This window comes from Algoriphagus formosus, assembly GCF_002807035.1.
Taxonomy (GTDB): Bacteria; Bacteroidota; Bacteroidia; order Cytophagales; family Cyclobacteriaceae; genus Algoriphagus; species Algoriphagus formosus.
This window is the reverse complement of the sequence record NZ_NIUC01000003.1, coordinates 115,343-173,013: the sequence shown is the minus strand read 5'-3', so window position 1 is coordinate 173,013 and position 57,671 is coordinate 115,343. Positions and strand designations below refer to the sequence as shown.

The 57,671-nt window shown below is 39.6% G+C and carries 48 protein-coding genes (2 of these 48 running past the window's edge); 1 reads left to right on the top strand and 47 read right to left on the bottom strand.

Annotation, left to right across the window (positions count from 1 at the left end; translation table 11 throughout):
* The 47 genes from CDH51_RS16175 to CDH51_RS15945 all read right to left on the bottom strand — a co-directional run.
* Positions 1-1,281, bottom strand: the 5' portion of a protein-coding gene (locus CDH51_RS16175; protein WP_100629593.1) for a hypothetical protein. The gene continues 366 nt to the left of window position 1, outside the view; the window shows 1,281 of its 1,647 coding nt (coding positions 1-1,281); its start codon is at positions 1,279-1,281; its stop codon lies off the left edge, out of view.
* Positions 1,274-1,741 (bottom strand): hypothetical protein, encoded by a 468-nt coding sequence (locus CDH51_RS16170; protein ID WP_100629592.1) that lies wholly within the window; start codon positions 1,739-1,741, stop codon positions 1,274-1,276. The genes CDH51_RS16175 and CDH51_RS16170 overlap by 8 nt, the downstream gene beginning before the upstream one ends.
* Positions 1,741-3,060, bottom strand: a complete 1,320-nt coding sequence (locus tag CDH51_RS16165; protein ID WP_100629591.1) for a phenylacetate--CoA ligase family protein — start codon at positions 3,058-3,060, stop codon at positions 1,741-1,743. Before CDH51_RS16165 ends, CDH51_RS16170 begins: the two co-directional genes overlap by 1 nt.
* A gap of 15 nt (positions 3,061-3,075) precedes the next feature.
* On the bottom strand, positions 3,076-4,449 hold the full coding sequence (locus CDH51_RS16160; RefSeq protein ID WP_157807135.1) for an O-antigen ligase family protein: 1,374 nt from the start codon (positions 4,447-4,449) through the stop codon (positions 3,076-3,078).
* Between the two features lie 32 nt (positions 4,450-4,481).
* Positions 4,482-5,573 carry a glycosyltransferase gene (locus CDH51_RS16155; RefSeq protein ID WP_100629589.1) on the bottom strand — a complete coding sequence of 364 codons (1,092 nt, stop codon included), beginning with the start codon at positions 5,571-5,573 and terminating at the stop codon, positions 4,482-4,484.
* Entirely contained in the window at positions 5,570-6,712 is a 1,143-nt protein-coding gene (locus CDH51_RS16150) for a glycosyltransferase family 4 protein (RefSeq protein ID WP_100629588.1), read from the bottom strand. Before CDH51_RS16150 ends, CDH51_RS16155 begins: the two co-directional genes overlap by 4 nt.
* A complete protein-coding gene (locus tag CDH51_RS16145; protein WP_100629587.1) occupies positions 6,709-7,851 on the bottom strand; it encodes a glycosyltransferase family 4 protein in 1,143 nt (380 codons plus the stop codon). The genes CDH51_RS16150 and CDH51_RS16145 overlap by 4 nt, the downstream gene beginning before the upstream one ends.
* 7 nt (positions 7,852-7,858) lie before the next feature.
* Positions 7,859-9,241, bottom strand: a complete 1,383-nt coding sequence (locus CDH51_RS16140; RefSeq protein WP_100629586.1) for an MGDG synthase family glycosyltransferase — start codon at positions 9,239-9,241, stop codon at positions 7,859-7,861.
* Positions 9,238-10,932, bottom strand: a complete 1,695-nt coding sequence (gene asnB / locus CDH51_RS16135; RefSeq protein WP_100629585.1) for an asparagine synthase (glutamine-hydrolyzing) — start codon at positions 10,930-10,932, stop codon at positions 9,238-9,240. Before asnB (CDH51_RS16135) ends, CDH51_RS16140 begins: the two co-directional genes overlap by 4 nt.
* Positions 10,933-11,637, bottom strand: a complete 705-nt coding sequence (locus CDH51_RS16130; protein WP_100629584.1) for an acylneuraminate cytidylyltransferase family protein — start codon at positions 11,635-11,637, stop codon at positions 10,933-10,935. It lies immediately after the preceding gene.
* Between the two features lie 152 nt (positions 11,638-11,789).
* Positions 11,790-12,911: a class I SAM-dependent methyltransferase gene (locus CDH51_RS16125; protein WP_100629583.1), complete on the bottom strand. Its 1,122-nt coding sequence runs from the start codon at positions 12,909-12,911 to the stop codon at positions 11,790-11,792.
* A 15-nt stretch (positions 12,912-12,926) separates the two neighbouring features.
* On the bottom strand, positions 12,927-14,084 hold the full coding sequence (gene neuC / locus CDH51_RS16120; RefSeq protein WP_100629582.1) for a UDP-N-acetylglucosamine 2-epimerase: 1,158 nt from the start codon (positions 14,082-14,084) through the stop codon (positions 12,927-12,929).
* 1 nt (position 14,085) lies between these two features.
* Positions 14,086-15,081: an N-acetylneuraminate synthase family protein gene (locus tag CDH51_RS16115; RefSeq protein WP_100629581.1), complete on the bottom strand. Its 996-nt coding sequence runs from the start codon at positions 15,079-15,081 to the stop codon at positions 14,086-14,088.
* Positions 15,078-16,976 (bottom strand): asparagine synthase (glutamine-hydrolyzing), encoded by a 1,899-nt coding sequence (gene asnB / locus CDH51_RS16110; protein WP_100629580.1) that lies wholly within the window; start codon positions 16,974-16,976, stop codon positions 15,078-15,080. Before asnB (CDH51_RS16110) ends, CDH51_RS16115 begins: the two co-directional genes overlap by 4 nt.
* A gap of 3 nt (positions 16,977-16,979) precedes the next feature.
* A complete protein-coding gene (locus CDH51_RS16105; RefSeq protein ID WP_157807134.1) occupies positions 16,980-17,789 on the bottom strand; it encodes a glycosyltransferase family 4 protein in 810 nt (269 codons plus the stop codon).
* A 299-nt stretch (positions 17,790-18,088) separates the two neighbouring features.
* Entirely contained in the window at positions 18,089-19,882 is a 1,794-nt protein-coding gene (locus CDH51_RS16100; RefSeq protein ID WP_100629578.1) for an ABC transporter ATP-binding protein, read from the bottom strand.
* A 9-nt stretch (positions 19,883-19,891) separates the two neighbouring features.
* Entirely contained in the window at positions 19,892-22,276 is a 2,385-nt protein-coding gene (locus CDH51_RS16095; RefSeq protein WP_100629577.1) for a GumC family protein, read from the bottom strand.
* Between the two features lie 3 nt (positions 22,277-22,279).
* Complete coding sequence (locus CDH51_RS16090) at positions 22,280-23,107, bottom strand: polysaccharide biosynthesis/export family protein (RefSeq protein WP_232724841.1); 828 nt, start codon at positions 23,105-23,107, stop codon at positions 22,280-22,282.
* Between the two features lie 79 nt (positions 23,108-23,186).
* Positions 23,187-24,485 (bottom strand): nucleotide sugar dehydrogenase, encoded by a 1,299-nt coding sequence (locus tag CDH51_RS16085; protein WP_100629576.1) that lies wholly within the window; start codon positions 24,483-24,485, stop codon positions 23,187-23,189.
* A gap of 221 nt (positions 24,486-24,706) precedes the next feature.
* Complete coding sequence (locus tag CDH51_RS16080; RefSeq protein ID WP_100629575.1) at positions 24,707-26,380, bottom strand: capsule assembly Wzi family protein; 1,674 nt, start codon at positions 26,378-26,380, stop codon at positions 24,707-24,709.
* 2 nt (positions 26,381-26,382) lie between these two features.
* The gene (locus tag CDH51_RS16075) at positions 26,383-27,189 is read right to left on the bottom strand and encodes a glycosyltransferase family 2 protein (RefSeq protein ID WP_100629574.1); all 807 of its coding nucleotides are present in this window, start codon (positions 27,187-27,189) and stop codon (positions 26,383-26,385) included.
* Between the two features lie 3 nt (positions 27,190-27,192).
* Positions 27,193-29,562 (bottom strand): polysaccharide lyase family 8 super-sandwich domain-containing protein, encoded by a 2,370-nt coding sequence (locus CDH51_RS16070; protein ID WP_100629573.1) that lies wholly within the window; start codon positions 29,560-29,562, stop codon positions 27,193-27,195.
* Positions 29,559-30,455: a glycosyltransferase family 2 protein gene (locus tag CDH51_RS16065; RefSeq protein WP_100629572.1), complete on the bottom strand. Its 897-nt coding sequence runs from the start codon at positions 30,453-30,455 to the stop codon at positions 29,559-29,561. The genes CDH51_RS16070 and CDH51_RS16065 overlap by 4 nt, the downstream gene beginning before the upstream one ends.
* Positions 30,448-31,275 carry a glycosyltransferase family 2 protein gene (locus CDH51_RS16060; RefSeq protein ID WP_100629571.1) on the bottom strand — a complete coding sequence of 276 codons (828 nt, stop codon included), beginning with the start codon at positions 31,273-31,275 and terminating at the stop codon, positions 30,448-30,450. The genes CDH51_RS16065 and CDH51_RS16060 overlap by 8 nt, the downstream gene beginning before the upstream one ends.
* A 2-nt stretch (positions 31,276-31,277) precedes the next feature.
* Positions 31,278-32,465, bottom strand: coding sequence for a hypothetical protein (locus tag CDH51_RS16055; protein WP_100629570.1), 1,188 nt, complete (start codon positions 32,463-32,465; stop codon positions 31,278-31,280).
* Positions 32,462-33,535, bottom strand: coding sequence for a Wzz/FepE/Etk N-terminal domain-containing protein (locus CDH51_RS16050; protein ID WP_100629569.1), 1,074 nt, complete (start codon positions 33,533-33,535; stop codon positions 32,462-32,464). Before CDH51_RS16050 ends, CDH51_RS16055 begins: the two co-directional genes overlap by 4 nt.
* A 4-nt stretch (positions 33,536-33,539) precedes the next feature.
* Positions 33,540-34,409 carry a glycosyltransferase gene (locus CDH51_RS16045; RefSeq protein WP_100629568.1) on the bottom strand — a complete coding sequence of 290 codons (870 nt, stop codon included), beginning with the start codon at positions 34,407-34,409 and terminating at the stop codon, positions 33,540-33,542.
* A gap of 10 nt (positions 34,410-34,419) precedes the next feature.
* Positions 34,420-35,889: a DUF354 domain-containing protein gene (locus CDH51_RS16040; protein ID WP_100629567.1), complete on the bottom strand. Its 1,470-nt coding sequence runs from the start codon at positions 35,887-35,889 to the stop codon at positions 34,420-34,422.
* Positions 35,886-37,910, bottom strand: a complete 2,025-nt coding sequence (locus CDH51_RS16035; RefSeq protein WP_100629566.1) for an NAD-dependent epimerase/dehydratase family protein — start codon at positions 37,908-37,910, stop codon at positions 35,886-35,888. The genes CDH51_RS16040 and CDH51_RS16035 overlap by 4 nt, the downstream gene beginning before the upstream one ends.
* Positions 37,911-38,993 carry a DegT/DnrJ/EryC1/StrS family aminotransferase gene (locus CDH51_RS16030; RefSeq protein ID WP_100629565.1) on the bottom strand — a complete coding sequence of 361 codons (1,083 nt, stop codon included), beginning with the start codon at positions 38,991-38,993 and terminating at the stop codon, positions 37,911-37,913. It abuts the gene before it with no gap.
* 28 nt (positions 38,994-39,021) lie between these two features.
* Positions 39,022-40,020 carry a pseudaminic acid synthase gene (gene pseI, locus CDH51_RS16025; RefSeq protein WP_100629564.1) on the bottom strand — a complete coding sequence of 333 codons (999 nt, stop codon included), beginning with the start codon at positions 40,018-40,020 and terminating at the stop codon, positions 39,022-39,024.
* Entirely contained in the window at positions 40,010-40,936 is a 927-nt protein-coding gene (locus CDH51_RS16020; RefSeq protein ID WP_157807133.1) for a glycosyltransferase, read from the bottom strand. Before CDH51_RS16020 ends, pseI begins: the two co-directional genes overlap by 11 nt.
* A gap of 65 nt (positions 40,937-41,001) precedes the next feature.
* Positions 41,002-41,661, bottom strand: a complete 660-nt coding sequence (locus tag CDH51_RS16015) for a PglD-related sugar-binding protein (protein WP_157807132.1) — start codon at positions 41,659-41,661, stop codon at positions 41,002-41,004.
* Positions 41,658-42,560, bottom strand: a complete 903-nt coding sequence (locus CDH51_RS16010) for an HpcH/HpaI aldolase/citrate lyase family protein (RefSeq protein ID WP_100629561.1) — start codon at positions 42,558-42,560, stop codon at positions 41,658-41,660. The genes CDH51_RS16015 and CDH51_RS16010 overlap by 4 nt, the downstream gene beginning before the upstream one ends.
* Entirely contained in the window at positions 42,557-43,018 is a 462-nt protein-coding gene (locus tag CDH51_RS16005; protein WP_100629560.1) for a MaoC family dehydratase, read from the bottom strand. Before CDH51_RS16005 ends, CDH51_RS16010 begins: the two co-directional genes overlap by 4 nt.
* Positions 43,005-43,817, bottom strand: a complete 813-nt coding sequence (locus CDH51_RS16000; RefSeq protein WP_100629559.1) for an HpcH/HpaI aldolase/citrate lyase family protein — start codon at positions 43,815-43,817, stop codon at positions 43,005-43,007. The genes CDH51_RS16005 and CDH51_RS16000 overlap by 14 nt, the downstream gene beginning before the upstream one ends.
* A complete protein-coding gene (gene pseF / locus CDH51_RS15995; RefSeq protein ID WP_232724840.1) occupies positions 43,814-44,503 on the bottom strand; it encodes a pseudaminic acid cytidylyltransferase in 690 nt (229 codons plus the stop codon). Before pseF ends, CDH51_RS16000 begins: the two co-directional genes overlap by 4 nt.
* The gene (gene pseC, locus CDH51_RS15990; RefSeq protein ID WP_100629557.1) at positions 44,484-45,692 is read right to left on the bottom strand and encodes a UDP-4-amino-4,6-dideoxy-N-acetyl-beta-L-altrosamine transaminase; all 1,209 of its coding nucleotides are present in this window, start codon (positions 45,690-45,692) and stop codon (positions 44,484-44,486) included. The genes pseF and pseC overlap by 20 nt, the downstream gene beginning before the upstream one ends.
* Positions 45,689-46,702, bottom strand: coding sequence for a UDP-N-acetylglucosamine 4,6-dehydratase (inverting) (gene pseB, locus CDH51_RS15985; protein WP_100629556.1), 1,014 nt, complete (start codon positions 46,700-46,702; stop codon positions 45,689-45,691). The genes pseC and pseB overlap by 4 nt, the downstream gene beginning before the upstream one ends.
* A gap of 5 nt (positions 46,703-46,707) precedes the next feature.
* Positions 46,708-48,504, bottom strand: coding sequence for an ABC transporter ATP-binding protein (locus CDH51_RS15980; RefSeq protein WP_100629555.1), 1,797 nt, complete (start codon positions 48,502-48,504; stop codon positions 46,708-46,710).
* 19 nt (positions 48,505-48,523) lie between these two features.
* On the bottom strand, positions 48,524-49,132 hold the full coding sequence (locus CDH51_RS15975; RefSeq protein ID WP_100629554.1) for a DapH/DapD/GlmU-related protein: 609 nt from the start codon (positions 49,130-49,132) through the stop codon (positions 48,524-48,526).
* 54 nt (positions 49,133-49,186) lie between these two features.
* Positions 49,187-50,506: a UDP-glucose dehydrogenase family protein gene (locus CDH51_RS15970; protein ID WP_100629553.1), complete on the bottom strand. Its 1,320-nt coding sequence runs from the start codon at positions 50,504-50,506 to the stop codon at positions 49,187-49,189.
* Positions 50,507-50,532: 26 nt separating this feature from the next.
* A complete protein-coding gene (locus CDH51_RS15965) occupies positions 50,533-53,145 on the bottom strand; it encodes a polysaccharide biosynthesis/export family protein (RefSeq protein ID WP_232724839.1) in 2,613 nt (870 codons plus the stop codon).
* A 128-nt stretch (positions 53,146-53,273) separates the two neighbouring features.
* Positions 53,274-53,792 (bottom strand): hypothetical protein, encoded by a 519-nt coding sequence (locus CDH51_RS15960; protein ID WP_026944730.1) that lies wholly within the window; start codon positions 53,790-53,792, stop codon positions 53,274-53,276.
* A gap of 98 nt (positions 53,793-53,890) precedes the next feature.
* Positions 53,891-54,268 carry a hypothetical protein gene (locus CDH51_RS15955; protein ID WP_100629552.1) on the bottom strand — a complete coding sequence of 126 codons (378 nt, stop codon included), beginning with the start codon at positions 54,266-54,268 and terminating at the stop codon, positions 53,891-53,893.
* Entirely contained in the window at positions 54,265-56,688 is a 2,424-nt protein-coding gene (locus CDH51_RS15950; RefSeq protein WP_100629551.1) for a penicillin acylase family protein, read from the bottom strand. Before CDH51_RS15950 ends, CDH51_RS15955 begins: the two co-directional genes overlap by 4 nt.
* A gap of 124 nt (positions 56,689-56,812) precedes the next feature.
* On the bottom strand, positions 56,813-57,382 hold the full coding sequence (locus CDH51_RS15945) for a DUF2911 domain-containing protein (protein WP_100629856.1): 570 nt from the start codon (positions 57,380-57,382) through the stop codon (positions 56,813-56,815).
* Between the two features lie 195 nt (positions 57,383-57,577).
* Here CDH51_RS15945 and CDH51_RS15940 point away from each other — a divergent pair, with 195 nt between their 5' ends.
* Positions 57,578-57,671 carry the beginning of an endonuclease/exonuclease/phosphatase family protein gene (locus CDH51_RS15940; RefSeq protein ID WP_100629550.1) on the top strand. Its footprint extends 941 nt past the window's final position, so 94 of the gene's 1,035 nt are visible here — the first part of the coding sequence; its start codon is at positions 57,578-57,580; its stop codon lies beyond the right edge, outside the window.

Sequence of the window (57,671 nt, the reverse complement as noted above, 5' to 3'; positions counted from 1 at the left end):
AAAAGAAACGGGGAAAAAAGCAGGAGAAAACCTTGAGAAGAAAAAGGATTTGTCTGGGCGGAAAAGATTTTTCTCTATTAATTTTAATGAAGCGGCAGCTGATAGGGTTTTAAACAGACTAAATGCAAATGGAAAAAGACCTTTTTTACCCCTCCTTAATTCTGCAAAACTAGCATTCAGTACTTTGACCCTCTTATCGAGTGTATCATTCGTACCATATGCGAGCCATGTTTTTTGGTTTCTACTTTTATCGTAATCTAATCCAGCACGTTTGGCACTACTCTTTTCTTGGAATATCGCGCTAATTGATGAATGATTAGGCATCAGTTGATTGTGAGATCTTGAGTTTGCCTCCATCCCATCCACATAGTTCCAAAAATATCTGACGCCTTTTATTTGCATATGCTGGAGCCATTCTCTCTGGGAAGAAAAAGATTGCTTGGAAAAGTTGTATTGATGAAATCCATGATCAATATAGGTTTGAATAGTTTTCAAACCGCTTGGTGTTTCAAATTCTTGATACTCTTCCCAGCTCTCTTTTCGAAATGATCTACTAAAGGCATGGTAGGCAATTTCATGACCATCTTTCTCCCATTTCTTTATTTCTTCGAGTACTGGCTTTTGATCCAAGGCTGCATATTCACCTTTATGGGAATAAGTATGTAGAAAGACCCCTTTAGTGGTTCGAATATGATTCTTTTTAAACAGCTCCCGTTGTGCCTGAAGTAGGTCTAGGGTGTCATAATCACAATGATCTGTAAAGCAAATCGTAGGAGCAAAACCGAGCGGGGTTCTGGCAAACTCAGGCACTGGCCCTGGTCCAAAAAAAACGCCTAAAGAAAATTTCTTGCCTGCGCTTACTTCAAATTGCTTTTTCCAAACTCGGTAATCATCTTCATTATACCTAAAAACAGGGTTTAAATCCGGATGAATTAAGTACCAGTTCAGCGAATTGTTCTTTTTATTCCATTTCCAAGCTCCTAGAGTAGTTGTTCCCAATAAATAACACTCATTCGCAAATTTCATCAATTTGGGTGAATGGTAATTGGCGATCGCATCTACATCCTCGGGAGATATCCATTGATAGGCTGAACTCCGAAAGAAATGTGGCTTTTCAGAAAGCTTGAAGTCTACTCGTAAAACTGCTACTTGACAGTTTTTCTTAAACTCAATTTGGTAAGTAGAAAAAGGTCCCTCCTGTTGAGTTTCGAATTTCAAATAATCCTCAGAGACAAGTTCTCTGTGGACTTCTGCCAAATGAATGGAAACTGATTCAATCAAAAAGTTCTAATTTTTTACCCAAATATACAGGTCCAATTTTTAAACATCTAATGCGAGCCAATTTTCTAAGTCCTGCCTTTTGAATTCCCTTGATCGAAGGAATATTCTGAGGACTTACAAGCATATAAATATGTGACTTGAGAAGATGCTCTTTTACTATCTCCGTGATTACCCAAGGATAAATCCCTTGCCCTTTATACGCATCAATGGTCACACAGTCGCCTATGGTGATCATAGGCTGATCAAAATCAAAAGCACGAAGCAGGAAACTATTGAAATAGATATTGCTCCGATGGATGATCTGCCCTCGTTCTCGTATCTGATAGGAGTGGCTTTTAGGATCAAAAGAAAGTTGAAAAGCTAGATCCTTAACCTGAGCAGAATAATTTGATTCCCCCTTTTTCAAGCCAAAAACAAGTAAATCTACTTTGTGAGGTTTTATTTTTTTTAGAATCTTCATCAGGTAGATCCTAGGTTATTTTCAATCAACTGAAACTTCCCTGTTTTGGCTTTTGGCAGGGAGTCAACCCGATTGAACTCCATCCATAGCGGCTCTTCAAATATCTCTTCAAACATGCCGAGAATCTTTGAATGATCGATTTCTTGGATGTGCTCATCCGTCGTATAAATCAGCCTAATACGGTCGGCTACTTCTTGGACTAGCTTAAATTGACCTATCTCAGGGAAGTGCTTCATAATGCGGACCACGTTTTGTACCGTAATGTACTTTCCTTTTGGTGTGATCAGAAACTCCGTTTGTCGACCAATTACTTCACCCAAGATGGGTAGGTCCATACCACAGCTACACTTTTGAATCTTCGATTTCACAGCCATATCGCCTACTTCATAGCGAATGAGGGGAGTGGTAAAATTATCAAGTCCCGTCAAGACCACCCTTCCACTTTCCCCCGGATTGACTTCTTGATCTTGATCATCGAGTATCTCTACTATCAAATGCGGGCTATAGATATGGTATGTCCCTTCAGAGCACTGCCCTGCTATCAAAAAGCCTTCAGACGCACCATAGGTGTCGAAGACTTGACATGAAAATGCCTTCTCAATAGTTTCTCGAAAATGCGGCAACAGTTTTTCACCGAGAGAAATTATAGATTTGAATTGAATATTTGAAATTCCATGATCCAAAGAAGTCTTAGCAAAAAGATATAGGCTAGAAGCATATGCCACGAAGTGATCTTTGGGGGACTTCTGCAAAAATCGAAGTTCTCTCAAAATCTCAGCTTCGCTATGGCTCATCGCAGATATGTATCGTGTATTCAATAATTTATCTTTGATGGCCTTCTCCTTGGATCGTTGCATATTGACCCCTGTTTGCAAGATCGAATTACCAAATCGATACCCTGCCCACTCCCACCACAAAACTTGAAGCGCCCGATTACTACTTAGCTCTTCTTTATTGAAATAAATCTTGGAAGGTGGACCTGTCGAACCAGATGAAGTAATTGCAGTAAGGCCTTCGAGATTATTGGTAGTCAAAAATTCAGACAAATGATCTCGAAATTGCTGCTTTTTCAGGATTGGAAAATTGGCAAGCCATTCATATGGTTCGCTAGAATGAGGAATGGCCAAAGCTTTGTAAAAAGGAGAATTTGAGCTGGCGAATTCCAGGATTTTTGAAAGTTTTTCTTTTTGGAGATTGTTCAGTTCATTTTGAGAAAGGTCACAGACCTCCCGCCAATATTTTAATTTCTTGATAAAACTTCCGCCTGTCAACTGATCTCCAAGTGGAAGAATTATGTTTTCCAGCAACTTTTTTTTCAAAATCTGAAGATCGGATTACTCCAAAATTAATTGTGGTACTTTTCTTTTTTTCTTGACCTTTTTAGGGTCTACTTTTTTAGGAGCTCTAATCATAAGCAAACTAAGACCTATCAGAGCAGGTGTAACAAAAGTCCTCATTGCAGCATGAAAAGAGGTGTAGACTGCCACCAGATAAAGTGCAAAAAGGATTCCTTTGATCATTGGGTTTTCATTGTACTTAAGCAATACTAAACCGGCAATACAGAGCACTGAGAAATATATCAATCCAAATAAGCCGTGCTCGGCGAGTAAGCGGCTCACCTCAACATGGGCTACCGTACCTGTCATAGTCTCTCTTAAAAATCTAGAAGCTCCTGCCCCTACCCCAAAAATAAAGTTCTCAAACCAAAGATTCAGATCACCCAGAAAAATATCAAGACGGCCGGTTGTGATGGTATACAATGACTTTTCTTTAGACCCCTGAATAGTCCCCATGGTCTCTCCTTGATACCTGAGACTGAGCAAGCCATTGGTAATTTGATCAACGACAACAAACGCTAATGCTGCTATCAATAAACCCGGAAGGACATATTTACCAACTTTAGGTAACTGGTATTTTTTGCGTTTGAATGAAGGTGCTGATCTAAGGAAAAATAAGATAACAACTATACCCAACACTGCGCCGAGCATACCACCACGTGAAAAGGTGAGTAATCCCTGGAAAGAAAGAGCAAACAATACCAAAGCATCCAGGATAAAGTAGCCTGAAAACTCCCATTTGTTTACCATTAAGATAAATATAAAAAGCGTACCCAGTCCGAATAAGGTTGACACCTGATTTGAACCGAATCCTCCACTCAAATCCACATTGGCACCTAAGACAAATTCCACTTCGTCAAAATCAGGAGTTTTTACAAATGTATAGGCTAATACTCCCAATATTGGGTAAATCATCAGTCTGAGAATTTTACCTAATTGGAGAGAAGTCAATCGCTTTCTATTGAAGAATGCAATGGCCAATGCCACATTTATTGGACCAAGGATATTAAAAATAATATCTGACTGCTGAACCTGACCAGACACATCAATAAAAAAACCAGGAATCAAAGATATTAGCATAATCCAGCCCATGATTCCAATTGTCTTATATCGCAGCAAACCAAATATTAGACCAGCGCAAAGCAAATACTTACCTAGCTCATAAGGAATAAAAGGTGAGGTCCTGGCCATCCTAGAAATCAATTCGAATGAAATCAGGTAAAATATCAAAGAAACCAAAACAAAGATTGAATCCTTCTCCTTAAGAACTTGGATAGCTGATGTGATAAGAACTAGATAAAACCAAGCAATTATCGCATAAGGGGTCAGTGTGGCTGAAAAACCCAATAAAATATGGATTATTATCAGCACAATGGGGTACTTATTTTGAATAAGATACTTTATCAATTTTGAGTTAGTTTCTGATGGAAATTTCGTTCCAAAATATCCGCATATTTTTCAATAAAAAATGAGGCCCCGTAGGATTCATGAATGTGGGTTTGAAATCGTTGACCTGATTCTATGGCAGTTTGTGGGTTTGCCATCAGCTTTTCCATAGCATCCGCCAAGCCAATTGCATCTCCCGGATTCACAAGCTCACCGTACTTCCCCTTTTCCAATACCGAGGGGCATTGCCCAACATTAGTACTGATTACGGGAAGACCTGCCAAGCCATACTCCAACAAAGCAACGGGTAAACCTTCCCTATCCGAGGCCACCAGCCCAGCATCTACTTCTGCCATTAATTGATCCACATCAGCTCTTGCCTCTTCCAAAAAGACATGAGTTGCCAGCCCTAATTCCGAAATCATTTGACTACAGGCTTCCCACCAGTCAATATCGACTTTTTTCCCTACTAGCCGAGCCTTGAATTTCAACCCTGTATCGGACAATCTTTTAGATGCCAAGATCAAGGTTTTTTGGCCCTTTTCTGATCTGAAATTAGCCAAGTGCAAAAAAGTAAAAACATCACTTTTTACTTTTTTCTTGACTTTCAAGTAAGGAAAATTTGCTAAGTATTGGATTTTGTCTGCACTCTTAAATTTTTGATCTACCCAAAAATCAGACGTTGATTCATTTGCAGTAATTACCAAGTCGATCCATGGCGCCATCCATCTGAGCTCATGACGGGGATTGTTTTTTATGACATCCTCACTTATTCCCAAGTGATCATGCCAAATGAGTTTGGCCCTTGAAAAGATAAACTTAAGTCCAATAGCCCAGTAAATAGAGGTACTGTGAGCATGAATAATATCTGGCCTAAATTTTTGTACAATAGCCCGTAACTTCCAAAAGGCTTTTATATCAAATGTATTTTTCTTCCCCAGAGTGGAAACCGAATTTTGATCTATGATTAGGGTGCCTAGTTGGCCTTGAGATCTACTGACAACCAGACAATTGGGGATTTGCATTTCATGGAATGTATTCGCCATATTCACAGCCATCCGCTCTGCTCCTCCGGGATCCAAAGTATCTATCAGTTGCAAAATTCTCATCCCGCTAAACTCTCTGGGTAAATCAACGATCTAATTTCAGATTCAAACCGCTCCAAAGTGTAAGATCTACTCCAGGCCGCTGCCTTTTGGGATTTTTGAAGATATAAGTCAGGGGCCAGTATCAAGTGTTCAACACGCTCAGCAATCTCCTCCACATGACCCTTTACCAATTCCCCACGATTTCCAAAATCAAGCATTTGAGGTACGCAGGAAACAGGAGTGGTTACGGGCAAGCATCCCCAAAACATAGATTCAGCCACAACTTTGGGCCATCCTTCACTTTTCGAAATAAAAATAAGAAAATGTGCCTCCTGAAAGGCTTTTTTCACCTGATCTGCCTTGACGTTTCCATGTAGGAAAAGTGAATTCTCTAGACTATTACCATCTCGAAAGTCTTCAATTGATTTTCTCTCAGGACCCTCTCCAAAATAATCGAGCTTTACAGAGTAACCTTTTTTGATTAGCTGCAACAATACCTTTGCCGAAATCAGGGGCTGCTTTCCATCGTATAAGCCCCCTACATATATGAGGTTTATTTCCTTCTTCAGGTTTATTTCTTTATTGGATAAGGGAACAATATCTCTTTCTGAATAGGTAGCTGTGAAGAACGGGACAATATTTTCGGTTTCGTTTGGCCACTCACCGTAAACCAAAACTCTCATTTTTGGAGCTAAAAATGGACTAGATATAATTTTTTGCTGCAACCTGTAGCTAAAAGGTTGATCACTGCTCCTATCCCAATTGCCAGCATACTTAGCTGTTTTATTTTTATTCCTAAAGAAAAACTGCGCCAAAGCCCCAATTAAGCCCATGTTACCTGGGCAACGTAAATGAATATGGTCTGCCGACCGCATGGCAGTTATTACAGTCCAGAAAATTCCGGGTAAGTGAAAAAGCGTAGATAAAATATTTTTTACAGACTGGGTAGAAAACTCAGGAACTGGAAAAAACACTACCTGATCGTGCTTATAGGGCAAATCGATTGGATCTGGATCGATTTCCTTGTTCAAAGGTGCCACTATAATAACCTTGTCCACATACTTAAACCAGAGATTCATTTCCCTGACATAGGGTCCATAGGCATAGTATGAACCATTTTGATACTTATGAACTACATGGCCTACGACCAAAAACCTCATTTTTTGGCTATCAACTTTTGATAAAAAGCAAGGTTTTTATCGGTGACCATTTCGGTTTCGAATTTGGAGATCACTTTCTTTCTAGCTGCTTTACCAATTTTTTCGAATTCATCCAGCTTGCTGAATGCCTCCCTCACGGTTTTCGAAATATCTTCAGGAGAATGAGGGTCACATAGCCAGCCATCTACTCCATGGCTGATTGTCTCAGGACCTGGGCCTGTTTTAGAAAAAACCACTACTTTCTCCATCGACATAGCCTCCGGTGCCACCAAGCCCTGCGTTTCCATGTGAGAAGGGAATATACAGATCGCTGCTTGTTCATAATGGCCGGGTAGCTCATCATGAGCCACAGGGCCATGGAAAGTCGTTTTTTCCAAGGCTAGTTTTGGCATCGTTTCCCTTAAAAACTCTATATAAGATTTCCCGTTTGGGAACATCCAATCCCTACCAAACACTTCCAAATGAACATCAGGAAAATCTGAAGCAATGGATGGGATAGCCTGCATCAATTGCCTTATACCCTTTTTTTCACAGACTGTACCTGCAAAAACCAGTCTAAATGGTTTGACTTTGTTTGGATTAGAAGGATAGAATTTATCTAGGTTTATTGGGTAATTGATGACCCCGATCGGCCTAGAGTGGTATGAAAGAAATTTTTCAGTATGCGTTTTTACATAATTGGAAACAGCGATAAAAGCATCAGCTTTTGAAAATGATTTTTTCTCCTGATAAGCCTTCCACTTGTTAACTTTTCTCTTTTCTCCTTCTGCGAAAAAATGATGTCCACCATGCAATCTGATTACATATTTTATCCCCTTCTTTTTGTTCAAAAATGCCAAGGTTAGCTCTGAGCCTTCTACAATATCAATGGGATGCTCTTTGTGAAGAGTAGTCAAAAAATCATCCACGCGCTGGTAATTTCTCCACCAAGCAATCAACTGAGCTTTGCTACCCGGAAAATTCACAACACGAACTCCATCCATCACCTGATCTTCAAACTTACTTCCTGTCACCCCGACCACCGTAACTTGATGACCGCGGTTGATGAGGGATCGAGTGAAAGTTGCTAAAAAGGTACCTATTCCCCCATGAGAAGCTCCTTTTCGAGGAAACTCTTGGGATAAAAAACAAATGTGCATTTTCGAGTTAGATCAGGTTTTTTAATTCTTGTAGAATTCTATTAGAGGCAGGTTGTACCCTTGGATCTACAGTTATTTTTTTAAGCCACAATTGTCGGTCGGTGGCTACTTTATCTGGATGATCGATTGCTAGTCGGACTTTAGTCAGGATTTCATCCTTGGAATTAATCCAGCCAACTGCATCAAGCCCATCCATAGACTTGAAGTGTTGAAACCGATAAACTGTTTCGGTTTTCCACTCTTGATTTTCTTCATGATCATATTTCAAAAAAAGCCCAGGATGATCAAAAAGCGCAAAATCCAATGCCATTGTGGAACCAATGTTGATTACCGTAGCACAGTGATAAGCCAAATTTACCAAGTGCGAAACATCTTTCGGATATGGGAAAAACTGTTGCCAATATTTCCCCTTTTCCCAGAAAGGGTTGATATGAACTACCTTCGGAAAATCCTCCAGAACTTTGCTATATCTTGCCGTGGTTTCTACTGGTACTTGTCTGAAAATAAGCTGTATATCTTGCTGATCAGCGAGTGCCTTTGCCACATCTCTGAGATAGGAGGAATCATGAGGTGAAGTTTTAGCATCATCTCCTGAAAAACAAACCCATTTCTTTTCAGGGTCAAGTCCAAATTCGGCTGCAAATTCTTCTCTGGACATGATATCATCAGTCTTTGTATAGAAGTCAAACTGAGGTGTTCCAGTGACACGTATTTGGTCTTCCTTGATTTCTGGATAAAAAAACTGTAGTTCCTTTGCCATATATTCAGACCACACTAGATAGTAGTCCGGGCGGATTGCAAGCCTTGCTTTTGGCAAATTATCCCATGAAAAAATAGCTGTTACTGTCTTGATGCCGAGGTCTGATGCTGCCAGCATCGCAGGTGTCGCTGCCGGCATTCGTTGATGAGTACAAAACAAAACATCAGGCTTGATTTCAGAAAGCTGCTTTTTATAAATTTTATATGCCTGACTACCTCTTAGCCGTGAAACTAGAAGCTTTTCTGTTTGGAGAATATTCTCATACTTCCTAAAGGTCCTACCTAGCAATTCAGAAAGCTTAATTAGCATTTTCTTTTGAAAAGAGAATTTCCCATTATGCCAATTCGAAAGAATTGTGGGGTTTGAAGTGATTTCTTGTCCCCTCAACAGACGAGCATAGCAGGTAGATTCCCGGAAAAGCTGAGTAACAGCATCTTCTTTGAAGGTAGCAAGGGGAAAAGATTCCGGTCTAAAACCTATTCTTAGTTGAGATTGATCTATGATTTTTGGATCAAGACCATGCCATACAGAAAGCTCAAAACCTTCTGATTTTAAATCTCGAAGTATATCAGAATACAGATAGTTGCGAATACCAACGCCGTCGGGGATTAAAAAACAAATTCGCTTCATTGCAATACCTCCGCTGTATTTACCCACTGCCAGATGTAAAAACTGTTCTCTTGATTTCCATTTTTATACTCTTTCCATATCACATCTAAGCTTTCTGAATCAAACCAATCAATATTTGCTTTGAGAAATTCTATTTTTTCTTCTACCCATGAGGCTAGTGGACCACCAAGCCATTCACGCTGAGGAGTCTGAAGTGGTCTTTTGGGAGCTAGAGCGATATCATCTCCTAAGTATTTAGCAGCAATTTTTCGTAGGAGCCATTTTTGCTGACCATCTTTAATTTTAAAATCCCTGGATCTTGAAAAGACGTATTCAACCAGCCTATAATCCAAGAAAGGTTCGCGCAACTCAGTACTAAAAGCCATACTTACCCTATCATTAAACCTAAGTGCACGGGGAATTTTTGTGTAGAATATATCTCGAAATTGTTTATTCAGCAGTTCATCAGAGAATGGCATAGGTATTTCTCTACTCCCCATGCTCTTTAAGCTATTCGTGAGGGCTTCAGGCCTTACGGGCGAGGTATTAGTCCCCTGAATTAAAGATGTGGTGTTTTTTAAATAATAATCATAGCCTGCCCAAGCCTCATCAGAGCCTTGACCATCCAACAAAACCAAAATTCCTTTCTTTCTCGCTTCTTCAAATACCTTAGCATAGGCAAGAGTGGGAATACCTCCAAAAGGTTCATCCTGAACCGAGGCTATTTTCTGAGTGAGGTGAGGAATATCTGACACTTCCAGCTTACAGGTATTCAGAGGGTAAGGCTTTCCAACTAGCATCTGCCTAACCCAAGGCAGTTCATCATATCGCTCATCACCTGTGAAGAACGTAAATGCCTCTATTTTTTTTTCATCTGGATAAGCATCAGAAACTAATGCCAACAAAGTGCTGGAATCAAGTCCTCCACTCAAATTAAAGCCAACTGGAACATCTGCCCTAAACCTTAGCTGTACCGAGTCCTTGAGCAAATCGAGAATGTAAGCTTCCTCATCATTTTCCTGATGATTCATGAGTGCCATAGACCTAGCAACGAAGTCATACCAGGATCGAATTTCAATATCACCATTCTTGAAGGTCAGATAGTGACCTCCGGGGATTTGATGAATTCCTTTCCAGAATGTCTCGTCAGGCATACCATATTGTCCTTTGGTCAAATAGGAATGCCAAACATCAGAATTTGGAACTTTGGGAATGCCAATTTGCCAGTGAGGACGAATCTCAGAACTCAAAATCAGAGAATCTGCAAGTTGAGAAAAATATAATGGCTTCACCCCAAATCGGTCCCTAGCAGCAAAAAGGGATTGGTCTTTTTTATCCCAAATGATAAAAGCGAACATCCCATTTAATTCTGCAAGGCATTCTTTGCCCCATTTTATAAATGCAGCGAGTAGTACCTCCGTATCAGAATTGGTTTTGAATTCAAAATCAAAACGAAGTTTTTGCTTTAATTCAAGGTAATTGTAAATCTCTCCATTGAAAACCAAGTGGTATCTTCCATCTGAGGACACAAAAGGCTGATTAGCAGCAGCCGAGAGGTCAATAATTGAGAGTCTATTATGACCAAGGGCAATTTGATTTGGTTCAACCCAATATCCTGTAAAATCAGGCCCTCTATGATGCTGAAAGGCAAGCATTCCTTCGAGATTCTGAAGACTAGCCTTAGGCCCTACAATAGCTGCAACTCCGCACATTTAGATTTTGGGGGATAATCTTAAAACCAATTCTTCTGCTTTTTGCCAATCTTGAAAGGTATCTAAATTGACATAATTAGATGGGTCTGTCTCGAAATAGGTTAAACTATCACCATATAAAGAGCCCTCTTCCAATAGTGTTTTTGCCTTAGTGAGATAAATAGCTCCATCCCGAATGTATGCAGGAGGTAAATCTTGACGTCGGGATATTATTTTTTTCTCGCCAGTGGAGATATTTAGTAGACCTGAATTATCTGGTTCGAATACCCAATGGGGGTTGAACTCATGAGGAACCGGCAAAACTGAAATCAGCGCATCCACATCCATTTGGATAAATTTCTCAATAGCTTTATCTATCAATCCTGAAGCTCTGAAAGGATAAGTAGTCTGCAGCAAACAAACTGCATCAAAGTTCTCTCCCTTTTCTAAAAAAAATCGAAGTGCGTGCTGAATTACGGGTAATGTAGGGCTTTTATCATCAGCTAGATTTGTCGGCCTGACAAAAGGCACCTCCAATCCTAGTTCTTGGGCAGTTTGAATAATCTCCGCATCATCTGAGCTCAGGATAGTTTTAGATAATAAACTGCTTTTCTGAGCTGATTCAAAGGTATAAGCTAAAAGAGGCTTACCGTTTAGGAGTTTGATATTTTTCCCGGGAATACCCTTGGAGCCACCTCGAGCTGGAATAAGGCCTAGGATTTTCATTATTTCGAAAAAGGCATTTTCATATGGTTATAATTGGTTTTCAGCTGTCACATGGCCTGTCCCGAACACTATTCGGGAGAATCTCGCATTTATGACCTTCATCCCAAGTGCGTCGACTCCTTCATGCCTATCTGCCTCAGACAGGCTCGATCTCATCCTTTCTTAAATACAAATCTGTTTTCCCCTACTCCGAATTTTTCTTTGGCTCCCGGCACGTTTTGATAGATATGCTCTACTCTATCAAAATCAGCACCTCTATTCAATCGAACTATTTCAATCGCACCATTTCTTTTTAATTCTTCGGAAAGTTCATCAGGGGTAATCCGAGTATTGATTGGAACCATCACATGGTCAAGCATATAAAAAATTCGATTCGGAGGAATACCTAGGCCCTTCAGGGTTTGTTGGGCAAAAGGTTTTGGCACTTTACGAAGTATTGCCCTTAGAATTTCAATTTGATCCCAAAAAATACCTCCTGGTTTCTCGATTAAATATTGCCAACCCCATCCACCTGATTTTAATACCCTCAGCTGTTCAGAAATGCCTTTTTTCCAATCTTCTGTATGATGCAACACCCCGTTGCTGTAAACAATATCGAAAGTATCCTCGTCAAAGGGCATTTCTAATACTGATCCTTGTACAAAATCTACATTATCGATATTGGCCATGGAAACTCTTTTTTTGGCATCTTCCAGCCCTATCTCTGAAAAATCAATCCCTGTACAAGCCTTAGAGCCTAGTAATTTCCACGCGGTGGTGTACCGCCCACCCCCACAGCCTTGATCAAGCACGGTCAACTTGCTTAAGTCTGAAAAAGATATTCCATTTCGGTTTAATCGAAGTTCCAGTAATTTTTTGGCTTCCTCAAAATAGCTTTTGGAGTCAAAAGCACTGAATAAAGTCCCATAATGTTGCCCTGTATGCACCTTTATTTCTTTGGCAAAGGTATCCTCAGGAGTATATTCAAGCGCTCCGGAAAAGACTCTCTCATAATTCCCCATAGCTACCAGACCCATTATTTTCTCTTTCAACTCTAGGAGTGTAGTAGAAAAATGGCTGATCGGATCCTTTTCTAGTTGAATATTATCCTCAAAATCATGAAATAAAAAAGGGACAGTCAATGTCCTAAGAAAGTTCATGGCGGGAGTTTGTGGCAAGCTATCTAAAAATGAAATTAAGTTCTTTGGTGCTTCGCCGTAAGTACCTTCTTCGATGCAATCTACTATATCTTCTAGGCTTTGAGCATCTCTAATATCAAAATCACTCCTAACCATACTGTTTTATCTTAGTCAATACATGATTGTTTTATGAAAGCGAAGTGGTAAAGAAGCCAATAGTTCGGCTATTTTGGTACCGGCATCCCCTCCTCCATAAACGTGAGATGAGTTTGCTTTTCCGTTTTGCTGATGAGATTTGATTGCGTCAAAAATCTGATCTCTGTTATAAGTCACATCGAGGACATTATGACCTCTATCTCGAGCATTTTGCCTACTTCCAATATTCACTACCGGAACTCCTAAGTAGGCACACTCTCGAATTCCTACACTACTATTGCCTATCAACCCTTTTGAATTGATCAATAATCTCAAAAAATCATTAGGCTCCATATTTTTGAAAAAATGGAAGTTTTCCAGATCATGCATTTCTCTAAACGCTCTGATTCCGGTACTTGTACCATCTGCTCCTGCATCAACATTTGGCCAAAACCAAAGAACAGGCTCATTAAGATTGTACACTGCATGAAGGGTCTCTTCAATTTGGGCCCTTGATTTTTGAATCTCAGTAGTGACCGGATGCTGCATAACCACCCAGTATCCTTTAGACAAATCAGGCTTGGAGCCCACTCCCCCATATTTGAGATAAGGGTCGAAATTAAAATCAGGTCGTTCGAGAATTCTAGCTGCTAAATCAATACTTGGACAACCTGTATTAAATACATATTCTGGATCTTCTCCAAGTCTAATTACCCGCTGCTGCGCACTTTCAGATGCGACAAAATGATAATCAGCAAGCTTGGTGATAGAATGCCGTACCTTTTCATCAATATTTCCAGTCACTTCTCCACCTTGTACGTGGGCGAGCGGAATATTCATATAGCTAGCAGAGATAGCCGTTGCCATGGTTTCAAACCTATCTGCAACCGTGACGACTATATCTGGAGATAAATTATCAAAGACAGTGGATAATTCAAGAATTCCGATCCCGGTAGTTTTGGCTGCTGCAGTGAGATTCTCTCCCTCTAGGACATTGAAAACCTTAGCTGCAATCTCAAAGCCGTCATTTTGGATATAATTGATAGCAGACCCATATCGGTCTAAAAGTGCCGAGGCCGCGACTACCAATTGAAGCTCCAAGTCAGGATGCTCCTTGATAGCTTGAAGGGCCGTCATAATCCTGGAATAAGATGGCCTTGCAGTGACTACAACACAGATTTTTCGTTTGTTCATATTAGCTTTCAAGATCCTCCCAATTTAAAAACCCCCACTGAGAAAGATCTTTGTTTATTTTTTTTCCAATTACCTCGGCATAGTCCTTTGCATCTATTCCAAAGCCTTTCGGTTTTTTGCTTTCCAAAAATTCAGGCTGGATGATGTCTCCTTTTTTCATTGCACGATTGACAGCCAAACTTTTTTCAAAAATCTTTTTTAAATCTTGAAAAGGCTTGATCTGAGTTTTATCGATAGGGTTTTTCAATGCTTTTTGAATAGCCTTAATGCCCTTCACCATTTGCTCTGTCTGATCTATAGTGATACTGGCAAGAGTATCAGGCCCAAACTGTCTTTTATCAAAAACAACATGAAATTCAAATATCTCTGCTCCTAAGGAGGCAGCTGATAGACATGCAAAAATATCTCCGCTATGATCAGAAAAACCAATGGGTAATTGGTATCTGTCCTTTAACTCTTGGATTACATTGAGTCCCCATTGCTCTGGAGCAGTGGGGTAAGCTGTTGTACATTGTAAAATAGATAGAGGGTTTCCATACGTTTTCAAAAACTCTACTGTTTGATCCAATTCCTCCCAGCTACTCATCCCTGAACTCAGAATGATAGGTTTTCCGGTTTTGGCAATTTTTTCAAGCATTAACCAGTTGGAAACCTCACCAGACCCTATTTTATATCGCTTTACACCAATTTCTTCGAGCCAATCCACTGCGAGATTGCTAAATGGAGATGAAATCAGTTCTATACCATGAGCATCAGCGTGCGCCTTGAGGCCCTTCCATTGATCCAAAGAAAACTCCATTCGCTTCCAATACTCAAATCTGGTAGCATCCTGCTTTGAAAATTTCACCCGAAATGGCTCATGGATTGAACTCTCAGCCTCGGCAATATGAGTTTGGAATTTAATGGCGTCAACCCCTGTCGCAGCTAATGCTTCAATGTAAGCATAGGCGTTTCCAAGGCTTCCATCATGGGCTTGGGCTATTTCCGCGATGATCATTTTATTTTTTGCTTTTTGGAAAGAAAGACCAGTTCTTTTTTCAAATGAAATACTCTTAGCCAGATTTCGAGAATCAATAATGAAAATAGAATACGTGCATAAGTACTATTTGATCGCTGTCTATGCTGCTGAAGAATGGAGCGAATTCCTTCCTTATTAAAATTAAAATAAGATTCGGATAAACCCTCATCAAGAAACGATTCTAATTGATCTCCCCATGGACCTTGTAAATAAAGCCAATAAGGAATCGTAAAACCACGCTTGGGTGGATGCCATGATTCGCCACTATAATCAGAAAGAAGCGACTTACTCAACTCTTTGTCCACCCCATTTGGCATCAGTGATTCCACTGGAACCTTAGATAGGAAGTCAACTAACTCATGATCGAGAAAAGGAGCTCTCACTTCCACCGAAGAGTGCATAGCGGCACTATCTACTTTAAAAAGAAAATCTCCAGGGAGTCGGGTTTTTACATCCAGTCCAAAAGTAAGTTTCTCAAAATTCCCTTTATAGTCTATTTCGAGTGATGGGATCAAAGATTTTGGATAGTTCTGCTCTTTTCCTGACCGAAATATAGATTGAAAAAGGCTCCCGCCAGAGAGATTATGACGTGAATATAAGCCGTGCCATCCATTTAGTAACATCCTTTTTTCGTCATTGAGAAAGGACACTAGTTTACCAGAAAGGGCCGGATTCTTGACTGAGAATGCCCAATCAATAAACTGTTGCCCACCTGGTATACTTTTTCGCTTCAGTTTCAGATATCGATTTGGCCGATTGTAGGAACCGAATATCTCATCCCCTCCATCTCCTGAAAGCATCACCGTATAACGATCCTTAATTTGCTCCGTTACCATGAAACTGGGAATTAATGAAGCATCTGCCAAAGGCTGAATATCGGTAAGTATTTTACCCAATACTTCGAGAGAATCTGTGTTTACTGGAACAATCTCATGCTTTATCCCCAGTTTTCTAGCTAAAGACTTTGCTCCATCTGTCTCATCAGTGGCCTCTTCATTAGTAGCCATGGTCACAGCTTGTAAGTCTGGTTTGATCTCATGAGCTATCGCAGTGATCAAGCCAGAATCTACTCCTGCACTGAGAAAAGTTGCTACCGGTACATCAGCATGCAGTTCTCTTTCCACTGTTTGGAACAGTTTCTCTTTTGTCTGTTTTTTCAGCGAATCAAAATCAATATTCTCTCCAACTTGGGTGGGGTATTTGTAATATTGACCCCAATTCTTGGCTCCATCTTTGGAAATCGAAAGCGTAGAGGCTGGAGGAAATACGCTTACCTCTTGATAAATAGAATGATGTAAATTGATATAAAGATACTCGACAAGGTCTATGACAGCATCCTGATTAATCGTCAACTCCCTGGGATAAATGGTTCTCAAAGCATTCAACTCAGAGGCAAAATAAAACCCATCTCCATGATTTATAAAAAAGATGGGCTTCTCTCCAAATCGATCTCTTGCTATAAACAGCTCTTCATTCTGCTCATCCCAAATAGCAAATGCGAACATACCTGTCAGATACTCACAAAGTGCTTTTCCCCAATGAGCATAAGCCGCCAGAATTACCTCCGTATCGGAAGTTGTTGTGAATTCGTATCCCTGTTTTTGCAAAGAACTTCTAAGCAGCTGGTAATTATAGATCTCACCATTAAATATGATTCTCAATCCCAAATCCGCCCTGTAAAGCGGTTGATCAGCTGCCTGAGAAAGATCAATGATGGAAAGCCTATTATGTCCAAGGATCACAGAATCCCCTCTCCAAATCCCCTGAGCATCAGGACCTCTATGATTCTGCAAATCCAAAGCGACCTTTAGCCTTTGTTCATCATCATTTGATATAGAACCTTTAAGAGAATATTTTCCGACTATGCCACACATAGACTAGGATTCAAGCGCATATAAATAGTTTCTTTCCCAAGCCTGATAATCATGCCAGTTTGAAAGCCAACCTCTCATTTCCTCATCACTGATAGTATTACTGGACTTTTTGGTGAGAAGCTTATCAAAAGTATCCACCCAACTGGAAATACTATTTGGTTCCATTACTAATTCTGCAAAGGGACAGCCTGATACTACATCAGGTATTCCTCCCGCATTTGAGGCTAATGCAAAATTTCCGCATTTGACAGCTTCAGCAAGCGAAAGTCCAAAGCCCTCTTGCCACAAAGAAGTGAAAAAATAAAAATCTCCTATTTGGAGATATTTAGGTAATTTTTCGTTGGGCACCTTACCAAGTTGATGCCAATTGGGATAAGAAATGGATTCATCAGGTTCGTGCCCAATGCTTAAAATTTGTAGGTTCGGATATTTTTTCAAAAGAACTGCAATCACCTTTTTGAACAAGTGAAAGCCTTTTACAGGCCGAGAATTGGCCATCCAAATGATAATGGGATTGTCAACAGAAAAGCCTAATTCTTCTCGCTGCTTGCGTTTTTCAGATCTAGAAAGCGGGAAGAATAGGTCACTACGCACACCATTTCCCACAACAAATGAAAGCGGAGGATGCTGATGGTTTGCTTCGAAAGACTCTAGATAGCCTCGCTTTGTCAAAAAAAGAACTTTATCAACTCGATCAGCAAGATAAGGACCCAGCAATAGTCGATGTCCATGAAAAGAAAAAATAATTTCCGAGTGCTTGGGAAGATTAGGCTTGATGGAAACGAGAGCTTCCAGCAGGTTTTTATCATCCATCACGAGGATCTGAAGAGGCTGAGATAAGGATCCAAAAGAAAGGACTGCGTCTAAAAATTTTCTGTAGCGAAAAGCTTGAAGATCGTTTCTTAAAAAGAGCTTTAAAAGCTTCCCAGGCTGCCTCTTTTCCGCGAAAACATGAAGTTGATCTGGAGAAGGAGTTGGAGAAATAATTCTATCAAAATATCCTGTTTTCTCCTGAAATCTTTGAATTCTATTGGTCCAACTCCCAATACTTCTAGTGGGTAGGCCAATTGGGGAAAGTAAGATTTTAAAAAATTGCTTTTTATCTTCTTTGATCAAAATTCCTGTAGTTCTACCATTCTTTTGAAGACCTTACTAGAATTGACAAGTGATTCAAAATTCCCTTCACCCACTATATCCCCTGAATCCAAAACGAGTATTTTATCCGCTTTCTTCACCGTACTGAGTCTATGGGCTACGATGATTATGGTGTATTTTCCTCGGAGATTGTCAATATTTTCCTGGATTGAGCGCTCAGTCTCACTGTCTAATGCGGAGGTGGCTTCATCCAGAATCAAGACGTCTACATTTTTATATAGCTCTCTAGCTATGGAGATCCGTTGTTTTTGCCCACCACTCACCAGCATTCCATTGTCCCCCAATTTCGTATTTTCCTTTTCAGGAAGGGAATTAACAAAAGTATTGATATTAGCAAGGCGAATTGCTTCCTCAAATTTTGCTAAATTTTCTGGAGATCGCTCATCCCAAAATGTCACATTATTGAAGATATTATCATTAAAAATGACTGGCTCTTGAGTGATGTATCCGAATCGCTTTCGGTAGGAAGCTTTATCAAAACTACTTCGAGTTTGTCCGTTGATGAGAATTTCACCGGATACAGGTTCCAAGAGCCCGATAATTAAGTTTACCATAGTGGTTTTGCCACTTCCTGAGCCTCCCACTAAGGCGAGCGTTTTGAGTCTCTCTACTTCTAAATTGACCTGCTTTAGCACAGGAATATCCTGCTTATATTCGAAGGAAAGATTTTGAAGTTGGATTTCTTTGATTTGCTCAATTTCAGGCCTTTTTCCAGTAGACTCTTTTAGCGAACGAAACTCCTCCATCAATTCCATTGCCGCAACTATTCCTCCATAATGCGCAACAAATCCTTGCCAGCTAGTTTGAAGTGATATGACATAGTTTAAGGCTCGGTAAAAGAATAAAAGAGAGGCAAGAATAGTCGCCATCTGACCTCCCATAAGATTGACCTGCACCAAAATCACCACAGCTACAATAATAAGAACTATCGGCTCTCGAGTAGAGGAAAGAAAAGCATTGTAAACCCCAATTTTACGCTGCTGAACTTCTATGGAGTCAATAATAGCCTTCAGCTTCAGCTTATATTTGGCAAAGTAGTCTGTAGCCTTCAAATACTTGAAGTTATGAACTGCCTGGATCAGATAGGACTGAAATTCATGGTTGAATGCGGTCACACCAACCGATGCTTTCTCAGTAAATCGAAAAATCATCTTAAAAAGAAAATTGGAAAGGTATCCACCAACACTAACTAGGATCGCAAACTGAAAATTGGAAAGCATCGCTAGCGTCACGTAAACCGACAGCAGTACCATGAATTGTATGGTACTGAAATAAGTCAAAAAGCTATAAGTAACCTTGAATACTTCGCCGGAAAGAGTGTTTTGAATTTTACCTGCGTCAAGGTTTACAAAGTTTTTGTAGCTCATTCCGCCAAGTCCCTCTACCATTTCATACCGGAGCTTTTTGACAAATTCCATCTGAAGTTTTGTCTTCAAGATCCCATCGAAAAACTTCAAAATTGACTTCAGGACGAATAAACTGACCATCACGCCCAGTATAACATTGAGATTCAGCCCAAAGCCCAACTTCTCAATCCAGTCTAAAAGAAAGTCGAGATTCCCAAGGGCTTGTCTGTTTTCCTCGGTGATCCCATCTGCGGCTATGGTAAATACAGGAATAAATAGTGCTAAACCAAAGCCATCCAATAAACCTACAAATAGGCTGGAAACTATCAGAAGAATGACCTTATTTCCTAGATACTCGTAAAAAAACGAGAAATATCTGAAATACTTAGTGATGAAACTTTTCAAAAATCTAAATTAAATGCGAAATCGCTTTTTCTGTTTCTTGTCAGTATCGTAGTATCCATACCCATATCCATATGAGTATCCATACCCTCCATATGACACTTTGGTGGCATCCAAGCCATTGAAAATTGCATAGATATTCTTAACCCCTTTCTGCTCTTTCAGCCCATTTACTGCATCGATGAAGGATTTATCAGAGTAGTTTTGTCTAAATACAAACAGGGTGAAATCCACAAGTGTAAGTAGGTCGAGGGTTTCCGAAACCAAACCAACCGGTGGAGTATCCAATATGATTACATCATATTCAGCCTTCAATTCATTGATCAACTTCTCAAAATTGACTGAGAACAGAAGTTCTGATGGATTGGGAGGAATTGGTCCTGCCACGATTAAGTCAAGGTTTTCATAATTGGAATGCTTGACCACCTTGGACCACTCATCTTCTTGTCCACTTAGGTAGGTAGATAGCCCGATATCATTTTTCAAACCAAAATCATCATAGATTTTAGGCTTTCTCATATCACAGCCAATTAATATGGTCTTTTTACCCGTCAACGAATAGACTGATGCTAAATTCATTGCACAAAATGTCTTTCCTTCACCTGAAATGGTGGAAGTAATCATAAAAGTCAGTTGCTTTTCCTTAGGCACCAAAAACTTAATATTAGATCTCAAGGAACGGAAACCTTCTGCTATTCCTGATTTGCCATTTCCAAAAACCACTAGATTCTCCTTTGTCTTATTAAACAAAATGGTAGACAAAACAGGAACTTTAAGTTTCCGCTCAAGATACTTAGGTTCTTCTATTTTGGTTCGGAAAAACTCCAAAGCAAACACTACCAAAACAGGCAAAAACAAACCAGCAAAACCAGCTAGCAAGTAATTTCTGGTAGGCTTTGGTGAGATCTGAAGCATTCCTGCTCTAGCATATTCGATTATCTTGTTAGCAGGTGTATTTGAAGCTTTTGAAATCGCAGACTCTGCCCTTTTCTCAGAAAGGAAGTTGTATATATTCTCAGTCAGTGTGGCTTGACGCTGGTATTTGATCAAGTTCTGCTCCGCTTGTGGAAGACTTCTGAATGATGATTCAATAGTTTTTTTTCTATTCTCAAGATCATTGATGGTCATGAGGTTATTACTCTCCACATTAGTCAATATCTCTTGAATAGATGTATTCAAGTCGGCAAGTCTTTGATTAGCTGCCCGCACTTGCGGTGACAGTTCTGTTTGAGTGGCAAGGAGACGGGACCTTTCTACCTGTACTTCCAAAAGATTCTCGATCAATCCATTAAGATACGGATCATCGATCCCCAACCCCGATGGAACAACGATTTCGTTGTAATTCTCACGAACCAAATAATCTTTCAGGCTTTGATAGTATCGACGCTTAAGACTAGCTTCTGCTATTTGTCTTTCGATATCAGTCAACTGATCAAATACTGCAGACGACTCGGTGGAAAGGTTGAAAATCTGATTGGATGATCGATAGTCTTGCAATTGATCTTCAAAGGAACTTAAAGAATCCGCAACACCCGCTACCTGACTGTCTATAAAATCAATTGTTCTATTGGCAATTTCATTTTTCTCCTGAAGCTCAAGTTCAAGATAAGTCTCCATCAGCGCATTGAGATAGGTTTCTCCTTTAGCCCTATTCCTTACCATGAGACTCAAATCAAGAATGGAGGAACCTTTTTCTGACAATTCAACAATCAAGCCCAAAGAATAAACATTCACTAGATAGTTTTGATCTCTTAGGATGAAGATGGAATTCCCCTCATTTGAAGCTGCGGTATTATTTATCCTCACTTTAAGTTGAGGAGTTTCTACCCACTCGCCAAACTTAAAGGTCTTGGGCTCCAAATTACTAACTGCGTCATAGCTTCCGTCAGGAAGGAGTTGGGTATAACTTTCTTGCGGAAACTCTATCGTGTAATTTTCAGCATCTGTCCATGTCACCTTAATTTGTCCATTGAGCAACTGAGGAGACTTCCAATCTACCTCTACCACAATCGGAGTCTTTTTATAGATTTCTTGAAGTATAAAAGTGCCCTGCTGATAGTATTCTACCTGAAAATCAAGCTTTTCAAGAGTGGCCTTCGCAATGGGGCGAGACCTGAGAATAATCATCTCATTGGTAAGACCCATCCCCTGCTCCTGCATCATTGCTGGGTTTTCGAAAAGTGACAATCCCTTTTCATTTTCTTTAATGAAAAATTTGGAGGAAACCCTGAAGTTTGGAGGAGTAGTTTGCGTGATATAAAATGCAATTCCTAAAGAAATAAGTAAACTACCTAAAATCCAAGGCCAAATTCTCAGGATCTTGGGAAGAATCGCCTTTAAATCAAAGGTGCTTTCTTCTTCCTGTAGGAAATCATTTTCTTCCTGATCTACAGACATATTTTAATTATTTTGGATCAAAGTCAAAATGAGCGCAATCGCTGTCACTGTGGTGGTAAATAGGGTCAAAGTTTCTACCAAGGTATTCCCCGCACCGATTTCCCTTACTTTCATCGGTTCGGCATAAATCATATCATTTGGCTTCAAAAAATAATACTCGGAGCCTAAAAGCTCACGGTCAAGCAAATTGATTTTATGAATTTGAGAACCATCAGGGTATTGTCTTACAAGGAGAACTTCATCTCGCTTGGCTAGTCTACTTAAATCACCTGCGAAGGCAATTGCTTCAAAAATAGTAACCCTGTTTTGGAGAATTGTATATTTTCCTGATTGGTTAAATTCTCCCAAAGCACTAAATCGAACCCCCCCTAATCTGACGCGCACGAAATATTCATCCTCCTTGACATATTTAACTACCTTGGACTCTACAAGCTCTTTTGCTTCTCTAGTTGTCAATCCCAAAAATTTAAGCTCGCCAACAAGGGGTATTTCTACCATTCCTTGATCATCAAGCGTGTAACCATTCATGAAGAAAGCATCCCCAGCACCTTGAGAGCCTCCCATTTGAGCCATATTGTTGTTTTCAGCTATTACTACATTGAAAACTTTATTAAGCTCTGGATCGGTAGTTTTGATACTTACTTCTACAATATCATTGACCTGTAAAAGGTAGTCCTCTGTTTGATAGCCATATCGATCACTGGACTCTACAAGCGGCCCCATAGACTCCTCTAGCTCCTGCATGTAAATCACTTTTTTATTGGGAACACAAGAAAAAAGGGCGGCACCGAGTACCAACCCAAAAATTATTGGTCTAATCAATTTTTGCATAAAAAGAATTTTGAGAATTACTCTAATCAGAAATTTTGTTTCAAAATTAGTAAAATATTAGACTTTACTATTGGGAAATTTAAAGTCTCGCATCGACTAAACCCTTTCCTAAAATCCCTTTCACATCGAAAACCACTCGATTAGCAGATTTAGAAATATCCATGCCTTTAAATTCTTTATGTGCTACGGCTAAGATAATTGCAGAATAATCCTCCAGTTGCGGGGACTCGGGAAGTAAAGTCAATCCATATTCATGCGCTACTTCCTGAGAATTAGCCCATGGATCAAAGACATCCACATCCATATCAAAAGACTTTAGCTCATTGTAAATGTCAATCACGCGGGTATTTCTCACATCAGGGCAATCTTCTTTGAAAGTAAAGCCCAAAATCAAAACTTTTGAATCAATCACTTTCAGATCCTTGCGCATCATGTGTTTGATCGTTTCGGTAGCCACATGCTTACCCATACTATCATTGAGTCTTCTACCGGCTAAAATTATCTCTGGATGATAGCCTACTTCTTGGGCTTTTTGAGCAAGGTAAAAAGGGTCCACTCCAATACAATGTCCACCAACCAAGCCTGGCTTAAACTTCAAGAAATTCCACTTGGTACCGGCAGCTTCAAGCACCTCATTCGTATCGATACCTAAAAGATTGAAGATTTTTGAAAGTTCATTCACGAAAGCAATATTGATATCACGTTGTGAGTTTTCAATCACTTTTGCTGCTTCGGCGACCTTAATTGAAGAAGCCTTATGCGTACCTGCGATGATTACGGTTTTGTAAAGCTGATCGACATACTCAGCAACTTCCGGCGTGCTTCCTGACGTCACTTTTAAGATCTTTGCTACTGTATGTTCTTTATCTCCAGGGTTGATTCTTTCTGGAGAATAGCCTGCAAAAAAGTCCTCATTGTACTTTAATCCTGATATTCTTTCTAAAACAGGCACACAATCATCTTCTGTCACCCCTGGGTATACTGTAGATTCATAGATGACCACATCTCCCTTTTTGAGATATTTTGCAATATTCTCTGAAGCCTTAATCATGGGAGTCAATACCGGGCGATTGTGCCTATCTGTAGGTGTTGGAACTGTAACAATGTAAATATTACAATCTGAAAGATCCTCAGATAAAGCCGTATTAAAAAGACCCTTGGACCCTATTTTTGGGCTACTTTTCACTAACACTGACTGGAGTAATTCATCCTCCACTTCTAGCGTGAAATCGTGTCCCGCATTTAGGTCATTTATTCTCTTTTGATCTATATCAAACCCAATTACCGGGAATTTTTTGGCAAACTCCACAGCCAATGGCAGGCCAACATATCCAAGCCCTATGATGCCGATTTTTGATTCATTAAGTGGTTTAAGCATAAAAACTAATATTGTTAATAGTTAAAATCCGGTACAGCTTCGCCCTTTCAGTCCCAATTTACCTTGAAACCTAGAAGTCTATCAGTCAGAAGCCTTTTCAGCCCTCAAAATTAACTTATGCTGAGGATCGAAAAGATAAAAAGTGAGTACCAAAGTTACTCACTTCAAACTCAGGGCAAAACTAATAGAAAAGGCTTGAAAAAAAACCTCTACTTCCAATTTCAATTCCCAAACCGATAGAGAAGATTTAGATTTAAATAGAGTGCTAAATCAAGCTCATTTTGTGCAAAATCTCGGCTTCGATTTAAATTCGATTGCCACTGATAATTATAACTAGAGATAAGTTGAATTTTAGTCCCCAAAGTCAATTTTTCGAAAGATTGATCCCACAATAAACCGATACTGTAGTCAATCCATGGCTGTCTCCCAGAACTTCTACCAAATGCACGGTAGAAGAAATCCTGATGATTTGCAAGACGTTCTAAAAGGATTCCTCGCTTATTGAGTTTAGAGACTTTTGATATTTCAAAGGTCATCACATTCGATCCCACTCCGGCCCCTACTCCCAAAGCTTCCCCCCTATTCACAAAGCCTCGTGCAAGCCCGTGCGTATGCCAAGTCTGATTACCTATTAGGCCAGGATACCGAATGTACCTATTGACAGATTCCTGCTGGTGGGTGTATTCTCCTCTTATTTGAAGGAAATCATCCGCGTTATTTAAGGCTATCAATTTTTGAAAGCCTATCAAATATGCTCGGGCATGTTCGGGATTAAGAATAAACTCCCGCCAATTAAAAGCGTGATCTCTACGCCCATATTCTCCATAAATTTCAAATTTGGCAGAGGGAACCAAGTATCTAAAAGAAACTACAACTTGCTGATCCTGACCCTTACTATCATAGCTAACGGAATTACCATTTGAAAACAAGCCTTCCTTTTGAAATACTTCAAAAATAGGAAACCAATCTAAAAACTTATCTCCTTTGAGACTATTGTACTGTTGAAAGGTCCTGCTAAAACCAAAAAACAGATTTGGGAGAAATATGGGATTATAACTGATCGAAATTCCATTTAAATACCGCCAATCACCATCAAAATCTTTGAAGTATCGTTGATTCAAAAAATCAATTTGTGTAGGTGGCTGCAAACTATTTTCCAGACGTCCCACAATCAATTGACCTTCAAAATTCCCAAGAAAGGTTTTTGCTGGCCTTCTAGTCTCTAGCGTAATATGCGGAAAGCCCTCTGCGTTATCGCTAAATGTCAGTGAATTGAATTGCCCTGGTCCCCACCAAATATTTTCAGTTGAAATCCCAATAGCGAAGGCGCCAAAATTCAATTTTGCTGAAGATTGCCCCCACCATAGCCGACTATTTGGGCTAGTCCCAAATCTCTCGGGGTTATCTCCATTATTCCAATAAAAGAACCTTGATTGTAGAACTGGGGTAGAAAAATCACTCCCAAAGCCTACAAATGGCCTGTTTTGTCCAAAAACAAACTCCGGCTGCAATTGCAATTCAAAAAATCCAAGTTTTGCAAATATCCCTGTACTTAGATATGTCTGAAACCCAACATTGGGAAGCATCCCTTTATCACCCCAACCGTACGGTCTCTTGGAATTGTAGGTATTTCGAGATATTAAAGGAAGAGCTAATAAATCTATTTTCGCGTCTTCTTCGATGATTTGAAGAAATAGATCGTCCTCCAAATCCTTTTTTAATTCTGGCAACCTCAATGGACGAACCATAAAGGAATGCATACTATCTAGCTCTCCAGCCAACTGTTGCCTCCGATAATACTCTTCATAAACCGGAAGGCCAACATTGAGCTGTTGACTATATGAGTTCAAGAAAAGAATGAGCCAAGACCCAACAAAAAGGAGACCTTTTTTCAAATTTATTTCCTCAAAAAGGTATTATAAACAAACAAGGTGAACCAACGAGGCATAATACGAATAGGAAATCGAAGAAGAAATCGAACCAGTGAATTGAATGGTATCAGTCCTTCTCGGTATGCAAATAGAAAAAACCTTGCTTCATTTAAGCCATATTGTAAGCCCTGTCTACGTCCCAGCATATCTTTTCCTAGTCGAAAATCAAGCAGAGAATCTTGAAGATTATGAAATCTCTTTCCCGCCTTAATCAATCGAAACCACAAGTAATAATCCTCAAATAAGATCATTGATTGATAAGATCCTACCTCCAAAATAGCTGATTTTCTAAAGAAAACAGTAGGGTGATTAAAAGGGCATCTTTTAAATGCAAATCGAATAATATCCTCATGTTTTTCTGGAACGTTCTTCTTTCTGCTAAGGTCACCGGGTGCTTCTATAAACTCGGTAATATTTGCCCCAATCAAGTCAACATTAGGATTTGCTTTTACAAAAGCTACCTGCTTTTCAAAGCGCTCTGGATGACAGATATCATCTGTATCCATTCTTGCTACCCATTCAAACGAACAGTGCTTCAGTCCTTCATTTAAGGCATAACCTAAACTCTTGTTTTCAGGTAAGACAATGAGCTTCAACGGCAGTAAATCCTGAAAGCTATTGATCATTTCATCTAGCTCAGGAGTCAAAGGACCATCTTTGACTAAAATGATCTCATCTGCTTGAAGAGTCTGATCGACCAGACTTTGAAAAGCTAATTGCAGATTTTCGGGTTTTTCTCGAAAATAGATCGAGATAAGGACGGAAAATTTCAAAAGTTATTGTTGGGATTTTAAAGGTATGTCAAAACGGAAAGTTGAGCCAAAGTCTAGTGGATTTTTGGTTTCGGTATTACCCGATATTTGAATTCCCGATTGCGAATTCTGAACTTTTATCGGTTGGGACAGGACTGAAGGCGAAGATAGATTTACTGGACCAAAATTATCAATTGTAATCAAGAAGTCCTGACCAATACTTCCCCTTTTCTCCATTTGGGTGATATTAAGGTTTAAATTTTCATTTTTCAGTTGGAAGGCTCCTCCAATAAGTCCTGAAACAGAAAAATTATAATCAGAAATAGTAAACTCAGATTTAGCAGCTTTTCTGAAATTTACAAACCAAGCAGAGGAATCATGGACAAGCGAAAATTTAGATCCTGAATACGTAAACTGCTCAATTCCCAAAGATGGAAAATCTACTGCACCCTCATTGTATAATTGAATAAATTCCTCCTTACTAATCTCTGGGATCATCATATAAAAATAAGAGTCGCTGTACATTGTTGCATTTTCAGCATGCTTAACACTGATCGTCAAAAGCGGTATTTCATTATTTTCAGGCTTATTCCGTTGATCTAGCTGCTCCCATTTCGTATTTGTTGACTTGGCCGCCAAACTTACTTGAATATCTTTTTCCTCCACAGGAAAGATAATGTAGCCTGTGTCGTCATTCCAAACTCCAATGGGAATATCTGCCGCCATAAGCTTTTCAAAGCCCAAGCCAAGTGATAACTTTTCGCTCCCATTTAAAAACAATGCATTTTCACGAAGAGATTCTTGGGTTACAGTGGTATGGGCTTCATGTTTGTCCTCATACTTTAATCCGAACCCCCAGAAAAACACAACATCTTGGAGCAAAAGATATGACTTCACCATCTCTAATTCATAGCTTCCACTCTTTCTGCGCAAGTTGCCTGCTATAAGAGCGCCTTTCTCTGTATTCAAGACACCTGCATAGCTGGAAAAACCAGAATAGTTTTTTCCATAAGGCACTACAGGTAGTGGATAGTCGATAAGAGCAGCTGTAGTCCCAGGCACTTTTCGCCAATCCCAAGCCCCCTTCACTTCATCAAAGCCAGGCTTATAATGGATAAAACTTCCGTCAGAACTGAAAAAGTTTTGCATCCCATTTCTTTGTCCTTGATCACCGCTTTCCTGACCTGATGTTCTATCAGATACTAATCTGATGGAGGCTGTATATTTAGGCAGATCTGCTATTAGAAAATCCGAGCTGTAAAAACTGTGGAAACCAGTATTTTTCTTAAAATCCAAATCTGATAGGACTCGATCTATTGCCTTTCTTTCAGCAGAACCCTCTGAAAAAAAGCTTCTAAGCAGTTTAGCTCTGCTTTCAGGAAATTTGATCCAGGTTGACTTCACTTGGTTATGTCGCCCAAGCGCCTGTTGGACCAGTTGACTATTTTCGAGGAAAAAGGGATAAATACCTTTTTCTAAAAACCCAGCAATTAGTTTCAGTTGATCCTTTTCCAAAGCCCACTTGGAATCTTTTACATAGTAGGCATAAGCAACAAAATCGTTAAACCAATCTAGTCCATAACCAAGATTGTACATCTGACCTCCTCCATAATTATGCTGATGCAAAGCAAAATCAGGCATTAAAGCGATCGGATGGCTTTGCCCGGTATTGATATGAAATTGAATCTGATTCTTTGCAATTTTTGAGACAGCCCCCATCAAATCCTCACGATCTAAAGAAGCCGAAATAGCAGTCATGGCGTAAAGTCTATACCCTACATTCCCCATTCTCTGAACATCCTCATTCAAGTCATCACCCAAATTGAGAAAACGATCCTCCGCTTTTCCAAAATTCCAGGTGTAACGGAGATAATTAGCTGACTCTTCTTGAATTCGCTTAATCCTTGGAGCATATTTTGGATCGGCTAAATCCGCTTGCATGGTATCATAAAGTAAAATCAAAATGGTGCCCAGATACCTTGGTTGATCTAAGGCACTATCCGTCCACCGGAATTGTGGTTTATCAATCACCCACCAGGCCAAAGTCTTGTACAATCGCTCTTTAATCTCATTGAGCTCGACAGTTTCCATCCCCTCAGACTGCATTCTCAAAAAATAAAACACCTCTTGAAGTAAATCCTTTTTAATATCCGCTGAGGTAGGTCGGGGATTAGTTCTTAAAAAAGCCCCATTTGAGTCATTGATTTTCTTTTTGAAGGTTTGGTAAGACCAATTCTTATCCTCATATCTAAGGACAGATTTATAAGCTCCCATTTCAGTCAGCCTTTTTCTGACACTGGCCAAGTCTTGTGCTGAGAGAAAATTAAAAACAAACAATAGGATAAAAGTAAAACTCAGCCTTGCCTTGCCTATTGGTATTTCTTGGAATTTCATTTCAAATAATAAGTTACAAATTTCTGGACCAAGTCTGTCCCTAAATTGAACTGGGTGGTAAAATTGAGTCCTCCTGTAAAATAAAGTCTTAGAAATAGCTTCCAATCTTTGTTCCAAAGTGCCACCTTCGCTAATTCTGTTATCTCGTACTGCTTAATCTCCTGTTGGGCTTTTTGAGGAAAAGTTTCGAATAGGCTATTGAATTTTAAGTTGAAGAGATTTTGAAACTTTTTGAAGTTCTCCACCGAAGGAATATTGGCACGATCATCTATGTTCAAACGAACCAAAATCTGATCATCCACATGCAGGCTCTCCTGCACTAATAACCTTATCATCAATTCAACGTCTTGCTTCCGACGAAAAGTCTCGTCAAACCCATCTACTTTTTCCAGTAGCGATTTGGAGATCATGAGGGTTGATCCCGAAGCAAAATTAATTTTACCCAAAGCGAAAGGAATTAAATAACTATCCATCTCAGGTACTTTGGGTGAGGTCCGAACCTTTTTACCGTTTTTGAAGGAGTCAAACCTGCAAACGGTCATTTTTAAACCAGTCCTTTCCAATGATTGTACTTGAGCTTTGAGTTTTTCCGGATAAAACTCATCATCATTATCCAAGAAACAAATGAATTCTCCACTCGCGGATTTCCACCCGATATTTCTAGCAGCTGAGCCTCCCCTATTTTCCTCTTGTATGTGGTAATGAATCCTAGGATCATCTCTATATTCATTTAATAAGGTTTGGGTTTGAACTTGAGAAACACTGCCAATCCCATTGTCATCTACTACAATCAATTCCCAATCTTGAAAAGATTGACTAAGTACACTTTGGATAGACTTTTGAAGAAATTCTGGCCTTCCATAGCTAGGAATAATGACTGAAACTTTAGCCATTTTTTAGGTTTTTAAACTTCCTGACACCTAGATGAAGCTGCTTTAAGTAGGAAAAAAAAGACCTAGTCCCCCTATACTTCCCGAAATTTTTGATTGCTGAGTAGAAAAAAAAGACTTGAGATATTTTGGGGCCGTAAATTCTGTAGGAGCGCCCACCTACTAATTGTAGAGCTTGATCAGAAAACATATTTACCCGTCTTTTTCCAGAAGTCTCAAAAGGATGGCTGACAATGGCTACCGGGCAATAGATTATTCTTTTTCCTGATCTGATACAATCAGCTAAAAACGCTGTTTCTTCTCCTGAGGGAAAGTCGGCCCCTAAACCAAGTCGCTCATCAAATCGGACTTGATCCAAGACCTCCATTTTTCCAGCGATCTCTATAGATGAAATCCTATCGATTGATTTTAATGAAACCGGATGACTTTTAAGAGGATAATTCTTAAATGGATGATTCTCTTCTTTTGACTTTACTTGAAAACATAAAAGGTCAGCATCAGAGTGAGTCGCAAAAGCATTTTCTATTTGATTTTCAAATCCATCCAAGAAATCAACATCCTCATCAGCAATCAAAAAGTATCCATCAGCCTGGTATTCTTTCGCGATTTTGATACAGTTGTTTCTATTTCTAGCAAGTCCTTTCCCTTCCAACCGGGATAGCTTGACATCAGACCTATTCGCTAGGCCTGAGGGGACTGAGAGTGAAGCAATGTTTTCGCCTTGCCAAGAAATAAAATAATTCACTGTATCCTTTGGCTCGGGTATACTACTTGCTAGTCCATTTATACCCGATTGAAAAGCACAAATTAAGACATTAATCATAACTATAACCTGGCTATGATTGCAGAGGCCCAAAAGTACCCAACCTCCCAAGGATCCGCCAAACTAAGCCCAACTATAAAGAAAGGAATGAATAAATATAAAACCTTGGAGCCGGATTGAATTCCTATAAAATACCAATATGCAAAGTAAATAAGGGTGCCTATCAGTCCTAACTCACCTAGTAAAATAGCCAAATGAATATGAGCATAACCTCCTGACATATAAGAATATAAATACCCTCCAACTTCATACCCAAGTCCAAAGAGCGCAGTAGGCAAATCCTGCTCAAAGAATCCAGATAGCCCCTCTAGGATTTGGATTTTGGTTATGAAACTACCATCTGTAAACGCAACATTATCTTGAATAATAAAAAGTGTAACGATGGAGGCCATCACGCAGATGATGGCAAAAACCCATTTTGGAACGAAAGACCTTGAGTTCCAAAAATTAAATGCTAGCCAGAGTCCTGTAACAAAAATTGCTGCCCTACTCAGGGTGAAGAAAATCAGTAGTAAAAATATTGCAGAAACAATATTTCTTCTCAAGTCGGATCTATAATCAACGAACAGGTGCAAGGCAAAAAAGATGAGTAAGAAAGCTCCAACATAATTAGAGTCAAAAAACATGACGCTAGACATCTTAAAAAAATAAAAGGTATCCAAAGAGAGTCCTTGTTGGGCCCCGGTGTAGATTTCTATCAGATAATCTGTGCTTTCAGAATTCAGATCTAAGGTGGGCATCAAATATCTAAGTGAAGTCTCAAGAGAGACAACTGTCAATGCCAGTCCAATGATAAACTTCACCAAGGTTTGGATCTGATCTTTGGATAGGTCTGTAGACAGATAGTTGGTCAAAAAATATCCTGCTAGGATATAAACAAAGTGAAATTGGTTTCTCAAAAATGGTCCCAAACTTTCCATGGAATCAACCCAATACAAATGGGCCAAACTGAAATAAAGCAGGAAAATGCTAAGAAAGAAAAGCGTGGCTTTGGATACTCGAGAGGGTCGGAAAGGTTCGAAAAATTGTGCAAAAAACCAGAAAAGTGTGAGAAGCATCAGTACCCTAAAGGGTACAAATCGATTAGCTCCTCCAAATAAAAAATCAAATCTTAGAACAATAGAAGATGAAAGAATATAGAGACTTGCTAGTTTGAGATTCTCTACAGACTTGGCAGAAAGCCTTATCACTTTTGCTTAGGAATTTTGATCAATACAAATAAAGCTGCTGTCAATACACCCAAGGAGCCCATCAAGAAGAGTACGAGCATAGTCTGAGGCTTGCTTTTGATAGCAGGGATGGACACAGGCTCTATTTCTGCAAAAATTGGGGTTTCTTCATTAAGCTTTATTTTCGCTTGCTCAAGCTGGCTATTTACAGTGAAATATAAAGACTTGGACAGCTCATATTGAGATGATAAATTCTCCAATTGATTTTGTAAATAAGGACTTCTTATATCGAGATTTTTCTCCTTGAAGCTAGCCAACCGCGACTGATCTTCTAAAAATTTTTGTTCAAGTTCCTTATTCCTAGCTGTCAGAAAATCAACCTGTTGAATTTGTTTATCCTGACGATATTTGGTCACATAAGAAACAAGATAATTCTTCGTGAATTCGGTCAGATAGGCAGACAATACGGGATTAGTGGTTTGAACACTCACCCGAATGATACCCGTACTTTTATCGACTGTAACTGATACAATTTCTTTTATCGCATTCAGGTATTTGAAATCACCGACTGTAGGCCTGTAAAATCCATTTTCCTTTTTGACTTTATCAAAAATTGTCGAAGGAGGATTTTCTTCCTCATTTCCGATATTTCTTACAGCTGAAATTATTTCACCTGGTAACCCAATGGTATATTTCTTCAGAACGGACCATGGATTAGTTGGAGCATAATTCTGACCATAAGACATTAAATTCACACTATCCTTGAAATCCGGATGATAAAAAGTATAGTCTACAAATTCACGAACAAATGGTGTGCTTTGAACGATACTTGGATATAGTGAAGGCCTGATAGCATCCGACCCCGAAGCACCCAGTGAAAATGATCCCAATCCAGGAATTGAAGAAGCAATTTGCCCCAAACCTCCCAGACTCGAAGAGCTTTTTGACTCAGGAAGTAAAAGCGTTTCAGCCCGATAAGACTTTGGGGTAAATATGATATAAATAACGCCAAGCACTGCGAAAGCAATAATTATCGCAAGTGCCTGAAGTTTATTCCGTTCTAAGTGTTTTAAAAACAGATTAAAATCCATAAGATCAAGTTGGTTTTACTAGACCTTTCATCTTCAAATACATGATGCTCAGGTAATTCTTCACTTTGAAAATAAAAAGAAGTCTTCGAGTACTGCTTTTTGGAAGTTTTTTGGAAAGATTGGAATAATATTCCTGAATAAGGTACCTGTTTTTTATAATATTCTTAATACTTCGGTTTTCACCTTGATATACCCCATTAGGATGAATACGGTAAGTAGCCCATAGCCCCTTCATGAAACGTATTTTCCCTTTCAACTTTAAGAATATAATTAAAGTCAAATCACCTGAAGGGAATATCAACAAGTCTTTTGGGTAAAAAGGCGGAGTATTTCGCATCACAATGGAACAAGAAGGATAAACTCCACCCGATTCATGAAAAATTTTGAAAAGATCAAGATCAAAATCCTCTTTAACTTTTTCAAATTTTGATTCGACTCTAGAATTCAATGACTCATTAAAAAAATGAGCGCCATGAACACAAGCTACATAGTCAGGATTATTCTCCAAGAAATCCACCTGCTTCTGTAATTTGTATGGGTCTGTCCAAAAATCATCCCCTTCACACATGGCAATATACTTTCCTTGTGCCCTTGGAAAATTGTAAGTGGCGGAAACTGCACGGAGACCTTTAGACCATTGATTTTCCTTCTGGATTATCGGCTTGATAATTTCAGGATACCGAGATTGATAACTTTGTATTATTGAAGTAGTCCCATCTGTGGAGGCATCATCGTGGATAAGAACTTCGTACAAAAAGTCTGTTTTCTGGGCTAAAAATCCCTCTATAGCCTGCTCAATAAAATTTGCATGATTATAAGTAAGGCAACATATACTCAAAAGTACCTCAGAGGAGCCACTTGGATTCACTTTCATTAGTTGGCTATTAGTTTTTATTCATTTTGATAAACTTTCTATAAATTTCCTCCAATGGACTGATTAACTTTCTTTTTGTCTGTTTAAAATCAAGTTTCTGCAAATCAACTCCTTTGTATCTTCCACTTTGATGAGTGAGTGCATGGAAATACTTATGTTTTATTCCATGAGTTTTCATATAAAACCCATATTCAAGACATCTTTCATTTGGTTTGGCGGGCAAATTTTCAGCATCCAGCAACTCAAACAATTCTTCCTTTGTAGCAGGCTGATAAACAACATCTAACCTTGAATACAAAGAATGGCTTAGCGAAATGGTAGGAGTGCCACAGTAAGCCGCTTCTACACCCACCGTGGATAGATAGCATATCACCAAATCGGCTTGCTCTATGAGTGCATACGTATCAATAGGAGAATCTGGCTTGATAACATTTATCTGCTCCGACTCAAGATTATACCATAATTCTTTCTCTTGTCTACTTTGATTAATCAGATTTGGATGAAGCCGCAGGTATAATTTAGTATTGGGTCTGTTGGAAAGATGACGTGCTATTTCAACCAATGAATCCTCCTGTGAATCAAAAAGAACATGTGGGTTTACCTCATCTCCCACGGCCGCATATTCTGAAATACTAGAATTGAAATAAACCACATTGAAGTTATCCTTATTCCAAGAACTTGGCAACATGCCTACCTTTTGGTCTTTGGCAAATACCGTAAACGAATCATTTTTCCTTACTTTTCTTTCTTCAAAAAAATCGCGGCCAATTTTTTGTTTTGTACTTAAAGGAAGAACTGACTTTTCCCAGTTTTCCTCCAATTCATCTTTCCTCATTTCCCAATCATGTCTATAGGTTGGGCCAAGAGAATAATGGAATTTGTCACATGCCCGGTCATGAACCAAAAATTGTTGTTTCTCCCTTTGACAAATACGAAGGATTGGACGATAAGTAGCTACTCTCCCATTTCTGAAAAGCACCAGATCCGGAGCAACCTTATCCATCCATTTTTTAAAGGATGTAGCAACAATCTTAGAGGAATGAATGATTCGATTGATTACCTCTTTATGTAATAAGGTATCCGGATAAAGATCATTGGTGACCGATATATGCGAAGAGGCAGCTGCTAACCCAACATCAATCCCCTGCCATACATATGCTTTTAGCTCCTCCAGATTCTTGAATGTCAATTCCTCATTTAACGATTCTATTTCTTCAGGAGAAAGCATGGAATCAGTCTCTACTTGGATTTGAGAATTTATTAATTTTCGGGCTAAATTAATTTTATGTTGAACACTTTTACGATACAAAATATTGGAAATCCCCTTGCTGATTCCATTGTACCATTCTACATAAGGGAGTATTCCTCCTATATGAACATAATAAACTTCATGACCGTTTTCTGCATACTCTTCCGCCAACTCCAGACTTGTTTCCAACTGAGGAGCTTCATGCCAACTTTCAAAAATTAAGACTTTCATTTTTGCTGATTTGAATTAAAAAATGAAACCAGAGACCTTACTGTAGATTCAAGGTTATATTCAGGAGATATGCCCAATTTACGTTCAATTCGTGAAGAGTCCATTCCAAATTTCAAATCAGTTTCTGAGGGTTTCAACTCCAATTCAACAACTGTCTGATTAGACATATCTTCAACTACACGTTTAACCATTTTAGCGATGTCCATTATATTGTAAATGCCATTTGCACCCAAATTGTAAACTGCTTCCGATGAAGGATTTATTTGCTCAGTGAAGCAGACAATATATCTGACGGCATCACGCACGTCCATAATTTCCAGCTCTTGCTTTCCTCCAACAATTACAAGATTTTCGCCTTTCACCGCCTTTAAAACCAACTTTGAGAGAAAATCGACCGGAACTAATCCCTTTTTCCCACCCGATATCGCGGCTAATCTTAAAGAGGTGGTCGTAATATGCGGGTACAACTTAGAAATTGATTTTAACATTAATTCAGATGCATATTTAGCCTGCGAATAGGGCATAGTGGGGGCTACAGGGTCAGATTCCTTCCATAATGGTGTAAGAGTCTGACCATAAACACTCTGAGAGGATAAATTAATGATATACGGAATCTGATGTCGTGCAAAGCAAGTAAATAGGTTGGATGTAAAATCCAAGCTTTCTGCTATTTCAGTGTCAGTACAGTGAGGTCTTGCAAATGCCGAATGGATTACAATGTCTATCTTTCCTACCGAGAATTCGCCATTAAAGAGAGACGAATAATCATAAAACTCAATTCCAGACTTTCTAAATAACTTCTCTAGCTTTTCGGCATTTCTTCCCATAGCAATTACCCGTACGTCTTGGTTGGAATGTAATTCTTCTACCAAGCTTCTTCCCAAATATCCAGAGGCTCCCGTAACTAGTACCGTCTTAGTCAATGGAAATATACGTGGATTGACTTGTTGGGCGAGTGACTTAGCAAGATCATTTCTATCAAACGAGAGTATTTTATCAGAAGTCTGTCGTATCCCAAAACGGTTATTGTTGATTTTAAGATAAACATTCGAATGTATATTAAGCCAGCTTTTTATACAAGCTTCGACCTCATTAAAGCCCATTAAAGCTCGTAAACCCGTGATTCCGGTAAAACGAGGATTCATTTCAAAAACTTTAAGGCCTCTTTTTGTCATTCTTCCCTGAATATTCAGAGGACCTACCAAACCGCGATTAAGAAACTCGGGAAGCAACCGGTCCACCGTCTCCCAAATCAAAGGGTCTTCATAAGGCAAAATTTCAATTGGGATTCCGTTACTTAGCTTATTATAAGTAGCCATCTTTCCAAGTAGCTCCCCATCTTTACCAATGACCAATTGAATAGAAATTTCTGCAACTTGAGGGTTTCTATTTTTTGAAATTTCAGAAATGAAGAAATTATAGTTTGGATCTCTTTCTACCGGAACAGCCAACTCCTGAAGGATATGATTTTCGGTAACTAGATGAAAATCTGCTTCGCTTTGGATTATTTCTACCCCTTTCGAGGCGAAGCCACTTCTAGGCTTAGCAATCAATGGAAAGCTCACTTCCCCTTTAGCTATGGCATCTAGTACTGTTTCTTTCTGAAAACACTTTACAAAAACGTCTGCGATTGGGTTTAACTCCAAACTCATCCGTTCTTTATCCCTGCATAAGGCAATCATGTCTTCAGAGGCAGCGAGAATTTCGATACCCCACTTCTCAAATTTAGTTTTATTTTGAGAGTAAATATGAGCCTCATCATCTCTCCCAGGGATGAGAAAATCAATCTTATGCTCAATACATTTTTTTATCAGTTCATCGACAAAATCTGCAGCATAAATCGTAGGGGTATAATCCATTGCATCGCATGCATAGGCACCGTAGGCAAATGGGTTTGTCCCCAAGCCTACTGTTTTGAGTGGAAGATTAGAAAGTCTACATGAATTGATTACTGACTCCCCTACGCCACTTCCTATACAGCTTATTCCAATAGTATATTGCTTGCTATTGCTATTAATCATTTAATTTTCGTGTGCTCTTAAAATTATTCTGCAAATCAAATCAACCTCCTCAATAGCCAAGTCAAAATACAGGGGAAGGCAAAGAACCCTTTTGGCTGTTTCTTCTGTAATAGGCATTTCAGAATTTTCTAAATATGGTAAAATACTGGATAGGGAGGGATAGAAATACCTTCTCGTAAATATTTCGCGCAGTTTCAATTGATTGGCGCATTTGAGCATGGTCTCCTCCGAATCGAAAACGACAGGAAAATAGGATGCATTATTGGAAGCATTTTCATGCCATTTGGGATATTTAATTTTCAGACCCTTCAATTTTTGACGATAACGATCCGAAAGCATAGTACGCTGCTCAAGGATTGAGTCGAAGAAGTCTAAATTTGCCAAACCCATTGCAGCATGAAATTCCGAGTTCTTTCCATTGATTCCCAATTCGGAAAAATTAGATGGTCCATCAAAACCAAAATTTCTCATTCGCTCCATTTTTTTTACCAGCTTGGGATCTTTGGTAAAAATCAATCCTCCTTCAATAGAATGGTAAAGTTTTGTTGCATGAAGGCTACAAACCGAAATATCCCCGTAATCAAATATTGACTTACCATTGATCTTCACACCAAATGCATGAGCCCCATCATAAATTACTTTCAAGTTATGTCGTTGAGCAATTTTTTCAATTCTCTCCACATCACAAGGGTTACCATAGACATGAGTGGCTAGAATCGCAGTGGTATTTTCATTGATGGCTGCCTCGATCTTATCTGGATCAATATTCAATGAATCCGGATCAATATCTACGAAAACCGGCTTACAGCCTTCCCAAACAATACTACTGGTGGTTGCTACAAATGAAAAAGGTGTGGTAATAATCTCCCCCTTTAATCCTAAAGCTTTGATAGCAATCTGAAGGGCAATGGTTCCGTTGGTAACGAATAATGCATATTTTAAATTTTCTCGCTCTCTAATTCGAATCTCTAATTCGCTGGCCAAAGGCCCCATATTTGTAAGCCATTGCCTTTTCCAAATACCTTTCAGATAGGAGTCATAGACTTCCTGAGGAGGCAAAAATGGTTTTGTTACTGGTATCATAAGATTCTGATATCTACCAAAATTAAAATCACGACAGGGTTAAAGGCTCACCTTTTTTGAAATCCCTGGTAGCTTGAGTTCCTAAAACTTCATGAAAATGCTTCGGGTGCAAACCGTACCCAGGTCGAATACTTCGAATATTACTTTCTGTGAATTTTTCGCCCTTTTTGATGTCTGCTGTCACAAAAAGGGATCTTCTCCTTATTTTACTTTTTTCGCTGATTTTATAACTCACCTTTCCTAATGCGGCCTCAGCTTCTCGAACTGACTGAACCATGAACGCAAATTCCTCTGGTTCCATTGAAAATGCAGAATCCGGTCCCCCTAGGGAGCGATCAAGAATAAAATGCTTTTCAACAACTTCAGCACCAAGTGCTACTGCCACAACGGGAACTGTACTTCCCATAGTATGATCCGATACACCAACTTTCACACCAAAAGTCTCTCGGAGATTGGGAATAGTTCTCAAATTAGCCATTTCAAAAGGGGCAGGATATTCTGAGGTGCATTTCAATAATGTAATATCCTCATTTCCTTCATCCCTACAGGCTTTAACAGCAAGCTCAATATCTGCAAGTTCGGCAACTCCAGTAGAGATAATCATTGGCTTACCTTTAGAAGCAGTATAACTAATCAATGGAATATCTGAGATCTCCAAAGAAGCAATTTTATACCTTCCTACTTTTACTTCATTTTCCAAAAAGTCAACTCCTTCACGGTCAAAAGGAGAACTAAAAAAATCAAGGCCTAGGGATTCAGCAACTTGTTTCAGTTTGGGCTGCCAATCATAGGGCATACTTGCCTCTTGAAACAATTCATAGGGCGTACGACCTTGCCAAAGCCCTTGCTTCAAAGGTCCGAAATATTCATTCTTCACATTTAAAGTCAGCGAATCAGCAGTATATGTTTGGATTTTTACGGCATCAGCTCCTGAACTTGCCATTGCTTCAATGGTCTTGACTGCAAGATCAAAATCATTGTTGTGATTCGCCGATAGCTCAGCTATGATATAGGTTTTATTTTGCATTGAAGTTGCTTTCTATAATATCTGCCACTCGACTTACTCCTTTTAGATCCACCACACCTCGTGCTTTTTTGCTGTAAAATTTTCTAACCTCCTCCTTGCGCATTTTATCAATTGCTGATTGAAGCGATGCTTTGCTCAATTGATCATATAGCCCCAAATGAAGGATTGATTCCGTTTGGTCGGCAAGGTATTGGGCTGCTTCTGAAGTACTTTGCTGATGACCTACCGAAATAATAGGGATTCCCAAGGCCATCATTTCGTATGTAGAAACACCAAAAGCACAAATCACAAGATCACAAGTAGTAATGGTGCGGTAATCAAAAGGAATAAATCTTCGATACACACTTGATTTGGGCATGCTCCCTTTATGTAAATAGCTTTCCCCTACAAAAAAATCAAACTTTATACCATCTAAACTTTCAAGGTTTTTTACCAATTTATATACACCAGACAAAATATTTCTAGGGTCACTTCCTCCGGTTACTACTCCTATCTTGGTTATTTCTGAGCAAACCTCAATGGGCTTAAGAGAATAAAGTGACTCATTAAAGGTAAAATATGAAAGCCCTTGAAAGACCTTGGTTGAGTTCTCAAAGTCTTGGAAAAAACTACTATTCTGGTGAATGGAAGGTAAAATATAAACGTCAGCAAAAACCTTAGCATCAGATAGATTTTGGTACATGCAAATAGGAACGTATTTTTTTATCCCTTCGGATTCTTGTAAGCTATAGTTTATGTTTCCATCAACATACAATAGATCGTAGCTTCCACCCTTCAAAAAATTAATTTCATTGTTTCCTTTATGGAGAACTGATACAGGATAAGGAAAACCAGAATCAATTTTTTCCTTCCAAAAATTTGATTCTTTACACACAAAATCAATAAGATGACCTTTGTGCTTCAGCTCATTTGCCAATGATACCGATCTTGCAAAATGCCCTAGACCTATCCCCTCTCCTGCATCTACCCTAAAAAGAATTTTCATTCAGCTACACTCCCAATCTGCCGAGCCGGATTTCCGACCATTTTTGCGTAATCTGGAACATCTTTCAGCACTACTGTACCGATTCCCGTCACAGACCACTTACCTAAAGACACAAACTCTAGAGTAGTAGCATTTGTTCCTAAATATGCCCCTTCCTTCAAATGTACATCCGCTCCTATGCAAGCATTATTTGCTACATAACTATAATCATCTAATCGCGCTCCGTGTCCCACAAGAGCTTGGGCAAATATCTGCACGTGATTTCCAATATGGGTATTTGGACCTACTGACACGAAAGGCTGAATACATGTTCCGTGACCAATTTTAGCGTATTTAGATATGACTGCGGTTGGATGAATTAATGTAGCAAAGCGATGCTGAGGAATCTGAAGATCATGAAGCTTTCCGAGAAATTTATAATTGAGCTTTACCGAAATCAAAGAATAGAAAAAATACACATCTGGATCTTTCAAAAACCTGGAAACCGTTTCAGCGTCTATTTTACCAAGAACTGGATAGCCATTGATTGGGTCTGTTTCTCGATCATTCAGGAAGCCAAGTAAATTCCAAGTTGGATTTTTTTCATTAATATCTTCGACTGTTGACTGGACAACAGTTCCGTTTCCAAATCCCCCGATAATTATTAGTTTTTTCACCTTGAGTTTTTCTTTTCGATGAGCATTTTTTTCTTTAAGACCTTTTGTGCAGCTATGATCATTGGTGGCCCGATAAATTTCCCATTGATCATGGCCACCCCGTTTCCTTGACTTTTAGCCTGATCTGCCAGCTCCAGCATCTCTTCAGCATCTTTTATCTCTTTGGCAGAAGGAGAAAAATATCGATGAACCAACTCAAGCTCTTTCGGATTTAAGACCATCATTCCTTCAAAACCCAAGTTCCTTGCTACTCTTAGGTTTTGCTCAAGTTCTTCCAAGTCATGCACATTAATATGTACCGTATCGATTGGAACGATACCATGTGCCTTAGCTGCCATAGCAATAAGAGCCCTTGGAGTAAATAGACTTTGGCCTTCTTCATCATGGATCCCTCCTAAATCTGCAATAAAGTCTTCACAGCCATATGCAATGGCAACTACCCGATCTGAAGCCTGGCAAATCTCCTGCGCATTGAGAACGGCAGCAGCTGTTTCTATCAGTGGAATAATCTTGAAAGTACCCACCGGGATACCTTTTTCGTATTCAATAGTCTCCAGTAGCTTATCAAAAAAATAAACATCTTCTCCTTTTTTTGATTTGGGATACATGAAACCATGAATTCCTTCTATTGTCAATTCATAAGCATCTCGAAGTAACTCACCACTTTCGCGGTCATTGACTCGGGGAAAAACCAAAAAGTCGGTAAATTTTCCTTCAGAAACCCACTTCTTGATGTTTTTTCTGGCGATGACCTTGTTTTCAGCTGGTTGGACAGAATCTTCTAAATCCAACAAAAGCACGTCCGCAGATCGATTGATGGCACTTTCCAGTAACTTTTCCCGATGCGCTGGAACAAACATCAAACTTCTCATCAAATGGGCTTGAATAAAATCCTTCATGATTGAGCCTTTTTTACCAAAACAGTTCTAGTAAATTTCAAGACATCTGTTCCATCTTGATTAAAGCCGGTCGTTTCTACTTTGATTAGACCTGAGTCCTTTCGGGATTTGGATTCTCTTTTTTCGAGGATCACGGTTTTGGCATAAATTGTATCACCTATAAAAACGGGATGAAGATGATTCACCGACTCATAGTTTAGATTTGCTATCGCTTTACCACTGATATCCGGTACTGTAATTCCCACTACTAAGCTAAATACCAAGGTGCCCACGACAAGAATTTTCCCATGAATTTGCTTGGATGCGTAATCTGCATTGAGATGAACCGGGTGATGGTTCATCGTCAATAAACTGAAAAGGTTATTATCACTCTCGAAAATGGTTTTGGATAGAGAATGCTCTATTACATCCCCTACGTGAAAACTTTCGAAAAAACTGCCAAGCTTAGAGGCCTCCATAGTTACTTGATTTTAAAATTAAGTCTATCCTATCCAAATGGGGTAATTCAACAACTTTTCCATCAATATTTGCCACAGAGAAATTTTGAACACCACCTATTTCATTCATGTATTCTTTGACCTTTAGAGCAAACTTTAAGTCAGCGTCATTGAATTTCCAATGCTGTTGGAATAAATCCAACTGCCAGGGATGAATCAAAAACTTCCCATCAAAACCTTTATCCTTCCCGTCTACACACTCAGCAGCAAAGGAATTTTTATCATCAATATTCATGGAAGCAATATCAATTACAAACTTTTGAAATGCTTTCGAATAGTTCAAAACACTTTGTCTAGCCCAATTCACATTTTCTAAATTATGCCTCATTCCTACAGCTTGGCAGTAATCATGACTCCCAAAACCCAATCCCTCTACTTCAGGATGAGAGGCTATTTCCCTGAGGTTTACAATAGCAAGCGGGCTTTCGCAGAGCACCAATAATGATAAATTTTTGACGGCGATATTGGTTGAATTGGAAATAAACCCATCTATTTGGTCTCTTGATTCAATTTTTGCAAGCAAATACTTACTAAATCCTATAGTATGCAGCTCTTTAAGGTGCTCTTTTCTGATGGAAGAAGGAATTCTCGCCCACCAATTATCCGTGATTGAATAGTCCTTCAGGTTTTGGATTGCATCTACTATGGGAGTATTACCCAAGGCATCCTCGAGATCAATCACTATATCAGAAGCAGGGATGGCGGAAGCTTTTGATAAAATCTTTTTATTACCCGCTGGAATGAAAAAGAAAGACCTCATATTCGCCTTAAATTTTTAAATTTCCATTCAGCCATTTCCCAGTCCTCAAGGGTATCAATATCCTGAGCATATTTTTCTGAAATAACTATTGCTCCTCTTTTGCCTTTTTTCATTCCAGATTGAGCCTTGAACCAATAAAACTGTCCGGCATCATGATATGCTTTCTCAAGATCCTGGGAACGATGGTTTGAAAATTCTGAGAAGAAAAAATCTACCTCGCCGCCTTCTGTCATTCGAAATGCACGCTGAATAGGATAGGAGAAAGGAACTATTGGCCTTACACTATCGAAATTAGAACTCTCTAGTAATCGGCGAGCATCTAGCAAATCTGAATTCTGAGTCAATGGAGATGTAGGAAGAAGACAGCATATGAATTCAAAAGTTCTACCAGCGGACAAATATGTTTCAAGGACTTCTTCTACCACTTCTGCCAATGGGGAAAAGTCATCTGATTTTTCCCTACTTCTTAAAAAAGGAACAGTGGCCCCAAAATCTTCTGCAACTTTGGCAATCTCCAGATCATCGGTAGACACCATTACCTCATCGAACAATCCTGAATCTAAGGCGGTCTGAATACTGTATGCTATGATTGGTTTTCCTAGGAATTCACGGATGTTTTTTCTGGGAATCCGCTTACTTCCTCCTCTAGCTGGAATGATACAAAGATCACCCATTATAAAAATCATCAATTTTATCCATCACAAAACGTTGCTCTTCATCCGAGAGTGAGGGAAACATCGGAATACTTATGCATTGACTGTAGTACTTTTCAGCATTTGGCAGGTCTCCTTCCTTCCAGCCAAACTGTCTATAATAGGGCATGAGATGTGCTGGGATGTAATGTATTTGAGCAAAAATTTTATTTTCCCTGAGGTAGTTAAATAATCCAATTCTATCGTCAACTTCCAGAATATATAAATGATAGGCATGCCCTTCAATCAGCCCTGATTGCCCTTTGATAAAGGACTTATTTTTAAATGCCTCATGATAGTTTTTAGCAATTTCTCTTCTTCTTTCAAGTCCTTCTTCCGCTCTGTTCAACTGGCTCAATCCCAAAGCTGCCTGAAAATCTGTCAGTCGGTAATTAAAGCCAAGTTCTTGCATTTCCATATACCAGTCAGGATAGGAAAGGCTCGTTGTTCGTTGTTCATTGTTCGATTTACCACTTGCAAACTCTAAAGAGTTTTCAAATAAATTTTCATCGCGGGTAATCCCATGGGTGCGGAGCATCAATAGCTTTTTGTAAAGCTTTTCATCGTTGGTGGTTATCATTCCTCCTTCCCCTGCTGCGATATGCTTGACCGGATGGAAAGAAAAAATAGCTAAATCTGCATATTGACCAGACCCTGACATCACTTGTTTTTGATCACTATCCAAAAAAAAGCCTCCAGGTGAGTGACAGGCATCCTCAATAATCCAACAACCAAATTCATCAGCTAATTGCCGAAATGCTTGCATATCGACTACTCTGCCAGCAAAATTAACTGGAATTATCCCTTTAATCTCTCTATGGATATCAGCCTCGAGAATCCTCCTAACTTCTCGAATATCAAGAAGATAAGTGCCAGGTTCTATATCCGCAAAGATCACCTCCCCTCCACAATACTTTACACAATTAGCAGAAGCTACAAATGTAATGGGGGTCGTGATCACCTTATCGCCTGGTTTAACATTCAAAGCGATAGCATTCAGATGTAAGGCAGCCGTACCATTTGACACAGCTACTGCGTACTTTGCACCTACATAGTCTGCAAAAGCTTGCTCAAATTCAGCGATTCTTGGACCTTGGGTGAGGTAGTCAGATTTCAGAGTATCTACTACCGCCTGAATATCATCCTCTGTGATGTGTTGTCTTCCGTATGGAATTTTATTCATTGAATGCCGAAATTTGGATCTACATGTTGCTTGATTAATGCTCTTAAGCTTTGGACACTTTCCCAGTCCGAATTGGTTTCTGAGTTATACGCAAATCCTTCTGGGACTTTCTTTGCTCCAAATTTCTGAATAAAGTCATTCACATTCCATTTCGGAGTATTCGGTAGAATCGTGAAATACTTTCCCAGATCATAAGTATAAAATGAGTCAGAGGGTGTTATCATCTCCTCGTGTACTTTTTCGCCTGGCCGGATCCCTACTATTTGCTGCTCACACTCTGGACCAATCGCCTCGGCCACATCAGTTATTCTGTAAGAAGGGATTTTAGGAACGAAAATTTCGCCTCCCCAAGCATGTTCTAGAGCATGCATGACCATTTCCACACCACCTTCCAGAGAAATATTAAATCGAGTCATCTTTGGATCTGTAATAGGAAGTACCCCTTCCTTCTTTTTATTGAGAAAAAATGGAATAACAGAACCATTGGAACCCATCACATTACCATACCTTACCACACTAAATCGAATAGGGTTCCAACCCTTAATATTATTAGCAGCTACGAAAAGCTTGTCGGATGCCAATTTTGTTGCTCCATAAAGGTTAATCGGAGCACAAGCTTTGTCGGTAGATAATGCTACCACACGCTCCACATTAGTTTCCAAGCAGGCATCTATTACATTCCTTGCACCGTCAATATTGGTTTTTACACATTCCTCTGGATTATATTCGGCGATGTGAACATGCTTCATGGCAGCAGCATGAATGACGTAGTCTACATCCTTCAGGGCTCTTTTGAGCCTGTCCTTGTCTCGAACATCCCCAATAAAAAATCGTATCTGTCGATATTCCTCATTTGGATATTCAAGGGACATTTGATACTGTTTTTGTTCATCCCTAGAAAAAATAATCAGTTTTCTCACATCAGGATATTTCTTTAGAATATGTTCAGTAAGCGCTTTTCCTAGAGAGCCAGTACCCCCGGTAATTAATATAGATTTTCCTGTTAGCATTTGATTTATATCTCCTGTAATTGGACCATTTTTTGGAAAGAGTCAGATCGCTTTATCAAATCGGAAAAAGCGCCCCTATTCTCTATTTGTCCATGATTTAATAAAATTACTTCATCCGCACTCTTGATGGTAGATAGTCTATGTGCTACAATGAGGAGCGTGTATCTACCTTTTAATTTTTCAATATTTTCCTGAATTATTTTCTCTGTTTCAGAATCCAAAGCTGAAGTTGCTTCATCCATGATGAGAATATCGATATCCTTAAAAAGTTCTCTTGCGATCGAAAGGCGCTGTTTTTGTCCACCGCTGATCAGGATTCCGGCTGAACCCAAATTGGCGTTTTCTTTTTCAGGAAGAGATAGAACAAAATCAGCAATTGCTGCCTGTTCCAATGCTTTCCAAAACCTTCTTTGATTTTCAGGAGTTGGCTCAGACCATTGAGTTACGTTGTTAAATATCGTATCCGAAAAAATTACAGGTTCCTGGGCAATATATCCGATTCTCTTCTTGAAACTTAATTTTTCAATCTCTTCAAGGTTTACACCGTCTACAGTAATAGATCCAGTTGAAACTGGCATCAATCCGGCTATCAAATTGACCAAAGTTGACTTTCCGCTTCCACTTTCCCCAACAAATGCATAGGCTTTATTTTTACTGATTGTTAAATCAATTTCAGCCAAAACCATCTTATTACCATAAGAGAAGCCAACATTGTCTAAGCAAATTGAATCTTCAAACTTCTCAAACGGTACCACTCCGTTTGATTCTTTTTGTGACTGGAGTTCTTTCATGAAAGCAGTCATGTTTTCCAATGAACCCGACAAATTCAAAAAGCCATTCCATTGTGTCTGCATCATTACCAAAGAGTTCAGAGACCTATAGAAAAACAACAAACTCAAAATAATGACACCCAATTGTTGGGAAAAAACATTTACCTGAACAATGATTACAACTACTACCACAAAAATGACCATAGGCTCTCTTGCTGCCACAAGCAAAGCATTATAAAAGCCTATTTTCTTATTACTTTTTACAATATAATCTACTGCCTCACGCAATCTCAGCTCATATGTTTTAATAAAACCTGTTGCCTTTAAATATTTATAAAAAGCTACTTTCTGGATTAACATTCCTTGGAAAGTATGTCCGCCGGATGTGATTTTCTTCGAAGTCTCCTTTGTTTTCTTATACACTCGGTTATACAGGAGATTGGTTGCTCCACCTCCTACCGCGACTAACAAAGCAAACTGAGGATCTGTAAAAAAGGCAAGGATTAAGTAAACAAAAACCAAGGTTCCGGATTGAACCGCAGCAAAGTAAAAAGCATAAGCATTGGAAACTCTTCCTACCTCGGCACTTAAAGTATTTTGGATTCGGCCAGAGTCGGCTAAAACAAAGGATTTGAAGTCAAAATCCGATAAGCCACTCAAGCTATCAAAACGTAGTTTTCGGATAAAATACTGCTGAGTGAGGACGTTATAATATGACTCCATAAACTTCATGACCCCTTTTAATACAAAAAGAGTGAGAAGCATCCCAAGCACTAAATAAAGATTTAACTCAAAACCTAAAAGCTCGATAGACTCTATCAAAAAGCTCATCCCCCCCAGCGTTTCGGGGTTGACATCAGCACTTCCGTCAACCATTTGTAGTAATGGCAAAAACATTGCTAAGCCAAGACCATCTAAAAGCCCTACAGTGAAACTGAGCAAAAAGGCAATAAAAATCCTGTACCCTAGATGATGGTAGAAGTAGCTGAAATGAATCAGATATTTCTTGATTAAGGATTTAATTTTAGACATTTCAATAAATACACAAACCCTATTGATTAGATGCGGGTACACCTTTCAAAATGGAATTACTCCTAAAGTTCTTGGTGACCACCGCTCCAGCTCCAACTATCACATTATCGCCAACTTCGACCCCTGGTAACAAAATAGCACCTGCACCTATCCTGCAGTGCTTACCTACTTTGGCACCTCCTAATAATATCGACCCAGGCCCCAACTCCGAGAATTCACCTACTATACATTGATGATGCACATTAGCGCGGGAATTAATCAAGACACCTTTTCCAAATACTGTCTCTGGGCCTACGAAGCCAAATGGCATCAAATCAAAGTCTTGATCTGACCCCATTAAAACACTATTTGTGCTTTTCAACGCGTAATGTTCACCCCCAAATGATTCAAATTTTTTAAAAAAATATTCTCTAAAAGCCGGGGACCCTACTCCCAAACAATAATTAGGATTCGTTTCCAATGCTTTTTTCAACTCATTTTCAGTATTCAATATTTTAGACCCGGAGGAATGGATTATTTTTTTTGAACTATCTTCATCGTAGAAACAGATTTCTGAGGCTGGAATACCTTGGGAAATTAGCACTCCATATACTTCTAAGCCATGCCCTCCTGCTCCTGCAATGATCATATTTAATAAAAATTAAAATCTCCCCAATCTTGTTTTGGGGAGATTTTGAATTTTCTATTTAGAACCTATACCAAAGTGCGTAAATCCTAATGACGCCAAGTATCTCTTATCGTAGATGTTCCTACCGTCAAAGACTACTTTGTTTTTCAATAATTTACCGACCGCTTCCCAACTTGGTATCCTAAACTCGGACCATTCTGTCACCAAGAGTAAGGCGTCAGCATCCACACAGGCATCATAGGCATCATTGCAATAGGTCACTTTATCGAAAATATAGTGCTCTTTTGCCTCTTCCATAGCTTTTGGGTCATAGGCACGCACTTTTGCACCCGCCGCTCGGAGTTCATCGATAATGACTGCTGCAGGGGATTCACGCATATCATCCGTGTTTGGTTTGAAACTCAAACCCCACATGGCAAAGGTCATTCCGCTAAGGTCATCCCCAAAATGAGACTTTACTTTCGATGCCAAAATATGCTTTTGATCATCATTTACATCTTCTACAGATTGTAGGACGCGAAGATCATATCCATATTCTTTAGCAGTTTTGATGATTGCCTTCACGTCTTTTGGAAAACAAGAACCTCCATACCCTACCCCAGGGTAAATAAATTTATTTCCAATCCTCGGATCAGATCCAATTCCTTTGCGAACCATATTTGCATCAGCTCCAACTTTTTCACATAGGTTAGCAATATCATTCATAAAGGAAATCTTTGTGGCAAGCATGGCATTAGCAGCATACTTGGTCATCTCTGCAGAAGGAATATCCATGTAGATAATCCTCTCCCCACTGAGTTGGAAAGGCTTGTAAAGCCGCTGCATGATTTTCTCAGCTCGCTCATCATCTACACCAATCACAATTCTGTCAGGCTTTAAAAAATCCTCTACAGCTGCCCCTTCTTTCAAAAATTCCGGATTGGATGCTACCGCAAATGGAAGGTCTGAGCCTCTCTTTTCCAATGCAGCCTTAATAGTAGCCCGAACTTTTTCTCCTGTAGTGACTGGCACTGTGCTCTTTGTAGCAACCACAATGTAATCGGTCATCTTTTGACCAATCTCATCGGCTACTGCCAAAACATATTTCAAATCAGCTGACCCATCCTCTCCAGGAGGAGTACCTACGGCAATAAACGCCACCTCGGCACCTTGAATAGCCTCACCTAGATCCGTACTGAAATGAAGTCTTCCGCTTTTATAGTTGCGAACCACTATTTCCTCCAGGCCTGGTTCATAGATTGGCATGACTCCATTCTTGAGCTTATCGATCTTTTTCTGATCAATATCCACGCAGGTAACTTCGATACCCACATCTGCAAAACAAGCACCCGATACCAAGCCAACGTAGCCTGTACCTACTACTGCAATTTTCATGAAACTAAATTTATCTTATTTAATATTTATTGTATCAATCTCTCAATTAAAATCCCCAAAGTAGCAAGACTTGAAGCGATCCCAATCCAAGCAGCTGCATTCATACGCTCCCTTTCAGGCTTTCCTGGAACTACAATCTCAGCTCCAGGCAATAATTTGGGATACTTTTTAATTCCTAAAAACCCTTTAGTTTGTGCAGCATCACCATTTGCATACACCACATAGGATTTAGATTTTCGGGCATTCTCTGTAAAACCACCAGCTTTCGAAATATAATACTTCAAATTTCTACCACTCTCAAACCTAGTAGTCGTTGGAAGCAAGACCTCTCCAACCATCCTGACCGTTTGGAGTTGTTTAGGAATTTGTAAAATATCGCCCTCCATCAAAATCAAATCCTCTTCCGAACCTGGGTTTTTCAATATTTTCTCCAGATCTATACCAACCATATCCTCTTGCTGAAAACGTGACTTATTTAGCTCCGGATCTATAGAAAGTGTATCCATTAGAATTGTGGATGGATCAGAACTTAAATTGGAAGAAATACGTGTCCGATTATACTCAATCTCCTTGAGCTTTTGTTGGACTCTTTCAAACAAGATAAGTTCAGCCTCATTCAAATTTCGATTCGTTTCTGGGTTTAACCTCTCAAAAATTTCTTGTAGCGTTTCTTCCCTGATTTCCTCCTCTGTTTTTCCTTTATAATAGACAGTTCGTCGAATTAAATTGGCACCTTGCGGATAAGCAAATTCATTCAACCCCCCAGCTCGCTCAATCACATCAGAAATCCTTTCGTTTGCAGAGGAAATCACAAATTCTCCCGGAAACTTCACTTCTCCTCTTACAGTCATGATTTGTTCTCGCTCAAAACCAGGACTCCTTCTAATAAAAACATGGTCAAATGGCTGAAGAGGTAGCTGCTTCTCCTCTTCTGTGATTTCGAGGTCTGAGCCTATACTTAAAGTGGAAATTTCAGCTATCTGTCTACTACTTGCATCCCGGACACGCCTAGCTACCTCTATGGAGGAATTGCTTGCTGACTCTAAAAGCCCACCAGCTCGAAGTATCAAATCACCAACCGTCATGGAGTTTGCAAATGGGTAGGTGCCTGGGAAACTCACTTCTCCACTGATTTTAACATAGTACTCTTCCTGGATTTCATATCGACTTGGAATGAAAAGTAGGTCTTCATTTTTCAAGGGAATATCTTCTGCACGTCCTTCCAGAATTTCTGACAGTTCAACTGTAATAGCGGCTAAAGTAAGGTCCTCACTCGTTCGATATAAAGTCACCCGATTAGTGAATGCCTCTGGACGGAGTCCTTCAGCTTTTTCGATGAGCCCTTTTATAGTGAGCCCTTCCTCAATAGAAAATTCTCCTGGCCGCATCACTGACCCACTTACTTGTACCCTATTGGAATAGCGATCCAAGGCCTCTCCAATTAAAATTTCGTCACCAACCTGCGGATAAAAGCTTCCAAAATCTGAAGAAGGGACATCTATAATCTTCCGTTGGTTGTCTTCTATTCTCCGAATTGTCACGCGATCCCTATAGGCCAAACTGGAAAATCCACCCGTATAAAGAAATAAATCCTTTAAGCTCTCACCAGACTTCACCTCAAATAAGCCTTCTCGATTGACCGGTCCTATCACCTCAGCGCGGCCCTCTACTGCTGGTACAATGATCACATCATTATCCTGTAGATTAATATTGGCCGACTGATCTCCCTTGGACAGGAATTCATAAATATCTACTTGAGAAATAAGCTTGGACCCTCTGTAAACTTGGATTTTCCGGAAGGCTCCATTTTCATTGGGGCCGCCAGCGGCATAAAGAGCATTAAATACCGTGGCAAAAGATGGCAAGGTGTATGTCCCAGGCTTGGTAAGCTCTCCGACCATGGATACTTTGATAGACCGGATGTTACCTAATCTGATTTGCAAAAAGGTATTAGGGTTAGCACCTTTAAGACCCGAATAAATCCTAGACAGTGCAGCTTTTATTCTTACTGTGGCTGCTTCAATCGTAGCCCCTCCTACTTGCACAGGCCCAACGTTAGGTACAAATACCCTACCTTCCGGGGTCACCTGTACATCAAAGGATTGCTGAGAAGCCCCGTAAACATCAATTAGCAATTGATCCCCACTACCTACTACATAAGATTGTGGTGTAGGAAGATTCAGACTTGGACTAAAATCCAGATTTCGGTTATGGAAAAGCTTATATCCAAATATCTTTTTTTGCTTTGGTGTAAGATCGTAATATGGGTCAGATCTTCTTAGAGAATCAAATACATCCACTTGCTGAAAACCCATTTCTCTTCCAGAACTGAGATTACCAGAATTTGGACTTTGTGCTTGAGTTTGAAGTTGCTGGATTCGCTGCTGAAGTTTAGCAGCTTCTGTAGCTGGCATTCCTCGCTCTCTTGCTAAAGCAACTAGCTGATTTGTCGTAAGACCATTGGATTCTGCCCGCTTAATGAGATTCTCTATCTGAGCATCTGATAGATTGTCTACTTTGACCGATTGAATATCGGATAGACTCTGGGCTTGAATTGAAAATGAAATCAATACAGCCAATAAGGCAAGAGAAAAAGATTTCAGAATTTGACTTCGAAATATTTCAACTGATTTTTTCAAATGATCCTGGATAAAGTTTATCTAATTTGAACTTTTAATCTTTAAATATAACAGCTTGGACACAGCTTCGCCCTTTCAGTCCCATTTCCAGATGAAACCTAAGCGTAATTTATGTCCAAAAGCGTCAATTAAACGCCTACCGTACTGTCAAAAAGGACTAGGCCTTCTTCTTCATATCGATCATTGGAAAGGGTGAATACTACCTTCCGCTCGATTAGTTCTTCTATTCTTGACTTTAGTCCTTTGATGTAATCCTGATTTAATTGATCACCGGTGACTAAGACGTCAATAGTACCTGTATCGATACCTTTAGCAATATCTCCTACCAAAACTACTTGACCCACCTCTCCCATTCGATCTAGAATTTGTTCCAACAGTCTATCCAACCCGAGATATTTTCGGATTATTTCCTGAATATTGATGAAGAATGGATGATGGGTATTCGCCTTATAAGCAATCTTATTTTTGTTGGATTCTTTCAGCAAAATTCCGGCCTGAGTTAGATTATTAAGCTCTTTTCTAATGGCATTAGTAGATTCACCAAATTCATCCGCCAATCCTCGCAAGTGACTTCGGTTTTGGTCATTTACAAAAAACTTCACGAGAAGTCTCAGCCGTGTTTTAGAGGTAATAAGAGACTCAAGCATTAAAAATCAGATATAAAGCGAGTACCAAAGGTACTCATTTCAATAAATTGAAAAACTAATTTGTCGGAAAATTAAGCCAAAAAATTCCAGATTTAATCCTAAAGATTGCCCCTATAAATATTCTTTGGCTTTTTCCGCAGCATTTTCCAAAACAGGTGGCCACTTAAGCCACTGAATGCACCCAGTACAAATCCAATCACAGCCGTGATTAATAAAATCGCCATCGCAGAATTTACTCCAAATAGCTCTCCCATTTTCTCAGGCAAATCACTTCCTGTGGAAAATTTCAAAAACAAAGCCAAAGAAGTCCAAGCCAACGCCATCCCAAAACCACCACCAAAGAAAGCTGCAAAGCTTCCTGGGTGCATCAATGCCCCTAGCAATGCCAATGCAATCATTGCTCCGATATAGGATGTGGCGCCATTCACAAGAAGAACAACAACCAAGGAAAGAATCAAGAATGCTATAAATTTCATTGTTTTGGAGTCAGGTTGGTTTCAAATAAGATGTTTTCAGTTTGATTAGATTCTCTTAAATCAAAGTTGAGATACTCCCCATTAGCCCATTTAGATATAAAATTATCGTAATATTTTGATCCGGGATTTCCCGATTGACCTCCTGGATAAATACCAAAGGCTTTTATTGGTTCGCCCAACTCCACGACCATTCGCCAACTTGCCCCTGCTCTGCTACTAGTTGCATTCAAAATACCCGAACCGCCACCGGTGTAGACATTCTTCACCGAGAAAGATTCAAATTGAGGTACCAAGTGCTGAATACTAGTCCTTTTATAATTTGCCCAGGCATAATCCCCTTCCTCATTTTCCCACTCTTTCATATCGGCCACCATTTCTTCAAAGGCTTTGTTGACATGAGTCTTGGCTGTTTCAACTTCATCGGTCATTTTATTGTCAAAAAACTCACTCTCCGGATTCTCCTGCATCAATTTGACAGTTTGGTAGTAATTTGGTCGTACTACCGGCACATTCCATTCTTCCCATTCCTTCCAAAGTTGATTGTAGGTCTTTCCCCACCAATTGTAGAAAAGCGTGGGTGCCTTCTGATTAGGGTCAGCATAAAAATCCCATTCTTTCAACTCTTGCAGATATTTGGAGGCTTTTTCATCTTGGAAATCTTGAGTTTCCAAAAGTTCGATCATTACAGGCAACGCCTCAGCAGCATGAAGGTAATAATCATCAAATTGAAGAGCCTTCATTTCCTCCACTGTGATGGAGTTTAACCTTCTCAACTCTCCGTTCAACCTTCTATTTCTGTAATGCTCGTAGCTATTGTCAAAGACATAATAAGGATAAGAAGGATCAACGGGATGTTGATTGGCCGAAGAAACAAAACCTCGCTCTGGATTGAGGGTACTAGGGTTGTGCTCATTGGGAATATATGCCTGCCATTCCATCTGCGGATCTGCTCCATCCATGAAGAATTTACCTTGACCCTCCCACTTGACAGGGAATTTACCTTGAATCCTCATGGCTATGTCCCCTTCCTTTGATGCAAAAACAAAGTTCTGTGCTGGAGCGGTGTAATGATCTAAGGCATCCATGTAATCTTGGTGGTTTTTGGCCTTATTCATCTTCAAAAATGTAAGCTGCTCATTCGAACCCATGTGCACAGTCCATTTAAGCGAAAAGTTGACATCCTGACGGTCCGACCGGAAACTTCTATCATAAACTACCGGACCATAATGAGTGTAGACCACGGTATCCATAAAGGTTTCCTCACCTTTTATCTTTATCTCTTCAATGCGGAAGGAACTCTCTCTCCATTCATCACCATATCGATATCTACTTCTGCTATCATCTTCAAAAGTGATTTTGTACCAATCCCTGGCATCCTTGGTTGCGTTTGTCACTCCCCAAGCGATATTTTGATTAAATCCGGAAATCACCCCTAAAGCTCCTGGGAGTGTAGCTCCTTTGACAGAAAACTCCGGCGTGGTAAGCTGCATACTGTACCAAAGGGAAGGAAGATTCAGACTCAAATGTGGATCATTGGCTAGAATTGGGTTTCCGCTTTGAGTCTTGGAGCCGGAAACGGCCCAATTGTTTGAGCCAACGCCATCCTCTGGCTGTGGCAATGGATCGATGGTCAATGCGTCATTTGGATAATTCAATGAATCAGGCACCTCAATAGAGACAGGTGTGAAACCCCAAACCCGATCGGCTTCAATCACAGGATCATTCTCTTCAGGAAACTCTGGGAAAAGAACATCTAATTTCTCCTGCCCGATAATCTTTCGAAGATTGGAGTATTGTAAATCTCTGTCACCCATCAGCATATCTGACATATACTTTAGAAGCAAGAGAGATTTGTATGCGGACCATTTTTCAGGTCGATAATTTAGAATCTTGTATTCAACTGGTAGTCTTGCATCATCCAAACTTTCGACATACTGATTCACACCATCCGCGAAGGCATCAATCAAGGGCATCATTTCTGGATGATTTTCTTTGACAAATTCATAGCCTAGCTCTGCTCCGTAGGCGAGTCCTTTTCGGCGTGTCATTCGGTCCAATTCCAAAGCTACCGGCCCTACAATTTCAGAAATACGACCTGCTGCAGCCATCGTCTGAAATTCCATTTGCCAAAGTCTATGCTTTGCTGTCACATAGCCTTGAGCCCGATAAAGATCTTCATCATTGTCAGCAAAGATGTGAGGAATCAAATTCTCGTCATAAATCACCTTTACCGTAGAATTTAGCCCTGCTAGTTCTAGATTTTCAGCAGCAAGATCATCTTCGCTGTACATGTTTTGCCAAAAACCAACATTCGGATCAAGAAGCGGCGCAAGTGGTGGCGCTGGTCCTAAGGGCTTTGAAGCGAAATATCCAAGGGAAAGGGTGATTAGCAATACGAGTATAAACCAGAAATACTTCATGAAATTCGGGTGTTTTAAAGATTGCCAATATAGCAAAATCAAAAATAGCTTCGACAGCTACATATAAAAAAGCAAAACCCTGGCTTTGGATAAAATCAGGGTTTTATTTGCTTTAAATCAATTCCTATTGAATACTGATTGGAAGTTTCAGCTTTTCCCAACGAATGACCAAGCCTGGCTCCTCGATATCAATTGCAAGGCGCTCTTGAGAGCTTTCTTCCCAAGATGGAGTTACCTCTACCCGCAATACATCTTGCTTTTCATCATACTGGAAGTGCCCATGCTCCAAATCCCATTCACTATTAAAAATAACAGTCCAGGTTCCTGATTCTTTGGGGATGGTGAAAAGAGAATACTTACCTGCTTTGAGGCTTTGGCCTTCAACTGTCATATCCTCAGAAAGATCTACAAAAGTCGCCTCATTGGCACCGGTACGCCAAACTACATTATAAGGAACCAAGTCACCCCAAACGGTTCTTCCTTTTACCGCAGGAGATCCATACTGCACCTTGAATGCCTTTCCGGCTATTTGCCCTTCTTTGACCTCAAGTGGACTTGGTCGAGATTCGGCTTCAGAGGATTCAGATACTTCCATTGAATCCATCTCCTCGGAACTTTCCTCTTTCGAGCCTCCACAGGCTACCATGACCATCGTAATCAACATTGCAAAAGGAAAAACGTATCGTTTCTTCATCATATTATTTGGTTGGAGTTTTCGTTAAAACAAAGCTACAAAATCCTTGCCTGATCTTTTATGAAAGGTTTTGCAGCAAATAAGTAAAATCATTTTGTTTTTGCATCACATTTGCTGCTATACGATTTCGCCAAGCCCAAAGTTGGGTGGCGCGCTAATAAAAATCAAAAATTGATTCCTACTTTTACACACCTTATGAGATATTTTGCTTGGCTGCTTTTTTTCGTTTCCCTGCTGATATTCGGCAGTGTGTATGTCAGACCAGTTGATTTCCAGTATGTTGGCCTCA

Coding starts and splice junctions, on each gene's coding strand:
- CDH51_RS16170 (WP_100629592.1), bottom strand. CDS start 1,741: ATGAAGATTCTAAAAAAAATAAAACCTCACAAAGTAGATTTACTTGTT.
- CDH51_RS16155 (WP_100629589.1), bottom strand. CDS start 5,573: ATGAGAATTTTGCAACTGATAGATACTTTGGATCCCGGAGGAGCAGAG.
- CDH51_RS16150 (WP_100629588.1), bottom strand. CDS start 6,712: ATGAGGTTTTTGGTCGTAGGCCATGTAGTTCATAAGTATCAAAATGGT.
- CDH51_RS16145 (WP_100629587.1), bottom strand. CDS start 7,851: ATGCACATTTGTTTTTTATCCCAAGAGTTTCCTCGAAAAGGAGCTTCT.
- CDH51_RS16140 (WP_100629586.1), bottom strand. CDS start 9,241: ATGAAGCGAATTTGTTTTTTAATCCCCGACGGCGTTGGTATTCGCAAC.
- asnB (WP_100629585.1), bottom strand. CDS start 10,932: ATGTGCGGAGTTGCAGCTATTGTAGGGCCTAAGGCTAGTCTTCAGAAT.
- CDH51_RS16130 (WP_100629584.1), bottom strand. CDS start 11,637: ATGAAAATCCTAGGCCTTATTCCAGCTCGAGGTGGCTCCAAGGGTATT.
- CDH51_RS16125 (WP_100629583.1), bottom strand. CDS start 12,911: ATGGTTAGGAGTGATTTTGATATTAGAGATGCTCAAAGCCTAGAAGAT.
- neuC (WP_100629582.1), bottom strand. CDS start 14,084: ATGAACAAACGAAAAATCTGTGTTGTAGTCACTGCAAGGCCATCTTAT.
- CDH51_RS16115 (WP_100629581.1), bottom strand. CDS start 15,081: ATGATCATCGCGGAAATAGCCCAAGCCCATGATGGAAGCCTTGGAAAC.
- asnB (WP_100629580.1), bottom strand. CDS start 16,976: ATGTGTGGCATAGTCGGAAAATATTCTCTTAAAGGTTCTATATCAAAT.
- CDH51_RS16105 (WP_157807134.1), bottom strand. CDS start 17,789: ATGGATGATAAAAACCTGCTGGAAGCTCTCGTTTCCATCAAGCCTAAT.
- CDH51_RS16095 (WP_100629577.1), bottom strand. CDS start 22,276: ATGTCTGTAGATCAGGAAGAAAATGATTTCCTACAGGAAGAAGAAAGC.
- CDH51_RS16090 (WP_232724841.1), bottom strand. CDS start 23,107: ATGCAAAAATTGATTAGACCAATAATTTTTGGGTTGGTACTCGGTGCC.
- CDH51_RS16085 (WP_100629576.1), bottom strand. CDS start 24,485: ATGCTTAAACCACTTAATGAATCAAAAATCGGCATCATAGGGCTTGGA.
- CDH51_RS16070 (WP_100629573.1), bottom strand. CDS start 29,562: ATGAAATTCCAAGAAATACCAATAGGCAAGGCAAGGCTGAGTTTTACT.
- CDH51_RS16065 (WP_100629572.1), bottom strand. CDS start 30,455: ATGGCTAAAGTTTCAGTCATTATTCCTAGCTATGGAAGGCCAGAATTT.
- CDH51_RS16060 (WP_100629571.1), bottom strand. CDS start 31,275: ATGATTAATGTCTTAATTTGTGCTTTTCAATCGGGTATAAATGGACTA.
- CDH51_RS16050 (WP_100629569.1), bottom strand. CDS start 33,535: ATGGATTTTAATCTGTTTTTAAAACACTTAGAACGGAATAAACTTCAG.
- CDH51_RS16045 (WP_100629568.1), bottom strand. CDS start 34,409: ATGAAAGTGAATCCAAGTGGCTCCTCTGAGGTACTTTTGAGTATATGT.
- CDH51_RS16040 (WP_100629567.1), bottom strand. CDS start 35,889: ATGAAAGTCTTAATTTTTGAAAGTTGGCATGAAGCTCCTCAGTTGGAA.
- CDH51_RS16035 (WP_100629566.1), bottom strand. CDS start 37,910: ATGATTAATAGCAATAGCAAGCAATATACTATTGGAATAAGCTGTATA.
- CDH51_RS16030 (WP_100629565.1), bottom strand. CDS start 38,993: ATGATACCAGTAACAAAACCATTTTTGCCTCCTCAGGAAGTCTATGAC.
- pseI (WP_100629564.1), bottom strand. CDS start 40,020: ATGCAAAATAAAACCTATATCATAGCTGAGCTATCGGCGAATCACAAC.
- CDH51_RS16010 (WP_100629561.1), bottom strand. CDS start 42,560: ATGAAGGATTTTATTCAAGCCCATTTGATGAGAAGTTTGATGTTTGTT.
- CDH51_RS16005 (WP_100629560.1), bottom strand. CDS start 43,018: ATGGAGGCCTCTAAGCTTGGCAGTTTTTTCGAAAGTTTTCACGTAGGG.
- CDH51_RS16000 (WP_100629559.1), bottom strand. CDS start 43,817: ATGAGGTCTTTCTTTTTCATTCCAGCGGGTAATAAAAAGATTTTATCA.
- pseF (WP_232724840.1), bottom strand. CDS start 44,503: ATGATTTTTATAATGGGTGATCTTTGTATCATTCCAGCTAGAGGAGGA.
- pseC (WP_100629557.1), bottom strand. CDS start 45,692: ATGAATAAAATTCCATACGGAAGACAACACATCACAGAGGATGATATT.
- pseB (WP_100629556.1), bottom strand. CDS start 46,702: ATGCTAACAGGAAAATCTATATTAATTACCGGGGGTACTGGCTCTCTA.
- CDH51_RS15980 (WP_100629555.1), bottom strand. CDS start 48,504: ATGTCTAAAATTAAATCCTTAATCAAGAAATATCTGATTCATTTCAGC.
- CDH51_RS15975 (WP_100629554.1), bottom strand. CDS start 49,132: ATGATCATTGCAGGAGCAGGAGGGCATGGCTTAGAAGTATATGGAGTG.
- CDH51_RS15970 (WP_100629553.1), bottom strand. CDS start 50,506: ATGAAAATTGCAGTAGTAGGTACAGGCTACGTTGGCTTGGTATCGGGT.
- CDH51_RS15960 (WP_026944730.1), bottom strand. CDS start 53,792: ATGCTTGAGTCTCTTATTACCTCTAAAACACGGCTGAGACTTCTCGTG.
- CDH51_RS15955 (WP_100629552.1), bottom strand. CDS start 54,268: ATGAAATTTATAGCATTCTTGATTCTTTCCTTGGTTGTTGTTCTTCTT.
- CDH51_RS15950 (WP_100629551.1), bottom strand. CDS start 56,688: ATGAAGTATTTCTGGTTTATACTCGTATTGCTAATCACCCTTTCCCTT.
- CDH51_RS15945 (WP_100629856.1), bottom strand. CDS start 57,382: ATGAAGAAACGATACGTTTTTCCTTTTGCAATGTTGATTACGATGGTC.